Raw genomic sequence first — 57,671 nt, forward strand, 5'->3', positions numbered from 1 at the left:
CTTGCATGTTTTTACCAGCTATTTTAACTATTACAGCAAGTGGTAATCTTAATACACCATCTGCATCAACTTCATCTATATTTGGTCCTATTATTTCTATCTTATGGTCTTCAACTTCTGTTGCTTCTTTCTTAACAACAAGTTCCCAAGCTTCAGTTCTGTTTCCACCAAATTCAGCAAACATGTCGCTCTTTCTAATTCTCTCACCTTCAAATGCTGCTGCAAATGAAACTGGGATAGGTATTTCAGTAACTTTTATTTTTATTCCTCTAGCTTCTAATGAAGTAGCTACTATCTTATCATAATCTTTTTGAGTTAATAAGTTCATTGGAACTTCAAGAACTGTTTGGTCAGTTACAACTGGGAATCCTAAAGCTATTGCTCCAGCACCTGCAGATACAACTAATTCACTTAATGGTCCAAATGCATTAACAAATGCAGGAACTCTATTAGCTGTGTACTCTAATAATCCGTTTAAATCACCAGGAGTTAATCCACCGAATATTAATGCCGCTCTTACTGCAACAGATACAACGTGGATAACAGAAGTTACGTCATATCCTAGAGGTATAACTCTTAGTTCAAGACCCATTTTTACTCCAGCTTCTATAGCTTGGTCTATAACTTTACCAACTAAGAAAGTCAATAAACCTTTAGATTGATAATCTTTTATAACTTTTGCTGCTGATTCAGCATCAGGACATTCACCAAGAACAACTGCAACACCAGGTATATCTCCTGTAACTAGTGGTACACCAAGTGATCTGATTATAGGGTCAGTTATATGACCTGCACATGGCTCACTATATGGAGCATCCATAGTTGAATATTTTAATGCTTCAATTACTTCTGCAGCTAAAGCTGTAGCTAAACCAGCATTAAAAGCATGTTCTAATAAATGAGTTCTATTTATTAAAGATTTTACTACTTCTAAAGCACCTTCTAAGTCCCCTAAAGTGTTCATCTTTTGTCCTGTTGCAGCATATATACAAGGTAATGAATATGCTGTATCAGGGAAAGCCACTTTATGCTCTTTTCCATTTTTTTCTATAGCTTCAGCTAGCATAGCTTGAGCCGCACCTAAAGCTTGTTCTGACCCTGTAAAGATTATATTATATAGATTCATTCTATTTCCCCCTTTAATATTTACACCTATTTTTTATTAACTATACCCTAAAAACCCTAGAAAGCAAATCCACCTTCATTTAGCTCTAAGAAAGAGTCTGCATATAAAGATGCCCCGTTGATTATGTCACAAGATTTTACAGTTTTCATTAATTCTGGGTCACATGGATTCATTATAGCTGAACTAAATCCATTGGCCATTGCCATTGCTAAGAATGCACTATCTAAAACAGGTCTAACATGCTTAGGACATCCATTAGATACGTTAGATAATCCTCCTGTAGTTAAAAGTCCCATTTCAGTCATCATTTTTATAGCTTCTAAAACTTCTACTTGTTTCTCTTGCATACCTTTTATAACTAAGCATAATGGGTCGAATAGTATATCAGTTGGTTCCATTCCTAACATTAAGCCTTTTTCTAATATTTCTTGGCAGTAAGCCATACGCTCATCATTATCTCTTGGTATACCTTCTTTTGCACATAAACCTATAACCATTGAGTCATATTCAGCTGCTATATCTATTAAATCAAATCTTGAACCAGCATCAGCAGAGTTTATTATTGGTTTTGCATTAGTTCTATCGTAAACTTTAAGTCCAGCTTCGATAGCTTTTTTATTAGCTGTATCTAATGCTATAGGAACATTGTTGAACTCAGATTGAAGTAATTTAACTCCCCATGTCATTATTTCTTCGCCATCTCTTTCAGCAGGTCCTATATTAAAATCTATATAGTGTGCTCCTGCCTCTAATTGTTCTTTTGCTCTTTTTAAGATTGGAGCTGGGTCTCTTTCTGCTAATGCTTTTCTTATTGAAGGTGATATACAGTGTATTCTTTCACCTATAATCATAAATTTTTCCATTTATAATGTCCCCCTTTAAATTTAATATTAATAGTTAGTTAATATTTTATTAGTTTGTTTGGCATGCTTTTTCTTGGTATCCTTTTAAGAACTTAGGTAATTCCATAGATTCCTCTGGTCCTATAACTACATTCCATCCTGGTAAGTTATCTTCTATATCACCTTTAAGTACTGCAACTTTTCCTGGAATTATAAGGTCTTTACAATTAGTTACTTCTTCTACTTTACTTTCTTTGATGAAAGCAGAGATTGAGTTTCCACCAAATTTACCAGCAGCCCAAGATGTAAGAACTGAATATCCACCTGCATCTGGTATTACTAACCATACTGGAACTTTTGATCTTTCTATATCTCCAGCAACTATGAAGTAAGTTAATGCAAAGTCAACAGTAACTAATACTGGAGAATTTTCATCTGGGTTATTGATTGGATAAATCTTTGGTTCAACTCTCATTGGTCTTTGTGGGTCAGTGTATATGTTTTGTCTTAGTGCAAATAATGGTAATGCCTTAGCATAACTAATATCATCTATTACTATTATAGAACCGTATTTTATAGTGAATATTGATGATAAAGCAACTTCCATCATAGGGTTTGAATTAGATAATCTATTTGCAAATACTATTGAAGGATATCCAAATGTTCTATCTTGCTCTTTTAAAGCTATTCTTCTAACTTGTATAGCATTAGTGTAAGTATCTTTTATGTTTTCTCCTGTTACATCTAATACTAATTCTTTATATCCAGCAGCTTGAACTAATTCAACTGTTTCATATAATTCTTCTAAACTACCAGCTTTTACACCTAATGGTAAACTTGCTCCTTTAACTACTTCTATCATATCTTTGTAGTTCTCTTTAGTTGCTCCATATACCATTGGTCTAGTATCTTTTAATACTTCAACAGCTTCTTTAACTACTTGAGCATCATCACAAGCTAAAATATAAGCTACTTCTAATCCACTGCCTTTTATTTTATCTATTAATTTTAAATATGCGTCTTTATCTCCACAATACTCTAAAACAGCCATTTCAACTTTCATTTGTTCACCAATTCTTACATAGTCAACTTTTTTCATGTTAGCTATCTTAGCGTCTACTGCCTCATCACTCATACAAGTACAGAATGAAACTGCATATCTATTTCTACTTACTAATGTTTTTTCATGTCTAAATAATACTGTTTCCCCACCTAGTTCATACTCAGATGCACCAGCACCAACTTTTAAAGCTTTCATTAAAGGTGCAGTAGCCTCTGATAGTTTCGCTATAGCGTCATCAGACATATGTGGGCATTTACCTACTTCTACAGCTCCTGAAGCAACCTTCATAGAGAAAGCCATACAAGTTGGGAATCCACAATCCTTACAGTTTTTCTTTGGTGTTAATTTAAATATATCTAAAGCTTTTAATGCCATTATTTTCTCCCCCTAACCTTAACAATTTAATTAAGCTAATGCGTTAACTAATTCTTTTATAGTTTCTATTGATTTTGGATGACGAAGTATAACTGCGTTTGAACCACCTACTAAAACACTTGCTGCAGTTGAAACTTCCATTGCTATAGTTCTTTCTTCTGGACAACCCCAATCTGGCTCATCTTCAATTGGAGCTATAGCTTCTTTAACATGACCTACTTCAAAAGCTACTGGTGTTATGATAGGCATTTGTAATGTCTTATCATTTTGACCAAATGCTGCAAGTCTGATTCTATCCATAGTAGATGCAACATACTCATATCCATAACCAACTGCTGAACATCCAACATTCATAACTATATTTTCACCTTTAACGCCTAATTGAGTTAACAATACGTTTAATTGTTTAGCTAGGTTTATATCAACAGAAGATTCAGCTCCTACTTTATGTGCATAAGCCATACCAGCTGATGCTCCTACTCCCTTATAGTTATCTTCTACTGCTGACATAAATAGACAGTTATGTCCATCTAATGCTTGAGCTAATTTTTCAAACAGTTTACCATCTTTTTCATGATTTCCTGAACCAGCTACAACTAAAGGTAATTTTATTGCTTCAACCACTGCTTTAGCTACATCAGCACATTCATCAACTGACTTATCTAATCCATTTGGGTCAGAACCATCAAATTTTAAACAAATAAAGTCTGCTTGTGTATTAGCTTCAACATATTTAGCCCATTCCACTGGACAGTTAGCTACATCTTTGTATAACTCCTTATATGAATCAGTCCAGCTTTCAGGATAAACGTCTGATATTTGTATACCTATTTTTGGAGAATTACCTACTTCCCCATCAAAACTATAAAAAGGTAATACATTTTCCCCACCTAATTTAATTGCTTTTTCCCCTATTCCTACTTCAACTTCTGATATTTTTCCAGAATATTTTTGAGTAGACATTTTAAATGCCATATTTTTTTCCCCCTTAAGCCTATTTTAATTCTAATTTAGCAAAAATTTCTTTCATAGCCACTTTAGATTTTGAATCTTCAGGTAAATTAACTAAAGGAATACCTGTAGAATCATATTCATATATCAATTCATCCATAGGTACGACACCGATTAGCTCTAGGTTATGCTTTTCAATTTCTTCTTTAACACCATCATTCATAACCCCATTTGGAACTTTATTTACAATTAGAAGTATTCTTCCAACACTTAATTTTAGTTCCTCAGCTAAATCTCTTATTCTAGCAACAGCTTGTATGCTACGTCTTGAACAATCACTAACCAATAAAAGCGTATCAACATGTCTAGTGACTTTTCTACTTAAATGTTCCATACCAGCTTCGTTGTCCATGACTAAGTATTTATAATGACCAGATATTTTGTTTACTTGTTCTCTAAGTATTCCATTTACAAAACAGTAACATCCTTCCCCTTCTGATCTTCCCATTACTAATAAGTCATATCCTTCTCCTTCTTCAATTATAGAATTTAATCTAAATTGTAGATATTGTGCTTTTGTCATACCACCAGGGAATGCATTGCCTAACTTTTCTCTTTGATTTACTTCTTCTCTTATTTCTCCTATTGTTGCTTCAACTTCGATACCTAATACTTCATTTATGTTAGCATTAGCATCAGCATCTACAACTAATACTGGTCCCTTTTTGTCCTTAACCAAATAATCAATCAAAAGCCCTGTGAGACTTGTTTTACCAGTTCCACCTTTTCCTGCAACAGCTATATTGTATCCCATTTTAAGACTTCCCCCTTAAATCTAGCCACAGAGCCTTATGTACTCTGTCTGTTTATTATAATTTAGGTACAGAATGAACACATTCTCCATGTACATCATGAAGTGCTTCCATTAGTCCTTCAGATAAACTTGGATGTGGATGTATTGCATCCCCTACTTGTTCTACTGTTAATCCTAGATGAACAGCAAGTGATAACTCTGTTAATAAATCTGTAGCATGAGGTCCTACTACTGCTGCACCTATTATCTTATCAGTTTCTTTATCAGCTATAATTTTTACAAATCCTTGGAAATGTCCTATAGCCTGTGCTTTTCCAAGACCTCTAAAATCAAATTGACCTACATTGTATTCTACACCTTCAGCTTCAAGTTGCTTTTCAGTTTTACCAACACCAGCAACTTCAGGCTCAGTATAAACACATCTTGGAATTGCTCTGTAATCTACTACCTTAGTCTTACCTAAAGCATTTTCAACTGCTACGATACCTTCTTTAGAAGCAACATGTGCTAGGAAAGGAGTATCTATTATATCACCTATTGCGTATATACCTTCTACATTAGTTTCAAGATGCTCATTAACTACTACTTTTCCTCTTTCCATTTCAATTCCTATATCTTCTACTCCAGAATTATCAAGGTTAGGTCTTCTACCAACACATACTAGTGCATATTGTGCTTCTATAACCTTTCCATTAGAAAGAGTTGCAACAGCCTTACCATCAACTACTTCACAAGTTTGTACTCCAATACCTGTGATAACTTTAATTTTATCTTTTTTAAATTGTCTAAGTAGTTGTTTAGCTACATCTTTGTCTTCATTTAATAGTATTTGGTCAACCATCTCAACTATAGTTACTTCTGTTCCTAAGGCTCTAAAGAACTGCCCTATCTCACATCCTATGACTCCACCACCTACTATTAACATAGATTCAGGTATCTCTTCAAGTCCAAGAACTTCATCACTAGTTATTACTACTTTTCCATCATATGGGAACATTCTTGGTACAACTGGAACAGAACCATTTGCTAGTATTATCTTATCTGCTTTTATAGTTTCTACTGTTCCATCATCTTTAGTTACTTCTATAGTGTTTTTATCAATTAACTTTCCAAAACCATTAACTAGTTTTACGCCTCTTTTTTCAAATAAGAACTCTATACCACTTATTAATTGGTTTACAACTTTATTTTTTCTTTCCATTATGGCAGTAAAGTTTGGCTTAACTGTACCATCTATTTCTATACCAAAATCCTTTGCTTCTTTTACAGTATTCAGTACTCCTGAAGAAGCAAGAAGTGCTTTAGTTGGTATACATCCTGCGTTTAAGCAAGTTCCTCCAACTCTTCTTTTTTCAATAACTGTTACCTCTGCACCAAGCATAGAAGCTCTTATAGCTGCTACATATCCTCCTGGTCCACCACCTACTACTACTATCTTCATCCTTAATTCCCCCAAACCTTATATAATCTACAATCTTGCAATACTATAAACCTGCGGCATCCAGTATAGCAGGTATATTCTCTTCTGCCCCAATTGCCATTATATGAACACCATCACATAAATCTTCTTCTTTTAATTGTTTGATAAGTTCCCCTGCCATTTTTATTCCTTCACTTACCCAGTTTTCTTTTCCAGCTGCTCTTAATCTTTCGATTTGTTCATCTGGAACGAATATTCCTGGTACATTTGCAGTCATAAATTTAGCCATTCCTGGAGATTTTAAAGGTACTATTCCTGCTAATACCTTGCAATCCATACCTCTTGTTAATTCTCTAAACTTTCTCATTGTATTTATGTCGTAAAGTGCTTGTGTTTGGAAAAATTTAGCCCCTGCTTTTATTTTCTTTTGCATTTTTAATAATTGAACTTCTATTGGAGAATATTCTGGAGTTACTGATGCTCCTAGATAAAAATCTGGAGAACCTTTTAATTTATTACCAGCCATATCCGTACCTGCCACTAAAGTCTCCGCAGTTTGAAGTATCCCCACAGAGTCTAAGTCAAATACTCCCTTAGCTTGTGGATGGTCTCCTACGCTAGTATGGTCTCCTGTTAATGCCAACAGATTATTTATCCCAAATACACCTGCTGACAACATTTCTCCTTGTATAGCTATCCTATTTCTATCTCTCCCTGTTATTTGAATAACTGGCTCTAATCCAGCATCTTTTAATAATTTACATGTAGCAAGAGAAGTTGCTCTCATAACTGCTGATTGAAAGTCTGTTACATTTGCTGCATGAACTCTTCCAACTAATGGCTTTGCACATTCTATTAAATGTGAAAGGTCAGTCCCTTTTGGAGGAGCCATCTCAGTAGTAACTGCAAATTTTCCACTTTCTAATGTTTCTCTTAATAAGCTCATCTCTAATCCCCCTTTTAACCTTCTAAAAAAAACTTTTATGAATTTGCTGCTGCTTCTTTCTTTTTCTTTGCACTTAAACTTCTTGGATTATTTTGCTTAGAATAGTCTTTTGGTGGTCTTATTTCTGCTAAGTTATCTAATTGTCCTATAGCTTCTAGTCTTTCATATATCTTTATCCAAGCACAATCATTCTCTGCGTTTACTTCACACTTACCATTTTTAGCTCCACCACAAGCCCCATTCATAAGACCTTTAGCACACATAGTCACTGGACATATCCCACCTGTCCAACCAAGCTCACAGTCTCCACAAGCCTTACAGGCTTCCTCGTATTCTCCAACTCTTTGTACTTCCCCTATGAACAAAGTATTGTTGGCTGGATAAACTGGCTTATCTTTTAGGTTCTTAACTATTGTCTGTGTACCATCTCCACATGCCAAAGATAAAACTGCATCAGCTTCTTTAGTCTCTTCTTTTAGAGCTTTTAAATCCTTTTTAGACTTTAAAAGGTTACAAGCAGGGTCAAGCATTACATATCCTAAGATTTTTTTGCCTTCACCTTCAAGAGTTTCCTTCATTTTTAGAACTTCTTCTTCCCCACCACTTTTACAAGTTGCTGCACATTGATTACAACCAACTAAAACTAGCTTGTCAAAATTCTTCAAGTACCCTAGCACTTCTTCTAATGGTTTATTTTCAGAAATTATCATATCTACTTCCCCCCTAAACCTTCCACATATATATCTATTTATTGTTTTGTAATTTACAAGCCTTAACTACATGTTTTGCAAGTATAGATGTCGTAACTGAACCAACCCCCGCTGGAACTGGAGTTATCATTGATACTTTGTCTAAAACTGCATTTGTATCAACATCTCCACATAAATTTCCTTCTTCATCAACATTTATACCAACGTCTATAACTACTGCCCCATCTTTAACAAAGCTTTCATCAACCATCTTAGCTCTACCAATAGCTGCTATCAATACATCAGCCTCTGCTGCTACACCTGATAGGTTTTTAGTTTTTGAATGGCATATTGTAACAGTTGCATGTTCACTTAATAAAAGCATTGATACTGGCTTTCCAACTACCATTGATCTTCCAAGAACTGTTACTTTACTTCCTTTTAAATCAACATTATAATGTTTTAATATCTCTACTACTGCTGTAGGAGTACATGGTGGAAATCCACTTTTATCTCCCTCCATTACCTTAGCAGAGTTTATTGGACTAAAGCAGTCTACATCTTTTTCTGGTGCAATAACATATTTTATAACTTCTTCATTTAAATGTTTTGGAAGAGGTCTAAAACATAATATACCATTAACATTTTTGTCATCATTAACTCTCTTTAATACATCAATATATTCCTCTTGAGTTATATCTTCAGCTAACTCTAACACTTCTGTTGTTATACCGATGTTTTGGCATCTTTTTAGTGCTCCTCTTTCATAAGATAAATCATCACTTCTTGCCCCAACTCTAACTATTGTTAGTTTAGGATTTATACCTTCTTTTACTAGTAAATCAACTTCTTTTATTAATTCTTCACTAATCTTATCAGCTACAGGTTTTCCTTTTATAATTTGTCCTTTAGTTGACATTCCTTCCATACATTCACAACTCCCCTACAAGCAAACTTAAATTAATTTATTCTATATACCACATATTAATAACATAGTATCTACTTTCGTCATTTAAAAATTATTTTCCAAGAGCTTTTTCAACTTTGGCATAAACTTCATCACAAATTTTTACACCATCTTCAACTAACTTATCTACTTCTGTTTTTACCTTATTAACATATTCTTTATCTTGTATAGAATTTATATTTATAACTACATTTAATTGTCCACCAAGTATAGCAGCTCTTAAACACTGAACTCCTACACCGACATCACTTATAGCAAGTCTTGAACCTTTATCAACTAAATCTTCATGTAACTTAATAGCTTCATAGCAAACTCTTACTATGTTTAATGGTACTTCACAAGCAACTTTTAATGCTTTTTCCATTGTTTCTGCTTTTATTCTTTTTTCTTCTTCTGTTTCTTTGGGAAGCCCATAAGCTTTTGATAGTGGTAAGAAACATTCTGCATCATCATCTATCATTTTTAATAAATCTTTTTCTAACTTTCCTGCCTTACTTAATATCTCTTTTACACTTTCTTCATACTCAGCATACTTCTTCTTTCCTATTGTAAGGTTACACACCATACTACCTAGAGCCATACCAATTGCACCAACTAGTGCGGCAGCCCCCCCGCCACCTGGTACTGCTTCTTTAGAAGATAGCACTTCTACAAAATCAACACAAGTTTTATCTGCTATTTTCATGATAATCCTCCTTAAAAGGATGTAGGAAAATATCTCAAGTTATTTTAGAGATATTTCCTACTCTTTATTTATAAATTAATTTCCTTAGAATAATCCAACTATTACTCCATTTTCATCAACATCTATTTTTTCTGCTGCTGGAACTTTTGGTAATCCTGGCATCTTCATTATCTCTCCAGTAAGTGCAACTATAAATCCAGCTCCTGCTGATATTGTTGCCTGTCTTACAGTTATTCTAAATCCTGTTGGTCTACCTAATTTAGTTTGGTCATCAGTTAAAGAATATTGAGTTTTAGCCATACATACTGGAACTTTAGTAAATCCAAGTTTTTCTAAGTTAGCTATTTCTTTATCAGCTTCTGGAGTATAATCTACACCATCTGCTCCATAAATCTTAGTAGCTATAGCATTTATCTTGTCTTTTATAGATAAATCATCTTCATAGCAGAATCTAAAGTTATTTTCTTCTTCATCCAATAATCTTAAAACTTCTTTAGCTACTGCAATTCCACCTTCTCCACCTTTTGCCCATACTTCAGAAAGAGCAACATTAACACCTAATTCTTTACACTTGTCTTCAACAAGTTTAAGTTCAGCTTCAGTGTCAAGTGGAAATCTGTTAATTGCAACAACTGCTGGTAATCCATATACTTGAGTTATGTTTTCAACATGTTTTAATAAGTTTGGAAGTCCTTTCTCAAGAGCTTCTAGGTTTTCTTCATTTAAGTCTGCTTTAGCAACTCCACCATTGTATTTTAATGCTCTTACAGTAGCAACTATTATAACAGCATCTGGTTTTAAGTTAGCCATTCTACATTTTATATCTAAGAATTTTTCTGCTCCAAGGTCAGCACCGAAACCAGCCTCAGTTATTACATAATCTGCAAAGTGCATAGCCATTCTTGTAGCTATAACAGAGTTACATCCATGAGCTATATTGGCGAATGGTCCACCATGTACAAATGATGGTGTTCCTTCAAGAGTTTGAACTAGGTTTGGTTTTAAAGCATCTTTTAATAATGCAGCCATAGCACCATTAGCTTTTAATTGTCTAGCTGTTACAGGTTCACCTTCGTAGCTATATCCAACTATTATATTTCCTAATCTTTCTTTTAAGTCAGATATGTCACTTGCCAAACAGAATGCTGCCATTATTTCAGAAGCAACAGTTATATCAAATCCATCTTGTCTAACTGCTCCATCACCTTTTTTACCCATACCATCAACGATATTTCTAAGTTGTCTATCGTTCATGTCTACACATCTTCTCCAAGTTATTTTCTTAGGGTCTATTCTAAGTGCATTTCCTTGGTGAATATGGTTGTCAAGCATAGCAGCTAAAAGGTTGTTAGCAGCTCCTATAGCATGAAAATCTCCTGTAAAGTGTAAGTTTATATCTTCCATAGGAACAACTTGTGCATATCCTCCACCAGCAGCTCCACCTTTAACACCAAATACTGGTCCTAGAGATGGTTCTCTTAAAGCAACTAATACATTTTTGTCTAATTTAGCAAATGCATCAGCAACACCTATAGTAGTAGTAGTTTTTCCTTCACCTGCTGGAGTTGGGTTTATAGCTGTAGTTAGTATTAACTTAGCTTTTTTACCAGTCTCTCTTTTTAGTAGATTGTAGTCAACTTTGGCTTTGTATTTACCATAAAGTTCTACATCATCTTCACCTAGTCCTAATTTTTTTGCAACCTCCCTAATATCTTGAGGTTTAGCTTCTTGAGCTATTTCAATATCAGATTTAAATCCCATAACTGAATCTCCTCCCACAACCTAAATAGATTTAAAATATAATTTTTGTAAAAATTGTATTAATATGTAAAAATTATATTTTATAAGATAATTATACATGTAAAATGGCTTAAAAACTAGCTACTAAGCTATTAAAATATTCAAACTTAATAGCTAGTTATTTATCTAATTACTTATTTATTACCTATCTATTACCTATGTCTAACCTTTAACCAACTTAAAATCCCAAATCAAAATTCTATCTATTTATCTTTAAGTGACACTAATTTATCTTTTATTGCTTTAATTTGTGCTTTCGTTGTTTCACTAGAATCATATGGAGATTGATTAGCTCTATCAGAATCTATAACATCTTGATTATAATAAATAAATCCTAAAGATTCTCCATCTTCTAAATTTTGGATTATAAATTCTTCATCTTCCTTATTTCTAATTTTATTTCCTACTACAAATACTTTATTTACACCTATATCATGCCCAAGTTTCTTAACTTTTCTATAAGTCTGTAGGCTTCTCTCTCCTGGTTCTACAACTACTATAAAAGCATCTACACCTTGGGCTGTTCCTCTTCCTAAATGTTCGATTCCCGCTTCCATATCCATAACCACTACATCTTTATTTTGTAGTATTAAATGAGAACAGAGTCTTTTTAAAAGAACATGCTCTGGACATACACATCCAGTACCACCAGAATCTACTGTTCCCAATGTAAGTAATCTTACTCCATTGTATTCTTTACAGAAATTTTCAGGTATATCGTCTACTTTAGGATTCATCTTAAACATTTTTCCAAATGAACCTACAGAAGCAGCTGTTCTATCTGAAACTAATTTTTTCATTTCTGATATAGGTACTATTGATTCATATACTTCTTTTGGAAAACCTAGTGCTAAAGCTAAATTAGCATCAGGGTCGGCATCAACAGCAACAACTCTGTATCCGTCTTCAGCAAACATCCTAGAGAGCATTGAAGAAAAAGTCGTTTTACCTACTCCACCTTTACCTGTTATTGCTATCTTCATAATCCCTACCACCTTTATTACTATTTGCTTTTTAGTAGTTAATTTTATAGTTAAGTATTTTTTATACACTATATTTTTATACACTAAAAATAAACTACAGCTAGTCCTTACAGGAACCAATTAGATTTACCCTACTAGCTTTTCAAAGCAGCATGTATAGTTTTATTCTTCTTCATTACATTGTTTGTATTTTATTTAGTTCAAAATTGTTTTTATTTTTAATTTATTTCTTTTAATATTGTCTATATTTTATTTATTCTGTATATTCAATTTATTTTGACAGTTTTTCTTTAACGCCTAACCTTACTTAATTATACTTGACTTTCTTAAATCATAAAATCGTTTTTTCTATATCTTTACCAGTCCTTAAGCTTCAGCTTTTTCTGCCATTTTTTCTTCAACTAATGCTTCAAAGTGAACACGTTTCTTCTCTATATCTTCTATTATTGTAGCTGCCAATTCTTTTGGATTTGTATTTACAGTAAATGTTGCTCCAACTTTATCTTTTAATTCGCTAGTTAATATATCTACTGCTCTTGAAGAACCAGCTATTGGAGGCATTATTCCTAAATAAGTATCTATACCAGAAGCTACAACATAACATCCTATAGCAACTGCTTTTTCTGACATCCATTCTGGAGCTATACCTACAACTGGAAGGTCACACATATCCATATCTAAGTAATTAGCTGCTGCTCCAACTAAATCTAGTATACGACTTATATCAACACAAGAACCCATATGTAGTACTGGTGGGATTCCTACTAATTTACAGACAGTTGCAAGACCTTTACCTGCATATTTTTCAGCTGCATCAGTTTCCATTAAACCAAACTTAGCTGCTGCTGAAGCACCACATCCTGTAGTAACTACTATTATGTCGTTTTTGATTAATTCTTTCATTATTGTTACATGAGCCTCATTTGAAACTCCTTTAGCATTGTTACATCCAACTACACCAGCTGCTCCTCTTAATACTCCAGATTTTAAACAGTCTGTTAATGGCTTAACTGTTCCTGCTGGGTCTATATGAGAGTTTACAACTCTATCTAATTGGTTTACTACTGCTTCTACACTATACCCAACTGTTGCTCCTGATTTTAATTCAGGTATAAGTACTTTTGATTTATCTCTATTTTTAAAGTTTAAAATAGCTTCTTTAACTATTGCTTTAGCATCATCAAGTGCTTGTTCTTCTCTAAATTCAATATAAGTTGAACCTGTTATTTTAGCTTTTGGAGAAGTTGTTACAAATTTAGTATGGTAACAATCTGCAACTCTAGCTAATGCAGGGAATATACATTGAACGTCAACTATTACAGCTTCAACTGCTCCAGTTATTATTGCAAGTTCTTGTTGATGGAAGTCTCCTGCTATTCTTACACCATGTCTCATTGTAATCTCATTACCTGTACAACACATACCAGCTAAGTTTATTCCATCAGCTCCAACCTCTTTAGCTAAAGCTACTAAGTCTGGCTCTTCTGAAGCTAAAACTATCATTTCAGATAATGCTGGCTCATGTCCATGTAATATTATATTAACTTTATTTTCTTCTAATACTGCTAAGTTAGCCTCTGTTCTTCTTGGCACTGGAGTTCCAAATAAGATATCACTTAGACGAGTACCTATCATAGAACCTCCCCAACCATCAGCCATAGAAGTTCTAAGACTCATGTGTATTAAACTATCTATATCACCAGTACATCCTATATGAGTAGAGTGCATTATTGTTGCAATTTCTCTATCTATAGCTCTTGGCTCTATAGCATATTCTTTCCATATTTTTTGTCTTGGTTCTGGTGCATTTTTTATAAATCTTAATGTCCCAAAAGGTTTTCCAAATTCCATTAATGCAATTTCTGCCACTTCATGTGCTACATCATAGATATCTCTACCTTCTGTCTCTACATCCCATTCTTTAGCTAAAGTAATTAACTTAGCTTCGTCTCTTATTTTATAGTTTCCATTTGGATCAGCTAATGCTAATGTATGTGCTATATCTCTAGCATGGTCTGAATGGGCAGCTGTCCCACCAGCAACCATTCTTGCAAAGTTTCTACCTACTATAGTATGCTCATCTGCTCCACATAACCCTCTTGGAGTCTTAGGACTTATTCTACATGGTCCCATTCCACATATTCTACAGCAAACACCTTGAAGACCAAAACCACATTGTGCCTTAAAGCCTTCTTTTCTATCATACATTGTTTCTACGCCTTCTTCTCTAGCTTTAGCTATCATCTTCTGGCTGTTTAAATCAATTGTTAACATTTTTTCATCCATATTCCTATCCCCTTTTTTTGATTTTTAAAATCCCCCAGGTGACTGACTTCATGTCATAAAATAATAAAATAAATGCTTTCTAAGTTGATTATATACTAATTTTCAGTACTTTGCTTTAAATTTAAATATTTTTTTAACAAAATTAGATAATACATAAAAATTTTATTTTTTATACCTAATTTAAGTTAATTTTACTGCTCATTTTTGGCTATTTGTTAATATCTAAACCTACTTTTTTGATATTTTAGTTTAATTAAATTATGTTTTGATTTTTTTAAATCAAATTTGAAATTTTTCTAGTCATTTTTATGTTATTACAGATTGTTTGTGTATTTATTATTTTTCACTACTTTTGGACTTATTACAGATTTTTACTCCCTAAACTTAATTAGTAAAAACTTCTTAGAATAGCATTTTTTCGACTAATTTTTTTGAATTTTTTTATTTTTCCTACTTTAATATTAATTATAGCTTCAAATTGAACATTTGTATATATTCATTTGAAGCTATAATTATTTTTTATATAAAATTTTTTTAATACTGTATTAATTTAGATATTTTTACTATTTTTCTACTTTAATTCATTTATTTCAAACTATTTATTCTATTTCATGCTCTTAGCTACAATAGCTCCATATGCAATGGAATATAATTTAGATTCATGTGAATCAGCTCTTGACACTAAAACTATAGGAGCTTTTGCACCCATAATTATACCTGCTGATTTAGAGTCTGCCATGTATGTAAAAGCTTTCCCTATTCCATTCCCAACCTCTATTGTTGGAACCAATATGATATCTACATCTCCAGATACTTCACTTTTAAACCCTTTTATTTCACTAGCTTCTTTTGAAACAGCCAAATCAAAAGCTAAAGGTCCTTCCACAATTACATTGTCACCAAATTCACCTTCTTTGCAAGCTTTTGCTAACATATCTGCATCTACAGTTGCCTGCATCTTAGGATTTACTTTTTCTTTAGCTGCTAAGCATGCAACTTTTACAGTTTCCATACCTAAAGCTTTTGCAGCTTTTATAGAATTTTTTAATATTTTTGCCTTTTGTTCATAATCAGGAGCTATATTCATACCTCCATCTGTAGTTATAAGTAATTTATGGTATTTTTCTAACTCATAAACCATGACATGACTTAATAAACTATCAGTTCTAAGACCGTACTCTTTATTTAGTACTTCTTTTAGTATGACAGATGTATCCAGTAATCCTTTCATTACAAAATCAGCTTCTTTACTTGATACTAATTTAACTGCTATTTCTGCACACTCTTTGATATCATCCTTATCCACTATTTTGATACCACTTAAATCAAATCCTATTTCTTTTGATATTTCTCTTATTTTTGCTTCATTTCCAACTAATATAGGAGTAATTATATTTCTTTCTACAGCATCCTTTATTGCCATTAAAACTTCTTTGTCATGAGCTGCTGCTACAGAAAGTACTATTTTCTCCCCTCCCTTAAGTTGGTCTAAAATATCATCTAATTTTTTTATCAAAAGTAACCCCTCCCTTATATATATTTAACTAAATAATACCATATTTAATATACCTTTTCTCAATTTATTTTTTATGTGATAAAGAATTTATATAACTAAAAGATAGTTTAATATTTTATTCTGGGATTTCATCAATAACTCTTAAAATCTTTGCAGGGACACCACCTACAATTGTGTTTTCTGAAACATTTTTGGTTACAACTGCTCCAGCAGCAATAATTGCATTATCCCCAATAGTAACTCCTGGAACAACAGTTACATTAGCACCAATCCATACATTTTTTCCTATTATGATTGGAGAAGGATAGGTTGTACTACGTTTTTCTGGCATAATACCATGATTAAGTGTAGCCAATACCACATTATGCCCAATTTGTGTGTTATCTCCAATCTCAATACCACCTTGGTCTTGAAAATGGCAACTGCTATTTATAAAAACATTTTTTCCTATAGTGATATTTTTTCCACAATCTGTATAAAATGGTGGAAACATAAAAAATGATTCATCTACTTTCTTTCCAATTAACTCAGAAAACAAACTACGGATTTCTTCTGGCTCATGATAAGAAGAATTTAACTTACTTGTGATTTTCATTGCTTCATTACTCAACTTAACCATAAATTCATGTATTTCTGATTCACTAGAAACAGGTTTTCCTTGATTGACATGTGTTAAAAATTCATTGATATTCATTTTATACATCCTTTCAATATACGCTTTAATTTATTTGTACATTTTAAACAATATTTTTAATAAAAATTAATTTAATTCATTTTATAAGCAATATCATTGCTTCTTTTAGTGTAATATACTACTCTCTATATATCAAATACCTATATTAAATACTTAAATATACTTAAAAAGCATAAAAATTGATATAATTATATAGTAAATAGACTAGTAAAGGAGGGCTGACTATGGAGCTAAGAGTATTAAGATATTTTTTGGCAATTGCAAGAGAAGAAAGTATATCTGGTGCAGCGACATTTTTGCATATAACACAACCAACGCTTTCTAGACAGATTATAGAACTTGAAGAAGAGTTGGGAGTCAAATTATTAGTTAGAGGAAATAGAAAAATTACTTTAACAAATGAAGGTAGACTTTTACATAAAAGAGCAGAGGAAATTATATCATTAGTTGATAAAGTAGAGTTAGAATTCGACAATCCAAATGAGATTGTTAGTGGTGATATATATATAGGAGGTGGTGAGACTGAAGCTATGCGACTTATTGCTAGAACTGCACATCATTTTCATCAAAAATACCCCAATGTAAGATACCATCTTTTTAGTGGAAATGCTGATGATGTAACTGAAAAATTAGACAAGGGGCTTCTTGATTTTGGTATTTTAATTGAACCTGCAAATATACAGAAATATGATTATGCACAAATTCCTGCTACTGATGTGTGGGGTTTACTAATGCGTAAAGATAGTATCCTCGCCTCACAAAACACGATAAATCCAAAAGATTTATGTAGTATACCACTTATTATTTCAAGGCAGACACTAGTTGATAAGGCAATTTCTAAATGGCTTGAATACAGTACTGAAAAGCTAAATATTGTTGCAACATACAATTTAGTTTATAATGCTTCTCTTTTGGTGGAAGAGGGGCTGGGCTATGCTTTGTGTTTAGATAGACTCGTTAATACTACAGAAAACAGTAATCTTTGTTTTAGACCTCTATCTCCTTCTTTAGAAGCTAAGTTAAATATTATATGGAAAAAACATCAAATATTCTCAAAAGCAGCAGAAAAATTTTTACTTCAAATACAAAAAGATTTTTCTTCTATCATGTTGGATACATCTAAGTTGGATACACCTGAAAAAAATAAATAATAAGAATAAAAAGTGTGGGTGTCTCAAAAAGAGGCTTATCTCTATTTTGAGCCAGCCTCACTTAACCAATAAATGAAATACAATTTAACAGTATACTTACTTATTTATTCCAAGCTCTCTTAAACAAGCAATCGTAATTTCATCTTGTGGATTCAATTCATAAGCTCTTTCTATATAGTAAGTTGCGTCATCAATATCACCATTATTTAAATAAGCCATTCCTAAATTACAAAGTATTTCTGGGTCTTCCTTTATCTTAGCCGCTTGTTCAAAATACTCTATTGCTTTATCTAGATTATTCTTATAAGCTTCACAAAGCCCCAATTCCACTATAGAATCTACTTGATTAGGCTTTATTATCAATATCTTCTCAAGATACATCTTAGCCTGTTCTATTTCACCCATACCCTTATATCCAAGTGCTATCATGAACAACAAGTTCCACCAATCCATATGTTCTTCTTCTAATGGCAGTAATTTCTCTAATCCTTCTTTAAACTTACCTTGGAATACAAGTGTATATCCTTCTTCATATTGAACTTTAAAGTCCATCTTGCCTAAATTATCTTGTATCTCAGCCACCAAATCAGCATCTAGCCCTAGTCTTAATGCCTCTTCCCAAGTCAACTTAGTCTTTAGATATTGACCTTGATTATAATAATGGTAACCTAAGTGATAATAACCTAATGCAAAATTCTCATCAACATCAATTATTTTTTCAAGCTTATCCATTGCTTCAAGTAAGAATGCATTCATTGCCTTATCATCCATATCTTTTTGATACTGCTTTGCTATCTCTTGACAAACAATCGCATAATTATACATTGCATCTAAATCCTCTGGATACATTGTTATAAATGATTTTATATATATTAAAGAATCTGTATGTTCACCAATTTCAAAGTATTTTCTCGACATATACCCCATGTATGCTTTCAAATCTAAATCAATATCTTTAGCTAAAGCATTTAAAAACTTCTCATACTCTGCATTGTTTTTAAATTTACTATCTATCCCAATTATATATATCATTGCATCTGCTATAGACATTGAATTTAACTTATCTTGAGCAGTTTTTTCTTTTATTCCTTTTACCAGTACCTCATTTTTTATAGGTACATCTAATCCACCTTTTGGTACTTCATAGCTCTTTAATTTAAACTCTCCACCATGTTTTATCGTTATAAAGGCTAATTCATCTGCTTTTTTTAGCAAATATTTTTCTATTTTAAAATCCATTTTATCCTCCTAAATACTTAAATCTTTACTTTATGAGTTTTAGATTTCTCAAATATTTTTTTATCATCATACTCAAATAATACTACATTTTCTTCTTCTCTTATTTCTGTCTTTATATCATTTTTTAAATCCACAACATTAAATTTAAATGGCTCAAAATGAACATATTTTATTATATGTTTAGCCGGTTTATCAACAAAATTAGGTAAATATGTTGATAAGTTATCATTATCCTGTAAAAATACATGGCATCTATTCTTAAAATCATCCACATCTAGTTTATTAAAAAACTGTGGAATATTTGATGTTTTGCCCAGTGATATATAGTCATACTTTAATATATCATTGAATACATCATTATCAATATTTATTTCTTCATTATAAAAATCCATCAATATTTTATATAATTGATTCTTCCCTTGTGCCAAATCAAAATAACCATTTTCATCAAAATACTTGGCAAAAATCTCAAAGAATTTAAAAGGGCTTTGCTTATAAAATCTGCCTATAATATATCTCATAGACAGCACAAAATTTTTAGAATTATAGTATCTCTCAAGTATATCTTCTATATCCTTTAACTTCAGTGTTTCTTCATAACTTATATAATTATTGTATAAAAATTCATATGGAGCATAATCTTTATATTTAAAACCATGCTCATCTGCAACTTTTCTCATACCTGTACCTTTAATCATCTTTAAAAAGCCTAATTGTAAGTGCTCTATACCTAGATTAAATACATCATTAAAAGAATTCTCAAAGCTCTTATAATCTTCATAAGGTAGTCCTGCGATTAAATCTAAGTGCTGATGTATATTTCTATAAGATGCCACAGTCTGTACAACATGAGACAACTTTTTAAAATCATCCCTTCTTCCTACTGCATCAAGTGTTTTTTCATTTGTTGACTGCACACCTATTTCAAATTGAAAAAGACCTTCTTTACAATCAGCTAAAAATCCAAGCATCTTATCATCTATCAAATACGCTGTAACTTCAAAATGATAAGTTGTATAGCCATTATCGTTTTTCATAAGAAAATCCATAATTTCTATAGCCACTTTTCTATTTGCATTAAATGTCCTATCAATAAATTTTATCTGTGATACTCTTGCATCTATTAAAGCCTTTAAATCCCTTTTTATCCTATCTAAACTAAAATATCTTAGTCCTGGAATAGTAGATGATAAACAGTACTGACAGTTAAAAGGACAACCTCTTGATGATTCATAGTATACTATTCTATTTTCATATTCTTTTGGATTCAAATTTTCATAAGGGCTAGGAATCTCGTCCAGATTTTGAAGTAATTCCATAGGCTTATTTACTATTATCTCACTACCTTGTCTATATACAAGTCCATTTACATCATTTATTTCCATCTTTCCTTGCAAATGGAGTACTAAGTCTCTAAAAATTAATTCTCCTTCTCCATAAAGTATATAATCCACAAAATCATACTTTTTCATTGCATCATAACTATCATAACTCACTTCTGGTCCGCCCAAAGCTATTTTAGTATTAGGTCTAATTTTTTTTAGATTATCACAAAGCTTAACTATATCTCCCACATTCCAGATATATGTTGAGAATAATATTATATCATATTCGTTTTTATATATATCCTTCAAGATATAGTCCAAATCGTTGTTTATAGTATATTCTTTCATATCAACTTCTATCAAATCTCTTACAAATTCTTTTAGATATCTTATAGCTAAATTTGTATGAATAAACTTAGAATTCAACGTTGTTAATAAAATTTTCAAATATTTCTCACCTCTTTTTAATATTATACTGTCTTTTTGTACCCCTTATAGGTTAAAATAGTATATGTAAAGTTTAAATAATATCTATATAATTAATTTATTAATTTCAAGTAATATGAGAAAGGAAGTTTTTTATGGAATTAATTGAAAAAGTATCTATCAACTCTTTGTCAAAAAGAGATTTACTACTTATTATAAAGTCTCTTGAATACACTAATGAAAATACTCAAATTAGTGATTTTATCGAACTTAGAAATAATATAGTAAAAGAATTATGTTTTTTAACTGACACTAAAGAAAAAGATTTTTTAGATTATCTAGAAAAAAATAGTACGCTCTAATAACCTAAACCTTTTTAAACTTTAATATATAAATACCTGATTTAGAATTTATTTTTATGCTTAGTATATTATCATTAAAGGTTTTTGATACAATTGTTATTTGATTAAATATAGGGTCTATTGTAGTATTACCCTCTTCAAGTCTTATAAGGCTTCTTGGGTCTATTTCTTTATTATACGCTTTAACTCCAATTTTATATTTTCTCAATTTAACAATATATTCCGACATAGAAAAAATAAAATCTATATTATCTTCATTTAATTCACTATCTTCACCCAAAATGGATAATATAGATTTTTTTATGCTAGAAGCTCCTTCATTTTCTACAGTTCTATCTTCAATATATACATCATATAGGACATTTAAAACATTTAATAGAATACTTTCTTCATCATAATCTTCAAACTTCAAATCAATATATTTATCAATTAATTGTATTGCTTTAATCCTTGCCATCTGAAACTTTACAATATCCGATTTGTCTAATTCTATAGAAAATCCTATTATCTTGTCTTTAATACTCTGTAGTAATTCGACATATTCTATTTTAATATTATTTATAAGATTGTGAATAACAGAATTATACACTACAGAACCTAATAAATAATCAAATAAAAATTCTTCTTTTTTAAAATAACTCACATATTTTTTTATTAATTTAATAACTTCATCTTCACTTTTTTGAATATTAGTATTCGATAAAATTAGTGGTAATAAAATATTTAAAAAGTTGATATTTCCTATTTTTTCTCCATAAAATCTATAGTAAATAAGTTCATCTCTCAGTCTCTTTTCGTCTATATATACACATCTTTGCGTTTTATCATCTATTAAGGATTTTGTATTTATTATAATTAAATCTTTAAGAGCCCTACTTGCACTAATAAAAGAAGATATATAGACTTTTTTTAGTAATTCGTCATTCATAAATATATCCTTTCTGAAAAATTGAATCTAAATATCTTGTTATTAAAAAAAAAGAGACAGCCCGTTTAAGAAGCTGTCATATATAGGGGGATAGTAGTGTACAAAAATCATTGTAATCTACTATCTATATATTATTATACGATACTACTTTTTTATATGTAAAGTATCAGTTTTCGACATCCCTATATTTTACAGTTATACAAATTGCGTACTAAGTTCTATTTTATTCTTTTTATTTCAACATTTTACTGTATTACATTCTTTCTGGAGCGTGCATTCCCAACAGTTTCAGAGAATTTTCTAAAGTTTGTTTTGTGGCTAGAACTAATGCAAGTCTTGCTTTTCTAACTTTCAAATTTTCTACTAAAATTGGATTTTCATGATAAAATTTATTAAACGCTTGAGCTAAATCTAACATAAATCTAGTTACTATATGTGGTTCATTTTTCTTTAGAGCAAGTAAAATATTCTTATTGAATGATTCTATAACTCTAAGAACTTCTGCACTATCTTCATCAGATAATAGACTATAATCTATATCAGAAGTCACTTCTACTTCTGCCTTTCTTAAAACTGCACAACATCTAGCATGTGTATATTGAACATATGGTCCAGTCTCTCCATCAAAACTCAATGTTCTTTCCCATGAGAATGTATAATCTTTAATTCTACTATTAGATAATTCTTGGAAAACTACAGCTCCAACACCTACTTGCTTAGATATTTCATCTACATTTTTAGCATTTGGATTTTTAGCTAGTATAATATCTTTAGTCTTATCTATAGCTTGATTCAAAGCATCTTCTAAAAATACGACTCTTCCTTTTCTAGTTGACATAGTGCCTTCTTCAAGGGCTACCATACCAAATCCAACATGAATTAAATCTTTTGCCCAATCATATCCCATAAGCTCAATTACCTTAAACCATTGTTGGAAATGCAAGTTTTGTTGAGAACCAACTACATATATACACTTGTCAAAATTATAAGTTTCTTTTCTATATATTGCAGCAGCTAAATCTCTTGTCATATATAATGTTGAACCATCATTCTTAGTAATTAGTGCTGGTGGCATTTTATACTCTTCTAAATCAACAATTCTGGCTCCTTTAGACTCTTTTAAAAGATTTTTCTCTTCTAATAGTTCAATAACCCTGTTCATTTTATCAGAATAGAAACTCTCACCTGCTAAAGAATCAAATTCTATATCTAAAAGTTTATACACTCTGTTAAACTCTTTTAAACTCTCATCTCTAAACCATTGCCATAATTCCTTTGCTTCTTCATCACCATTTTCTAATTTAGTAAACCATGCTCTTGCTTCATCTTCCATTTCGGGATGTTGTTCAGCTTCATCATGGAATCTTACATATAATTTTAGTAATTCTGGAATTGGATTAGCTTCTACTACTTCTTTTTCTCCCCACTTTTTAAAGGCCACTATTAACTTACCAAATTGAGTTCCATAGTCACCTAAATGATTTATTCTTATAGTCTTGTATCCTTGTGAATCATATATCTTATATAAAGCATTGCCTATAACTGTAGTTCTTATATGCCCTATATGGAAAGGTTTTGCTATATTTGGAGAAGAATACTCAACTATTACAGTTTTATCTTTTCCAAAATCACTATGTCCGTAATTTTCTTTTTCATGTAAAACTTTTTTGATTACAGTTTCTGCTAATTGAGATTTATTTACAAAGAAATTCACATATCCGCCTAGTTGTATTACTTTTGTTATCTCTCCACTTGGTTCTATACTTTCTGCTAATTCACTTGCTATCATGTTTGGAGCTTTTCTAAACACTTTAGCTAATTTAAAACATGGAAAAGCATAGTCACCCATGTCCTTATTTGGTGGAACTTCTATAAGTGCCTCTATCTCTTCTTTCGATAAATCTTCTATTTTTTCTTTAAGGCAATTTGATATTGCTACCTTGAAATCTTGCATCCTGTTGCTCCTCTCTACATTGTTCCTGGTTTATATTGTGCTTATCTCTTTATGTTAAATCAAATTTCGTGTTTTTTCAAGTATTTCATTACAGGGCAAAACACTTTAGTAGTTATGTTTTCTGTATATATTAAAAATACTATAATTGCAGTTTTTAATCACACTATTATTGATTTTTTAAAAGCTTTTTTCTCTATTTTATCATTTCTTATACTACCAAGTTGACTTTATATACCTTTTTTTACTTTTTTATCAGTTTTTTATGCATCAGTATTAACTTCTTTTACTCTTTTATCAATTTTTTATACATCCGTATTAATTTTCTATAAGTCTTTTTCACTCTTAACTCTTATTCCTTCTTCTTCTAATAACCTTGCTGTTACACCTTTACCTGGTATTTTTTTACCTGAAAAACTACCATCATATATTAGATTACATCCACAAGAGGGGCTACCCTCTTTTAGTATTGCTTCGCTACATACATATAATCTTGCTATTTTTAGAGTTTCCTTAGCCCCTCTCACAAAGTTTTCTGTCACATCATTATTATCTTTAGTAATTACTTTTCCATCAACTATCTCAGCAGGTGGTCTTGGTGTAGATAGACCACCTAACTGCTCTGGGCATACAAGTGTAAATTCTTTGCCTTTTAAATATTCCTTAACTTTTTCATTTTCATTATTATCGCCACTATATTTACAATTTATTCCTATTAAACATGCAGATACCAATATCATAAAAATGTGCTCCTATACAAATTATTTTAGTTTAACAATTGTTACTCCTGCTCCACCTTCTCCATATTGACCACCTCTTTGTGATTTTACATGTCTATTTCTTCTTAAAATGTCTTGTAGCCCTGCTTTTAATACTCCTGTACCTATCCCATGTATTACTGTTACAGACTCTAAACCTGCCACATACGCATCATCAAGATACTTTTCGACTTCCATTATAGCTTCTTCTAAGTTTAATCCTCTAAGGTCAACCTCATTTTTTACATTACCAGATTTTGCCCTTATAATATTTCTAGTTGATTTAGTTACATTTGTTGAAACATCTTTGTGTGTTTTTTGTAAAGACTTAAAAGGTAGATTCATCTTCATTATACCAATTTGTACTACTGCTTCTTTTCTCTTTTTATCTACTGAAACTACACTACCATTTTGGTTTAAAGTTATTACCTTGACTTCTTCACCTGGCTTTAAGTCTTTTATCTCCTTATTTGAGACTTTTGGAACTATCATGCTTTTTACTGTTGGTTGAAGACTTCCCATAGAGCTAGTCAATTCTCTTCTAAGTTCTTCTATTTTACGGTTCTTTTCTTTTGAAGCTCTTTCTTGCTCAAGACTTCTAAGTTCCTTTATTATAAGGTCTACTTCTTCTTTAGCTTGTCTTATAATTGAAAATGCTTCTGACTTAGCTTTTTCAATCATCTTATCTCTTTGGCTGACCAATTTTTCAAGTTTTTCATCATACTCTACTTTTAGTCTTTCAATCTCTTCTTTTAATCTTTCAGCTTCTTCTCTATCTTCTACTGCTTTGATTCTATTTTTTTCAACATTCTGTAACACATCTTCTAAAGCTATGTTCTCTGTATTTATATATTCTTTAGCACGTGAAATTACATAGTCACTTAGTCCGAGTTTTCTAGAAATCTCAAACGCATTTGATTTTCCAGGAACACCTATAAGTAGTTTATATGTTGGGCTTAAAGTTTCTATATCAAACTCAACTGCTGCATTTTCTACACCTGATTTAGTAAGAGCATAGTTTTTAAGCTCACTATAGTGAGTGGTTGCTATACATTTAGCTCCTACAGAATTTATATCTTCTAATACTGCTATTGCAAGGGCAGCTCCTTCAACAGGGTCTGTTCCTGCTCCTAATTCGTCAAATATAACTAAAGAGTCAACTGTTACGTTTTGTAGTATTGATACTATATTCGTCATATGAGATGAAAATGTTGATAGACTCTGTTCAATACTTTGTTCATCTCCTATATCAGCAAATACATTATCGTATACACACATACTACTTCCGTAATCAGCAGGTATATGAAGTCCACTTTGTGTCATAAGTGCAAATAGACCTACAGTCTTTATTGTAACTGTCTTACCACCTGTATTTGGACCAGTTATTACCAATGTATGGAAATCTCTTCCTAAATAAATCGTATTTGCTACTACTTTCTTCTTATCCAACAATGGATGCCTTCCATTTTTTATGTTTAAATATTTATCCTCATTTAAAGTTGGTTCTATTCCTCTCATTTGTATAGAAAGTTTTCCCTTTGAAAATGCAAAATCCAATCTTCCGAGTATCTCTTGATTTGAAATTAAGTCTTCACTTACTTCTCCAACCATAGCAGAAAGCTCTGATAAAATTCTTTCTATCTCTTCTTGTTCTCCTAGTTTCAACTGTCTCAATTCATTGTTCATTTCTACTATAGTCATTGGTTCTATAAAAAGTGTAGCACCAGAAGATGACTGGTCATGCACTATACCAGCTACTTGTGACCTATATTCAGATTTTACAGGTACTACAAATCTATCACCTCTTAAAGATATTATGGCATCTTGTAAGTATTTTTGATAAGTAGTTGAACTTATTATTGAATTTAGTTTTGACCTAATGGATTGATTTTTTTGAGCTATTCTTCTTCTGATATCTCTAAGTGTACTTGAAGCGTTGTCAGATATTTCTACTTCACTAATTATCGCATTGTATATCTGGTCTTCTATGTCTTTATATACATATAGAGAATTTGATAGAGATTGTATTATTGGATAATTGAAATCTTCTTCATCACTGCTAGATAGACTATTTTTTAATCTTCTAGCTACTCTTAAAGTATCTGCTATCATAATTAAACTTCCTGGGTCAAGAGATGCACCTACATAAGCTCTCCTTACCTTATCTTCTATATCATGAATACCTTCCAAACCTACTGAACCTCTTTTTATAATAATTGATTGAGCTTCACTAGTTTCTTCTAGCATAGATTTTACTTCTACAAAATCAGTATTTGGGACTAAATTTTCTATATATTTTAGACCTAAAGAAGATGAGGCTTTCTTCTTTAACAAATCTATTATTTTATTGTATTCTAGAACTCTTAACGATTTCTCATTCATTTTATATATTCACCATCCTCGATATTTTAACTTTTTTATTTAATTTTAAAAATGTATGTTTTCAAGCATTTCCAATAAAAACTGCAAGTTTTATTTCTTTTTCATTTCTAAAATTATTATATTTTTTCTCTTTTAGATATATTTTACACATATTTTGTATTATACTATGTATGTAGCTATCTATATATTATACATAAACATGGTTTATTTGTAATATAATCTGTTAAAAAATCTTCTTTAATATTTTTAAAGAAGTTTATTTTGGCTTATTTTAAAAAATAGCTACTTATATAGATAAATTAAGGAGGAACATAAGTCATGGGAAACGTATTGGAAGGATTAAAACCAGAAAATGTTTTTAAAAACTTTGAGAAAATATCTCAAATTCCTAGAGGTTCTGGAAATGAAAAAGGCATAAGTGATTTTTTACTTAGCTTTGGTAAAAATTTAGGTCTTGAAACTATTCAAGATGAAAGCTTAAACATAATAATAAGAAAGCCTGCTACAAAAGGATATGAAAATTGTCCAGGTGTAGTTCTTCAAGGACATATGGATATGGTTTGTGAAAAAGAAAAGGATGTTGAACATGATTTTCTTAAAGACCCTATAAAATTAAGAATTGATGGTGACATGATATATGCTACTGGAACTACTCTAGGAGCTGATAATGGTATAGCTGTTGCTATGGGTATGGCTATATTAGAAGACAACACTTTAGAGCATCCAGCACTAGAAGTTTTAGTTACTGTTAATGAAGAAGATGGTATGAATGGTGCAGATGCACTAGACCCTAGCTTAATTAAAGGTCAATATATTCTAAATATGGACTCCGAGGAGGAAGGATACTTATTAGTTAGCTGTGCTGGTGGTAAAACTTGTGTTGTTAGTTTACCTGTTGAATACAAAAAAGTTGAAGGTGACAAGCAAGGATTATTAGTTGAAGTTAGTGGACTATTAGGTGGACACTCTGGTATGGAGATTGTCTTACAAAGAGCTAATGCTAATAAAGCAATAGCTAGAGTATTAAGTGTTTTAGATGTTGATTATGAATTAGCTTCTGTTGATGGTGGTACTAAGCACAATGCTATACCTCGTGAAGCTAAGTGTGTAATAGCTGTTAATAAGGCTGATGTTGAATCTGCTAAAAAACAAATAAATGATATTTTAACTGCATTTAAACATGAGTTCACTACTTCTGACTCTGGTATGACTTATTCAGTAGCTGAAACTTCTGTAGATAAAGTTCTTACTAAAGATTGTAAAGAAAAAGTTGTTCAAATGTCTTGCTTAACTCCTCATGGAGTTCAATCTGTGAGCCTTGATATAAAAGGATTAGTTGAAAGTTCTACTAACTTCGCTATAATTGAAACTAAAGAATCTACTATCGAATTCTTAACTTCTGTTAGAAGTTCTGTTATGTCTATTAGAGATGAAATCGCTGATAGAATAAAACTTTTAGCTCAAGCTTTAGGTGCTAATTATAACCTTATAGCTCAATACCCAGCTTGGGAATTCAAAAAAGGTTCAAAATTAGAAAAAATATGTAGTGAAACTTATGAAAAATTAACTGGTAAAGTTCCTACTGTTATGGCTCTACATGCTGGTCTTGAGTGTGGATTATTACTTGATAAACTTCCTCATGCTGAAGCTATCTCTATAGGACCAGATATGTTTGATGTTCATACTCCAAATGAACATGTTAGTATCCCTTCTGTAGCTAATGTTTGGGATTATGTTATTGAAATATTAAAATCTATGAACCAATATTAAATTTAAGATTTGATTCTAAATAGACTTTAGTTCTAAGTAAATTAATATAAAATTAACCATGTAAATTAATACTAGTGTTAGTGTCACCATTTAATCTTAGTGTTAATTTATAGAAATAAAGCCTAATGATAAGTGATAGCACGTATCATTAGGCTTTATTGTGATTTTAAATTAATTCTTATACTATTTTAAATCTATTTCTTCCTTCTCTCTTAGAATCGTAAAGAGCATTATCTGCTATTTCATATAGTTCATCATATTCCTGACCACATTTTGTTATAACTACTCCCATACTAATTGATAAACTTTCCCCGTTTGGCAATTTAATAAGCTGAATCTGATTGTATACATTATTACATTTATTAATAAGTTCTTCCTTATTTATTATATCCTTGACATAAACGCTAAACTCATCTCCACCTAAACGACCTACTATATCATCTTTTGCAAAACTTTCATCAAGTATCTTTGCAACATTAACTAGTACTTTATCTCCAAACAAGTGCCCATAATTATCATTAATAGACTTAAAATAATCAATATCTATAATTAATAAAGCTCCATTTTTATCAGTTGATAAATCTAATAAATTTTTTGCTGTTAATTTTCTAATGTAAGCTGCATTATAAATATTTGTTAGACTATCCTTTTGAACCTTATCCAATAACATATTCTTTTCCTCTTTTTCAGAATCAATATTGCATATTTTCCCAATTACATAAACTGGTATATTTCTGTCATTATAAATTATTTTTGAAGTAATTCTAATCCAGTGAAAAGTATCATCGGAAAGAAGAGTATATATTTCAGTTGTTCCATTTTCTTGTGATTTAATTACATCAAAAAACTTTTTATTGTATTCTCTTCTTATTTCTTTTTTAGCATCTGTTATATTATCATTTTCACTATTATTATTTTTATTTACACCATAATAGGTATCAATTCCTTTTCCTTGCATAGAAATTATCAATTTATCTTTTTTATAATCATACTCAAAAAAGTATTCACTTGCCATTTCATATACTTGAGTATGTTTTTTAAGTTCTAAAGATATTTTCTCATTCATACTTGTACGAGTATGTAAACTAAATGCCATAAATCCAATAACACAAATTAATAAACTTGATACAATAAAAACAGTCTCAATTGGATTTTGTTGCATAATATAAAGCAGTGAAAAATCTTGTCTATAGGTAGTATTTTGATAAATAATTGATTGCATTTTTTCTGATGAAATACTTATAATAGCTTTATTAAATATGTTCAATAATTCTTGTTTATTTGGTTTAGTTACCCCAAAACAAATACGCTGTGCTTCATAAGTCTGTGGAACTAGACGTACGTCTTTATACTTAGGTTGATTCATATAATACTGCATAGAATAACCTTCACCATAAGTATAATCTACATATCCTTTATTGACAGCTTCTATACACTCTTCTAAAGTATCATACCATACAATATCCCCTTTAAAATGACTCTCATAAGCAATATCTTTAGTTAGAGCTAGACGTTTCCCATCTAAACTATTCTCATTTAATTTATTGTTAATCATCATAGCATATTGAGTGGAAATAAATGGCCGAGACATAATTATATTGTGTTTCCGGGAATATTCATAATCATAAATCATTCCTGCTACAATATCAATTTCATGATTTTTAGTCATTTTTTCCAAATTTGCTTGTGACTTCACAGGCACAAGTTCAAATTCCAATCCTGTTTTGTCAGATATATGATTTAATAAATCAATTGATATACCTTTTAATTCACTTGTATCTTTATATATATTCTGAAATGGTGGTTTATTTAAAGGCACCCCCACCCTTAATTTTTCTGTATCTTTAATGAATTTAGTTTCTTCATCAGACAAAAACATCTTATTATTTTCTGGTGTAAAGTACTTTTCATATAAAGTAGTTGAAAAATATGGGTCCGTCTGTTCAATATTACTAATTGCTGAATTTAGTCTTTGAGTTAGGTCTGTATTACCTTTAGGTGTAATAAAATAAAATGGTTTTGGAGAAAATTTAGCCACAGTACGCACACCTTCGATTGGATTCATACTCACATTAAGAAGTGCATCTGCTTTACCATTCTTTAGTGCTTCTATTTGTTCTTCTTCTGTCTTACAATATACCAACTCGGGTGAAATTAAATTCATCTTACAATATTCATTCAACTCTTCAAGTCTTGTACTAGAATTTTCCATTATAGCAATTCTAATTTTTTTCATGGTTTGTGAACTAATACTATCAATAGCTGTATTTTCATATAATACTTGTAGTACTGTATTTACTACTCCATAACTATTACCTGCATAATTATACATTTTTTCCAATGGTTCATTGTATAACATGCCTCCCATTATATCAATTTCACCATCTTCTAACATCTTCATTAATTTTGTAATAGATTCATTTATTTCTCCAGGAACTTGAACAAATTCATAATTCCATCCAGTATATTGTGCAATTTCTAATAAATATTCATATGTATATCCAGAATAGTTACCTTGTTCATCCATTTCAGTTAGACCTTTTTGAACAGGATAAGCAACCCGAATAGTACGATTATCATTACCTATAGCATTAATACTAAAAGAAAATATGTAAGAAGTGAATATAGATGTAATTACAATAGTTAATAAAAGTAATTTTTTTAAATTCACTACACAAACCTCCATATAGTTAAGATTTACAGTATAAATTACTGCATAAACTTGTAGATATGAAAAAATAGATTAGTATATAAAAGGATATATAAATTTAATCAAAAATTTAAATATCCTTAACATATACAATATACCTAAATTATAACTCATTTATCTATTTATTACAACAAATTTACCCTGCTAAATACTTACTCCATATTCCATAATTTTACAAATTTTAGTGAAGTTTAATCTCTATATTATCTCGAATTTAGCAGTGTTTCTATTTACTGTTCTTTTATATTTCACATCTGGATAACCTAATATAAATGAAGTTATAACTGCTTCATTCTCACTCATTCCCAATAGTTCTTTTATCTTTGGCTCTACATTTGATGCCATAACAAAAAATCCATTATAGCACATTCCCAATCCTTGAGAATAGGCCATAAGTTCCATATTAGATGCAGCCAATCCTCCATCTACATACGCACTTTTACCTAGAGACATGTCACCTACAACTACCATAAGTAGTGGGGCATCATAAAATAAAGAATCATTTCCTTTCTCTTTATATCTTTTGTACATTTTCTTAAATGTATTTTTATACATAGAGCTCACAGGGTCACTATCATCAGTGTCTAATGCTAAGTTATAAAGACCTTCTATTGCTAGTTCTTTTACTTCTTTTAGTTTTTCTTTTACTAATATGTATCTTATAGGCTGTCTATTTCCACCTGTTGGTGTGTATCTACCAGCTTCCACTATATTTTTTAGTTTTTCTTCTTCTACCTCTACGTCTTTATATTGTCTTATACTTCTTCTAAACTTAATGAAATTCAATAACTTTTCAGCTTCTAATTCAAATTTTTCACGATTGTATTCTATTACCTCACTTTTATCAAATCCCTGCATTTCTATTGCATCTGTTGGACAGATTGCCATACAGTGACCACAGTTAATACAGAGAATATTTTTTACCTTTGCTTTATCATCCTTAACTTTTATTGCATTTACAAGGCAGTCTGATTCACACATACCACATCCTACACATTTTTCTAAATTTATGTCTATCATTCCAAATTATTCCTCCATTTATAAAAATTTTACTTTAGTATAAAACAAATGGTTTATCTTAATATTATATCAATCAATTTAATTTGCTATAAACTTAAATTACATTCTTAGGTGGTATCTTTAGACTATATTTTTGAAATGTATCATTAAGTTGTATCTTAATTAATCTAAGAAGTTTACACTATAATCTTTTAGTTTCCCATTATCATATACTATCTTTGCACTAAAAACATTTCCAGTCTTAGCCCAATTTAAAAATAACCTATCGCCTTCCCACATATTTAAATCAAATATTTTATCATTATCAACCCAAATTAAATTTCCTTCTTTACAATCATTTAAATCTTTTTCAGATAATTCTCCTTCAAATTCATCTGAAAAATACAAAAACATATACCAATCTTCTTCATCTTTAAATTTTGGGAAAGTTATCAATCCTTTATACGACAATGATTTAAGAGTAAGACCAGTCTCTTCTTTAACTTCTCTGATTACACATTCCTCTGGAGTCTCTCCTTGTTCAAACTTTCCTCCAATCCCCACATACTTACCTTCATGTACATCATCTTTCTTTTTATTCCTGTACAACATCAAAGTCTTATCATCTTTTTCCATATAACAAATAGTTGTAAGTTTCATATATCTCGCCTTGCTTTCTCTTTATATTTTCATTTAATTATTTTCAGCACTTTCAAGTACATCACTTATATTTTTCATTGCATTAAGAGAAAGCTCTGCAAATTCATCAAATGGAATTCCTATATCTTCTATACTTCTCATTGCATCTCTGTTTACATTTGAAGCAAATCTTGTTTCCTTCATTCTTTTAATTACAGACTTTGTCTTTACACTAGTAAGTTTTTTATCTGGATAAACTAAAGCTATGGCAGTTATAAACCCAGTTATAGGGTCTGCTGCATATATAGCTTTTTCCATTAGACTAGTTCTTGTAACTCCCATTCCATCATGATGACCAAGTATTGCTCTGTACATTTCTTCATCACCAAAGTTTTCTTTTTTAAGCAGTTCTACTGTTGTTGTAGCATGTCCTTCACAGATTTCTCCTGGCTTTCTTCCAACTATATCTGAATCCAAATCGTGTAAAAGACCTGCAACTGCCCACTCTTCTTCTTTTTCTGGTTCTAATCTTTTGGCTAAATCTCTCATAACTGCTTCAACAGCATAACAATGTTTTCTCATTCTATCAGTTTCTAAATACTTAAATAAAATTTCTAAAGCTTCTTCTCTCATTTTCACTAATCCCCCTGTTTTTTCATAGATATGATATTTTTATATATCAATACACATAAATTCAAGTTTTTTTATATATTTATGTATATTTTTCATGTTATATCTATTCTACACCTTTGTAGTAGTGTCCTGCAACTGTTCCAATTTCATCCAATTGATTATATAAATCAGTAGATTTTTTCCCAAGTTTATAATCATTACTCAAAACTTCAATATGAGCTTCAATAACCTTTTTAACCATCTCACTATCTTCCACTGTAAAATCTATTCTAAATACATCTATTCCAACTTCATCTAACTCATATAGATTGTCCAACATACAAGTAACCTTTGAATTGTAAATTGTACTTCTACAGAACATATCTTGTGTTATCCTATAATTTGCATCTGTAAAATCTCTCAAAGCATAACTACTTTCCTTACATTTAGCAACTCTCTTATCCTTTTTACAATCTCTAACAACAACTCCCATAGGACAGTATTCTGTAATCATCATAGGAGTATATCCATATATTACTGCTTCAATTTCTACATCTGTATATTTTAAAGTTTGTTTAATTTCATTTAGATTTAATTCTTGCGACAAGCAAACTGTGCTTGCTCCCTCATCTTTAAAATGGTTTATACTTTCACTATTAAATACATTTAAATAACAATCTATATTTAAATCTTTTTCTTTAAAATATTCCATAGAACCCCAATTACCAATTTGAACCTTATCAATTACTTTTATATTATCTAATATCTCAAATTGTTTATACTCTTTATTTCTGACAATCCTTGGTGCTGAATATATTAATTTCTTGTCAGTGACTGCTGTATTAGAACGCTTCAAATTCAAAGTATCTATGTTATTTGAATTTGACAGAATATCTATTTTATTTGGATTTGAACTCATTGATTCTTTAGAAATACTTAAAGACAAAGAAGTATCTAAATCCATGGAAATACTTGAATCTATAGAAATACTTGAGACCATTTGTAAAGCTTTTGATAGTGTATTTATATCTTCATAATAGATTAAATCCACATCATATTTTAATACTGCCTCTAATTGCTCCAAGTTCTTGACTTTAACTCTAATTTTAGGAATTTTATTAAGTTTTTTCTGTTTATTTATTCTAGCTGGTTGGTATTTTAATCTGTTCTTTTTAAACTTTCTATCTTTTATCTTTATTCTTTCTTCATCTAAAAGCTCAATACAATCTCTTCTCATTTGATTTAACACACTTATAGGCATACTTACACCTTCATCCAAATCAATTTCTATCTCTTTTAATTTATAAGGTGTGTTTCCAAGCTTTTGAATTTGTGTTTCTATTTTTTCTTTACTTAAAGCTACTTTTATAGCTTTTTCAACTATCTTTTCTCCCTCTACAACCGATTTATTTCCACAAAAATCACTTATAGAAAGCACTGGTTTTTTACCTAGTTTAATACTCACTTTTGCACTTATATTAGTTTTTATGAACTCTTTATCTTGCTGGAATGTAGCTTGTACTCTATCCATTAATTCGCTATCAGAAGTCTTATATATAAGCTGATTTCTCTTTGCTTCTCCAACAAAATCTAATTCTATCAAGTCCCCTTTATGTGCTATTGTAGTTATCTCTCCATTTTTTATTATCCTTCCAATAGTACCTCCACCTAGGTTGATTCCATCACCTTTTTTAAGCGTATTTTCTAGTATCACCCTAAGTCTTTTGTTTTTTCTATTATAATCTAAAACTTTTCCAATATATAGCCCTTGATTATTAGGTCTATTAGAGTTCATTATATCCTTGCCAACTTCACCTAATATATATCCTTTTGTAAACTTTCTGTTAAATATAGTATACAAATTATTTATTATTTCCTCAGAAATACTTATTTTTTTCTTATCTATAAATTCATTAATCGCTTCTCTATATCCTGAAACCACAGTAGCTACATATTCTGGCTTTTTCATTCTTCCTTCAATTTTTAGAGATAATACACCTGCTTCAATTATTTTATCTAAATCTTCTATAGTGCTTAAATCTCTAGGACTCAATAAATAATCTCCATCACTTTTTACTACTTCCCCTGTATTTATATCTATCAACTCATACTTTTGTCTACATGGTTGTGCACATCTGCCCCTGTTTCCAGACCTATTTCCTATCATACTACTCATAAGGCATTGACCTGAGTAGCACACACATAAGGCCCCATGTACAAAAACTTCTATATCTACAGTTGTATTTTCACAAATCCATTTTATCTCATCAACATTTAATTCCCTTGCTAAAACAACTCTATCAAATCCCACACTTTGAAGATACTTCACATCTTCTAATGAATGTGCTACCATTTGAGTACTTGCATGTAATTCAAAATCAGGTAATAGTTTTTTTATAAGCTTTGCCATTCCTATATCTTGTACTATTAAAGCATCAATATCTATATCATATAAAAATTTTACATACTCTACAAAATCCTCTATCTCATACTGTTTTATCAATGTATTCACAGTAACAAAGACTTGCACTCCCCTTATATGAGAGTATTTAACAGCGTCAATCAACTCATTTCTCTCAAAATTATTTGCAGATGCTCTTGCACTAAAGTCTTTACCACCTAAATACACAGCATTTGCTCCATTTTGTACTGCTGCTTTTAATGAATCAAAAGAGCCAACTGGTGCAAGTAATTCTATTTTTTTCATATTTTTCTCCTCTATTTATACTTGTTAGGTTAATATAATTATATCTATAATTCAAATATTTATATTGAATCTATATACTACTTACTATATTTTAAATACTTCCATTAATTTATACAAGAATTATTTATACTTGATGTATTTCAGTTAACATATACATTACTTAATCTTATTTTAAATATTTCCATTAACTTATACACTACTTATTTCACTTAGAATACTTAGCTTAACTTATACACATTACTTACTTCACTTAATTTGTACACCACTTGATATATTTAATATATATTAAATAATTTATATATTACTTACTATATATAAAGTATATCAAATAATAGCTTCATTTTTTGTAAATTTTCATAAAGCTAATTTTCATTAAATGAATCATCTTTATTGATAAACATAATTCCAAAGACTACTGCCAAAATAAAGAAACATATTAGTATTGATTTTTCTACGAAAATTTTTGTAAAAAAAGTCCCTAAAATAGCTCCAAATATAAAGAATATAATAATAGCATAATACTGCAAACTCTTTTTTATCATAAAAATATTCTTAGTATGTATATAATGAAATAATGTTTCTGTAGCACTTCTTAAATTTCCAGTACACATTGTCGTTGCAAAACTATTTCCATTTACCTTTCTAAAACTCTCCACTTGCATTGAACAAATAAAAGAAATAGCAACATTTACAAACATATTAAATCTTCCTCTAGGAACAAATGAAACAATAAGTATTGTAATCATTTCAATTATAATGATTACCTGACGCCAATGAATCTTTGCATTATTATTTGTAAAATACTTTCTTATATTCTCTGCTATAAACACACCTAACATAAATGCCAAAATAGGAATCAAATAATAAAACGATTCCTTTATATTGCCTTTCGCTATATTAAGCCCAAATAAAACTATGTTTCCAGTCTGTGCATTAGCAAAGACTTTACCTCTTACTACATAAGTATAAATATCTAAAAATCCTCCTGTTATTGCCAATAAAGAACATAAGAAGAATGATTCAGACATCTGACTCTTGCTTGTCATATATAAACCTCTCACTTTCTAATGATAGATACCAACTAAACCTCCCATGACTAAAGTCACAGGATTCCTGCTTCATAGAATTTTGCATACTAAAATATGTCTTACCTATTCTCCACAGGCTATCCCCGTAGTTCCTACGATTATTACATAAGTTATCTATTATCAAAATTATTTTAAATACTGTTTTTCATTAACATATAAAAATTATTTATACATCATTTATATTTATACATTAAAAGAAGCTGTCTCAAAAAACAAGAGAGACAGCAAATCTTTTAATTTATTCCACGTTTTTTACATCATTATCTAACCCTGTACATTTTAGCTGTAAATCATAAGCTTTGTTTTGAAACTCAGAAGCTAAGTTTTCAGCTATAGTAGCTCTTTCATTTGCTTCTTCAAGTTGAGTACTTAACTCCTCAATCTTGCTTTTATAAGCATCTAACTCGGCTCTAGAACCTTCTGTCGTATTACTAAGTTCGAATATTTCTTGCTTTTTATTTTCTATAATCTCAATTAACTCTTTCATCTTAGCTTCAGATTCACGATTTTCTGCTTCTTTTTCTGCTATTGTAAGCTTTAAAGACTTGATTTCTAATTGAAGTTCTTCATTAGATGCTCCAACCTTCTTACTCAATTCCTCATTAGCTTTAATCAACTTTTCATTCTCATCTGAACATTCAAATAAAAGGTCTGATATATTTAATGCAGTCAATATCGCAGCAACTGATAAGCTTAATTTCGGGTTTTGACGTGTTATTTTATCCATTTCTTTGTCTACAAAATCAGCAATACTAATCATAAACTTCTCTGATTTGTCTCCAACCATTGGATATTCAGCGCCATGGATTTTAACCATTACTTTGTTCATCCTAACCTCCCCGACATTAGTTGTTAATTTGATCTTAAGTTAGCATTCAATTTTTCGCTTAATTCACTTAATATCTTATCATGCACCTTAGCTACATCTTCATCTGTCAGAGTTTTATCCTTACTTCTATAAGTGATTGAATATGCAATTGACTTGTATCCATCTTCTATTTGAGAACCTTTATAAACGTCAAATAACTTGTAGCTCTCTACTAATCCTTGACCATTTTCCTTTATTATATCTTCTATTTGTTTTACAAATATATCTTCTTTAACAATAAGAGCTATATCTCTTGATGTAGATGGATATTTTGGTAATGGTACATAATTCTTTGTTCTATCAGAATTATCAAATACAAAGTCAATATCTATTTCAGCCACATAAACTCTTTGACCTAGATTGTAGTTTTCTATAACATCTGGATGCAATTCACCTAATGTACCTACATATTTATTATTATACACTATTTTAGCACATCTACCAGGGTGGAAGGTAGTATTATTATCTTGAGGTTCAATTTCATAACCTTTAAATCCGACATTTACAAGTATAGTTTCTACAGTTCCTTTTAATGCAAAGAAATCAACATCTTTACCATACATACCTATACACATTCTATTTTCTTCCTTAGGTAACTCTGAGTCTTGTGGTATAAATATATGGCCACACTCAAAAGCATATACTTCTTCTATTTTATGAGATACATTAGTTGATAAAACATCTAACATATTTGGTATTAAAGTAGTTCTCATTACAGAAGTTTCTTCTCCTAATGGGTTAAGTAATTTAACAAAATTTCTCTTCGCATTACCTTCTGGTACTCTTATCTTATCTACTCCCTTAGGGCTTACAAATGAATATGTTAATATTTCGTTTAATCCTACAGCAGTTGAATTATTTTTTAAAGCATCCATGAATTTTTGTTTTGAAGTTTTGATTCCTGCTGTCGTATTCCCTTCTAATTGTACAGAAGGTATGTTTTCAAATCCATAAATTCTAGTTATTTCTTCCCATACATCAGCTTCTTGTTCCATATCTGTTCTAAAGCTTGGTACATCTATTTCTAGTTTATCATCAGCTACTAAATTACATTTAAATTCTAATGATTCTAAAATTCCTACAAACTGCTCCATTGGTACATCTACGCCTAAAAGATGGTTAATTCTTTGAGGATTTACTACCAATTTTTTAGGTTCTGGTTTATTTGGATAAACATCTACAACACCTTTTAAAACTTTTCCTGCTCCTAACATTTCAACAAGTTGTGCAGCTCTATTTGCTGCTATTTCTGCAAGATTAGGGTCTAAATCTTTTTCATTTCTTGAAGATGCTTCTGACCTAATACCAACTTTTTTAGCTGTCATTCTTATATTTTCTGGTTTGAAATTAGCACTTTCAAAAAGTACAGTCTTTGTGTTGTCAGTTATTTCTGAGTTAGCACCACCCATTACACCAGCTAGACCAAGTGATTTTTCTCCATTTGTTATAACTAACATATCTTTATCTAACGTTCTCTCAACATCATCTAATGTTACAAGTTTCTCTCCATCTTTAGCATTTCTTACTACTATTCTTCCAGTCTCTACTTGATTTATATCAAAAGCATGAAGTGGTTGACCAAGTTCTAACATTACGAAGTTTGTTATATCAACTATGTTGCTTATAGGTCTTACTCCTGCTTCTGTAAGTCTTCTTTGCATCCAATATGGAGAAGGTTCTATTTTTACATCTGTAACCATTCTAGCAACATATCTTCTACATAAATCTGGATTATCTATTTCAACTTTGAAGTCTATCTCTTCATCACTTTCTTTTACTTCGATTTCAGGATATTTTACTTTTGTACCTATAGTTGCAGCTGCTTCTCTAGCTATACCCATCATACATTTACAATCAGGTCTGTTTGAAGTTAATTCAAAATCTATTAAAGCATCATTTAATCCCAAAACATCTTTTATATCTTTTCCTAATTCATAAGAATCTTCGTGGTCTAAAATATATATACCACCTCTTTTGTACTCTTCAATGTAATGTTCATCTATACCTAGTTCAGCCGCTGAACACATCATACCATCTGATAATTCACCTCTGAAATCAGTCTGTTTGATTTCAACCCCTCCAGGTAATTTAGAACCATTTACAGCTACTGGAATATAATCTCCTTCTGATATATTTGTAGCTCCTGTAACTATTTGAACAACTTTATCTCCAATATCTACTTTAGTTACAACTAACTTATCAGCATTTGGATGTTGCTTTATTTCTAAAATCTTTCCAACCAATATATTTTCTATTTCTTCACCATAATAATCTATTGTTTCAACTTTAGTTCCTGTCATTGTCATTTTATCAGCGAACTCTTTTACATCCATGTCTATATCAACATAGTCTCTAAGCCATTTTAAAGATACTAACATCTACATACCCTCCTAATTAAAATTGATTTAAGAATCTCATATCATTTTCAAATAATAATCTAATATCATCTATTTCATATTTAAGCATTGCAAGTCTTTCAACCCCAACTCCAAATGCAAATCCGCTATAAACTTCTGGGTCTATTCCACAATTTCTAAGCACATTTGGATGAACCATACCTGAACCTAATATTTCTATCCAACCTTCATATTTACACATTGGGCAACCTTTACCACCACATTTAAAACAAGTAACATCAACTTCTGCACTTGGCTCTGTAAATGGGAAGTTGTGAGGTCTAAACTTAGTTTTGATATCAGAACCAAACAATTTTTCAACGAAGATATCCATAGTTCCTTTGAACTCTGCCATAGTAACATCTTTTCCAACAACAAGCCCTTCTATCTGATGGAACATTGGTGAATGTGTCGCATCTGGCGAATCTGACCTAAAACATCTACCTGGTGCAATTACTTTTATTGGTAACTCTTGACTTCTCATAGTTCTTACTTGAACTGGAGATGTTTGAGTTCTAAGTAATACTCCATCATTGATATAGAATGTGTCACTCATATCTCTTGATGGATGGTCTTTAGGAGCGTTCAAAGCATCAAAGTTATTTTCAACAGTTTCAACTTCTGGACCTTCTGCTATAGAGAATCCCATTCCGATAAATATATCTGTTACTTCATCTATAATTTGAGTTATTGGATGTTTCTTTCCAACCTTTAAAACTTTTCCTGGTTGAGTAACATCTATTACTTCTTCTCTTAATTTTCTTTCTTTTTCAATAGCATTTAGTTCTTCTTTTTTAGAATTTATGATAAGTTCAATATGCTCTCTTACCTCATTGGCAACCTTACCAACCACTGGTCTTTCTTCTGCAGATAATTTACCCATTTCTTTAAGTATGGCAGTTATCTCACCTTTTTTTCCTAAGTACTTAACTCTTAAACTTTCTACACTTTCTATGCTTTGTGCCTCTTTTATTTCAGCCAAAGCTGCTTCACGTAAAGCAAGTAATTTTTCTTGCACACATATCACCCTTTCGTTTTTTTGTATAAAAAAAGCCCCTCAATCCCTGTCTAGGGACGAAAGGCTATAGTTTCGCGGTACCACCCTAGTAGTTTAACAATTTAAAAATCATCAAACCACCTCTAACAAACTTAACGCGTTTTTGACGTCAAAGCCTACTATAAAATTTCAGCTCTGTTACTCCAGAGGGAACTTCTCTTGACCTCTTAGAAAACACTCCCAGCCTAGGTGTTTATCTCTTTACTAAGTTTAATCAAAATACTTTCCTCTTTCATTGCATTTACAATATTATATTGTTTATTTTAGTATTATATCATTTCCATTCAAATTATGTGACTATTTTTAATATACATCTAATACATAATTAATTCAATTATTTTTTAAATATAATATACATCTAATATAGAATTAATTCAATTATTTTTTTTAATATATTGACTATTTTTGATACTCTACTATTTAATTCAAGATTATAACATGACATTATATTTATTACAATACATTAAATTAAGTATTTTTTTATTTCATACATCAGTATAGCAGAGCTTATTGCAGCATTTAACGACTCAGCTTTACCATATATAGGTATCTTAACCAAAATATCAGATTTTGATACAAGTTCTTCATTTATTCCATTTGCTTCGTTTCCTATCACCAAAGCTACTTTTGAGCCATAGTCTATTTTATCATAAAAATTATCTGTATTTAGGTAACTTGAAACTATATTAAAATCCAATGATTTAAGCATGTCCACAGTTTCATCTTGTGAAGCATTGATTATATTCATATCAAAAATAGAACCCATAGTCGACCTAATTACTTTTGGGTTGTATATATCGACACATCCCTTTAGCGCTATTATGGCATCTACTCCAGCAGAATCAGCAGTTCTTATTATAGTACCCATGTTTCCTGGGTCTTGTATTCTATCTAGAATCAATACAAATTTATCTTTTTTATCTATACTTTCTCCTAATTTTCTTTCTTTAAACGAAACCACACCTATTATACCTTGAGTATTTTCTGTATCCACTAATTCTTTAAAGTTTTTATTAGTAGTCTTATATATCTTTGTGTTTTTTTTATCTAAATCGTCTAATAGTTTTACATGTTCCTTCTTATTTTCAAAGTCCTCATTGATAAATACATAATCAAGATTTGCCATACACTCAAGTGCAAGTACTACTATTCTGTAACCTTCTATTATGAACTTTGACTCTTTATTCCTATTTTTTGATTTTAATAGTGCTTTTGTATACTTTAATTTCTCATTATCCTTACTGTTTATATTCGTAATCATTTTATCTAAATGCTAAATTTTTATGTTAGCACAACCTCCTTACTCTTTTTTAACTTAAAATACTCTTTACCTAATCTTACATCTAAATCCTACTTTTGATTAAATAAAAATAGTATCATATAACTATTCATAATTATATGATACTACCTACTTTCATTGCAATTAAATATATATTAAATAATAAATTATCTTCTTCTAATTATCCCCTTATTTCCAGATGTTATCGCTGTTATACTAGTGTTTTGACCGATTATAACTAGGATACTTCCAGCTATAAGTTCTTCATCTGGAGAAGGTGTAACATTTATATTTTTACCTGTTTTTATAGCAAGTACAGTTATCTCATACCTAGCTCTTAATTCAAGCTCTACAAGTGTCTTGCCAACCCAGCTATTTGGAGTTACGATTTCAACAATTGAATACTCTGGGTCAAGTTCAATATGGTCTAATATGTTATCAGAAACTAAATTATGAGCAACTCTTACTCCCATATCTCTTTCTGGGAATACAACTCTATCTGCACCAATTTTATAAAGTACTTTAGCTTGTAGTTCATCCTTTGCCTTACATATTATCAACTCTACACCCATTTCTTTGGCTATAAGAGTCGCCATGATAGATGCCCTTATATCAGAACCTATTGCAACTACTGCTACATCAAAGTTACCTAAACCTAATGACCTTAACGCTTGTTCATCAGTAACATCCACTATAAGTGAATGAGTTACCTTGTCAGATACACTCTGAACTGAATCTTCATTTTTGTCTATTGCCATTACTTGATGTCCTAAAAGATGCATAGTAGACGCAACTGAACTTCCAAATCGCCCACACCCAATGACTATATATTGCTTCATCTCGAAACTTCCTCCCTAATACACAATTTGTTTATATTACTACTTGATGCCTAACACCAATAAATTTTATTACTACTTGCTAACTTAACCAACCATAATTCTACCTTCTGCATATCTAACTGGTTGACTCTTTCTTTTACCTCCAGAAAGTATTGCCATAAATAAAGTAAGAGAACCAACTCTACCCATAAACATAAAGATTATTATTATAATCTTTCCTAGAGCATTTAAGTTTGGAGTTCCAGCTAAACTTGAACCAACTGTAGCAAGTGCTGATGTAACCTCAAACGCTGATTGAACTAGTGTAAAATTAGGCTGAGTTATTGAAATAATCAGGGTTCCAAAAATAACTGCTGATATACTAATTACAAATATACCTAGAGATTTTTTTATAGTTGATGGAGCTAATCTTCTTTCAAAAGCTTCTATATCTGATTTTCCTGATAGAAAACTTCTAACTGTAATTATTAAAACAGCTAATGTTGTTGTTTTTATACCTCCACCAGTTGATGCAGGTGATGCTCCAATAAACATCAAAATTATCATTACAAATACACTACTTTCTTGTAAAGTAGCTAAATCAAGAGTATTAAAACCAGCAGTTCTTGCCGTTACTGATTGAAATATTGCTGATAATACTTTTCCCTTTAAAGGCAAGTCCGCCATAGTAGCTTTTTGATTAAATTCTATAAGAAAAATAAATAATGCACCTACTAAAACAAGTGTCGCAGTTGAAAATAATACAACTTTAGAATGTACATTTAATTTTGAAAATCTTCTTTTTCTTACAATATCAAGCACAACAGGGAATCCTAGACCTCCAAGCACTATAAGTGCACAAACAGTCATTGATACTGTAAAGTTATTTACATAAGAATTTAATGATGTAAATGGTCCACTTACACTCCCCATTAAATCAAATCCGGCATTACAAAACGCTGATATTGCGTGAAATACACTATACCATATTCCTTTAGACAAACCAAATTGTGGAATAAAGACAGTTGATAAAACTAGTGCACCTATTCCCTCTATTGTTATGGTTATTATTAATACAAATCTTGTAAGTTTTACAAGACCCGACAAATCAGATTGGTTTAATGACTCTTGTATTAATAATCTTTCTCTTAGTTGTATTTTTTTTCGTGCCATAAGTGAAAACATTGTAGCTACGGTCATAAATCCAAGACCACCAATTTGTATCAATGTTATTATAACTATCTGTCCAAATAAACTCCAATAAGTTGCTGTATCTACCATAACTAGACCAGTAACACAAACTGCTGAAGTAGCCGTAAACAGAGCATCTAATAAGCCTATACTCTCTCCACTCTGTGACGCTATCGGGAGTGTTAACAACAATGCTCCAATTACAATAATCGCAGCAAATCCAGATACCATTATTTGAGTAGGTCGCATTCCATCTGCGTAGAGAATAAGTCTTCTAACTATTGTTTTCAACTTTCTTTATACCTCCTTAACATAAAATCACTACTGTTAAGACCTTTAATTTGTTTATTTTTAGAGCTTTCCTCTAAATTATTATTCTATTATAGTATAAATATTGTATAAAGACAATGATATGAATTTTTATAATTCTTGTTTGGAATATTTCAAATTTATATATATGTCTTTTAATTTAAATTGCACCAAAAACATCTATATTTTTTACATATAACAGGTCTAAAACTATCATAACTTTTACTATTTTGTACTTAAAATTTATTTATCATTTTACCAGAACAAATTTCATATACTTTCTTTGAAGTTGAATTTTTTATATTATTTATAATCTTATCTATATCTTTATGTTAAATTTTCTTAACATGCATTTTTTATATTTAATATAGTAAAATAATTAATAACTATATCCATGATTGGAGGATTTTTATGGTTAAATCCAAGAAAAAAATATTTGTTTTTCTAATTTTAATTGCAGTTTTTATTATATTTGCTTCATACATAAGAAATTATACTAATGATACAAAAAAAGATTCTGCTAGAGGAACTATTCCCTTTGAAAAAATGGAATATAAGCGTCCTGATATAAAGTCTATTTGCGAAAATATTAACATGTATAGCGATAAACTTTTAACATCTAAAACCGCCAAAGAACAATTAAATTTATTTAATGAAGTTGATAGGATTTATCAAGATTTTTATAGTACACTTACTATAGCAAAAATTAGAAACAATATAGATTCATCAGAAGAATTTTACTCTAAAGAATACAAGTATCTTATGAGTAAATCAGTTGATGTTGACATGTCATACAAAGACTTTCAAGATAGATTTGTAACTTCTAAATACTCTAAAGAATTAGAAAAAGAACTTGGAAAAGATACATTTAATTATCTAAAGAACATTGGGAAACTTAATTCTAAAGAAGTTGAAGGTCTACTTAAAAAAGAGCAAGACCTAGTTGTAAAATATGAAGACTTGTTATCTAAGTCTACAGTACCAGTAGATGATATAGAGATAGACTTTGAAGAAGCCTTATCAAGACCAAACCTTAGCCCTGAAGAATATGTAAAAATTTATTCAGATTACTTAAAAAAATACAACCCTATATTTGGTAATATTTTTTTAGAACTTGTACAGACAAGAACTGAAATAGCAAGTAAGCTAGGATTTAAAAATTATATAGAATATGCTTATATGAACCTAAACAAAGACTATTCTCAAGAAGAAGCTAAAAAATTTAGACAAGATGTAAAGGAGTACATAGTACCATTATATAGAGAGATTTCATCAAAACCTGCTGATTCTTCTATTTATATTAAAGTATATAAGAATCGCTCATTTAGGAAATTTGATAAGGTACTTGAAGATATATCTCCAAAACTAAAAGAGAGCTTCGACTATATGAAAAAATATGACTTGTACGATTATTCTTCTGGAAAGAATAAATCTCCAGGAGGATATACTACTTATATAACTAAGTATAAAGCACCTTTTTTGTTTAATACATGGGACAATTCTTTTTTAGGGGTTACTAGTTTTGCTCATGAGTTTGGTCATTTTTATAATTACTACAACAGCATTAATCTAAATAATAAGATACAGCCAAGTATAGACATATGTGAAGTTCATTCAACATCTTTAGAAATTCTATTTTACAAATATTTTGATGATTTTTTTGGTAAACAATCTGAAGCTATAAAAAAAGAACACTTATCAATTGTTCTAAATACTATTATTGACGCTTGTCTTTATGATGAATTTCAAGAAATTATATACAAAAATCCATATATGAGTTTAAATGATATAAATAAGTTATTTTTTAATTTAGAGGAAGAATATGGAGTATCCAATAATGTACTTAAAGAAAAGAATGCTCCATTTTGGATACTTGTATCTCATAACTTCCAAGTTCCTTTTTATTACTTGAGTTATGGTCTTGCTTCTGACGTATCACTTCAGATATGGGAACTGTCACAAAATGATTACAGAAAAGCAGTTGGTGTATATATGGATTTTTTAAATCAAAACACTGATGCTGGATTTAAGGATGTGGTAGAAAAGGTGAATTTACAATTACCTTTCCAAAATGGGAATTTAGAGGAAATAAGCTCTGCTTTATATGATTATTTTGGCATAGATAATCCACTTGAGCTAAAAAATGCTTCTTAATTTCTAATACTTTGTATTCATTCTTAAGATTTAATATTAGCTTTTAACAGGTAATACTTATTTTTAAGATTTAATATTAGCTTTCAACAAGTAATACTTTTTAATATACAATATTGACTACATTATTAATGTTTAATAAAATATACTGATAAAGACGTCAGAAATTTTAAAAACTCTTATCTTTAGAATTTCTGACGCTTTACCTATTAATATAATATTTTTATTTTTTCATATATATAATTAAAAGGATTATGGAAATCAATAAAAATATACCTGTAAAAATTAAGCTAAAAATACCTTTATAAAGGAGACAAAAACATGTTTAGGATAGGCGATTTTTCAAAGCTAAGTAAAATTAGCATTCGTATGCTACGTCATTATGACGAAATTGGACTTTTAACTCCTTCTCATACGAATAAAACGAATGGATATAGATACTATAGTGCAGACCAACTTTCTACTACAAATAGAATCCATGCACTAAAAGATATGGGCTTTAGCTTGTATTCTATAAAAGAAATTTTGACAGAATACAACGATAAAGAAAGTCTTATAAAATATCTAAATATCCATCATTCTCAAGTAAAAGAACAATTAGAAGATACACAGAAAAAACTACTGAAAATAGAAACTACTATTAAAAGAATTGGAGGAAATGATACTATGAAAAACTATGATGTAACTGTAAAGAATTTTGCACCAAAATATATGATGACACTTAGAAGGGTTATACCAACTTATCAAGATGAAGGAATGTTATGGCAGCAAGCATTTTCAGAGACAAAAGACCAGAATGTCCAAATTGAATCTCCAAATCATTCTAAAGCAGTCTTTTATGATACTGGATATAAAGAAGATTATGTAGATGTTGAAGTACAAGTTGCTGTATCTGGAAAGTATAAAGATACTGAACATGTTAAATTTAAGACTGTACCAAGTGTAACTGCTGCAACTGCAATTGTTAATGGAAATTTCAATCAAGTTGCAGATGCTTGTGAAGCTATTGGTACTTGGATATCAGACAATAATTATGAGGTGGATGCTCCTATGTTTAATATTTATCATATAAGTCCTGGTAACGACAATAATCCTGATAATTGGGTAACAGAGGTATGCTTCCCAGTTAAAAAGAAGTAACTTTATCTTATATATTAATTGGATAGTATCTTAATTTGTCAGATAAATTCACTATAAGATTATGTACAAATACTTATAATTTAATTAAAATAATATCTTAATTTTCCAGATAAATTGCTTATAATATTATATATAAGTACCTATAATTTAATTAAGATATTATCTTAATTTGTCAGATAAATTTATTATAAGATTATATACAATCCTTATACTTTAGTTAAACATATTTGAATTACTGATATAAATTAGTTTTTGTAATAAAACAATAAAAGAGTAAAGTACAAATAATTTCTTTGTACTCTACTCTTTTTAACTGTTTTGGACAATGGTACAATGATAATCATAAAAAATTATATCTTCCATTCTATAGAAATATGCTCGTTAGTAGTATGTATACTGGTAATAAGTGTATTACATCAAAATTACATGAACCTTGTATGAGAATCATATCTTATGACAAGAAAAGCGTCTTATCAATATTGGATAAGCCACTTAGACTTTAAACAAAGTAAATTTTATATAAGATATTGAATATATAATATAAAAATTCTCTACTATTCTTTCATATTTACATGTGATATAATTTATTAACTCAAAATTTTGTTAAGCAATTGTAATTGTAGAATATTTATATAATCTAACACTTTAATAAGGTGGTGTAATAACTTTGAAATTAAAAATTATTGGTAGTGGCGGTATGTCAATTATTCCAAGTTCATTTTGTAAATGCAAAATATGTGAAGAAGCTAGGCAAAAAGGCAGAAGATATGAACGATTAGGACCAAGTCTATATATTGATGATATAAAAATGTTGATAGACACGCCTGAAGATATTGCAGTAGCCTGCAACAGACAAAAAATATCGGAAGTAAAACATCTTTCAATTTCTCACCATGACCCAGACCATGTTAAAGGTATTAGAATTGTCGAAAAAATCGGCTGTGACTTTATCACAGGCGAAAATATGCCCATTGGTTTTTATGCGCTTCCTGAAGTAATTGAAGATATAAACCGAACGAATCTAGATTGTCTTAAATATTATGGCGATGTTTTGAATTGTATTTCTGTTAATGAAACTTCACATATAAAGATAAATAATTTTGATATTGATTTGATTAACAACAATCCAGACAGGAATATAACCTTCTATGTTATCAAAGAAAATGGAAAAAAAGTCATATACGCCTGCTGTAATCCCAAGCCGTTTACTCATAATGATATGTACTTTGACGCAGATATTTTAATAATAAGTTTAGTTTCTGATGATGGCATATTAAATGGTGGTACAGAACTTAAAGACACACCATTTAAAGATGAAATATTTACTTTAGATGAGATTATTGAAATTAAAAACTATTATAGAATTAAAAAGATTATAGTTACACATATTGACGAAATGTGGGGGAAATCATATGGTTATTACAGTGAATTAGAGAAGAAACTTGATAATATTTACTTTGCATATGACGGTATGGAAATTATAGTATAAAGCATAAAATAATAATTATAATACAAAATCAGTAAATTTCAATTTAATAGTGTAGTCAAAAGAAGTGACTTCAAACTATCACTGCTTTTACCTGTATAAAAATTCAGCCATACATAAATTAAAATCAAAATATAGTTTATCTACATTCTAAACGGCTTATCAACATTAGATAAGCCGCTTTGTCATGGCTTTGTTTGTTCGTGGAAAAGTCTAGCATAGTTTATCACAATCGTGATTGAAACTGTAGCCCATACTCCGTTTGGATTTGATAAACTCTGGCAGGTCAGGAGCTATTTTCAATTTTTCGCAAAGCCGACTAATTTGTGCAGATATTATTTCACTTGTGTTTTAAACAGCAGTATTTTATCTTGTCTACCATTGTGCAAAACGTATAACCTAAATAGAACATCATCTAAAACCCTTATTCCTTAATATGCTGTTGCTTTAACCATACCTTCATCATTATCTTTTGAGGCAATAGTTTTGCTAATAAATGACTGGCTTTTGTATTGATACCATACACAGAAATATCTTTATTTTTCTTTGTATCCTTCAATGCTTTTTTAGCGACAACATCTGGAGTTACTATGCCTGAGAAATTTTTTGTCCCTTTTTTAGCGACAACTATACCTCTCTTAAATAGGTTTGTACTCATCCACCCTGGGCATACAACAATTGCATTTATTCCTTTACTTTTAAGTTCAACATTTAATGCTCTTGTATAATTTCTTACAAATGCTTTAGTTGAACTATAAATATTTTGATATGGCAATGGCTGGAATGATGCTTGTGAAGAAATATTTATGATATGACTTTCCTTTTTCATATATGGAATACATATAAGTCCCAATGCTACAACAGCACTAATATTTAAATCAATCATATTAATAGATTCATCTATACTCAAATCATTGTATGAACAGAACTTTGCAAAACCTGCATTATTTATAAGGTACTTTATACATATATTTTCTTTATTTAAAAGGTTATCAATTTCTTTTACTTCTTCTAATTTTGATAAGTCTTTTGAAAAAACTTTTACTTTACTCCCAAATTCATCTACTAATTGATTTAATCGTGCCTTGTTTCTTGCGATTGCCCATATCTCTGTTATTTCCTCCTCATTTATTAATAACTTTAGAAACTCCTTACCAAAACCACTATTAGCACCAGTTATAATTGCAATCTTCTTATAACTCATAATTTTTCTCCTTTAAAGTAAGTTTATACATTCAAACTTGTAAACTTATTTTTTACAAATAAAACGCCCTCTATTCAGGCGTTATATTCATATCATTTTCAATAAATGATAAAGGGACTTTTAATTACTTTACTAATTTATACAAAAATACACTATAAAAATTATAATCTATACTCTTATTCTAACTCAAATGACCCTGTATAAAGACTATGATAAACTCCTTTTTTATTTATTAACTCATCATGATTACCTCGCTCTATTATTCGTCCATGTTCAAGAACTATAATTGCATCTGAATTTCTAACAGTGGACAATCTATGTGCTATTACAAAAACAGTCCTACCCTTCATAAGATTGTCCATACCTTTCTGTACCAACGTTTCTGTACGTGTATCAATAGAAGATGTAGCTTCATCAAGAATCATCACTGGTGGATTTGCAACTGCTGCACGAGCAATCGAGATTAATTGTCGTTGACCTTGTGAAAGACTTGCACCATTTTGTGTTAATATAGTCTGATATCCATTTGGCAGTCTGGTAATAAAATCATGTGCATTTGATAGTTTAGCAGCCTCAATACACTCTTCATCTGTAGCGTCCATCTTACCATATCTTATATTATCCATAATTGTTCCTGTAAATAAGTTGACATCTTGTAAGACAATGCCCAGTGAACGGCGTAAATCTGTCTTTTTAATTTTATTGATGTTGATATCATCATATCGAATTTTCCCATCTGCTAAATCATAAAAACGGTTAATCAAGTTTGTAATAGTAGTTTTTCCAGCCCCAGTTACACCAACAAATGCTATTTTTTCTCCTGCTTTTGCTTCCAAAACTATATTGTGTAATACTAATTTCTTTTCTGTATATCCAAAATCAACATCAAAGAACTGAATATCCCCTTTTAATGGAGTATATGTTATTGTACCATCATGATGAGGATATTTCCATGCCCATATTCCTGTATTATCAGTTGTTTCAATTAATTTACCATTATTGAATCTAACATGTACTAGTGTGACATATCCATTATCTTTTTCAGGTTCTTCATCAATTAATTCAAATATACGTTCTGCTCCTGCCAACGCCATAGACATCATACTAATTTGCTGTGCAATCTGTGAAACAGGCATACAAAATGTTTTTGACAAGTTCAAGAAAGCTACAATCATTCCAACCGTAATAGAACCTACACTATGTAATGCCATAAGTCCTCCAAAAAGAGCAATTAACACATATTGGAGATTTCCAAGTTGCATAACGGTTGGCATAAGTATATTACCATATTTATTTGCTTGTGTAGAATCTAAACATAAATTATTATTCTTTTTATCAAACTGTTGTTTTGCCTCTTCTTCATGGCAGAACACTTTAATAACTTTTTGACCATTTATCATTTCTTCAATATAACCTGTGATATTGCCTAGTGTTTTTTGTTGTTTTATGAAATATTTTGCACTTATACCACCAATCTTTTTGGTAGCTATACTCATAATGACTGTAACTATTAAAACTAAGAGTGTCAAGGGTACATTACTTATAAACATAGAAATCAATATAACAACTACTGTAATAATAGCTGAAATAAATTGTGGCAATGCCTGTGAAATAAACTGACGCAATGTGTCTGTATCATTTGTGTAATGACTCATAATATCTCCATGTGTATGAGTATCAAAATAACGAATAGGAAGTTTTTGCATATGTATAAACATGTCATCTCTAATCTCTTTCAAAGTTCCTTGAGAAATCTTTACCATAATTTTATTATAGAGAAACGTTGCGACAACCCCTAAGATATAAATACATGCCATTAGAAGAATTGTATATAGTAATCCACTAAATGATGGATTATCTTCAAGCAAAAGTGGAGTGATATAGTCATCAATCAATATTTGCAAAAACAAAGAACTTATAACAATAGTACAAGAACTAAAAAGAATACATATAACAACTGTACCAAATAAAACCTTATGTCTCCCTACAATATAAGATAACAGTCGTTTCCATACACTAAGTACTTTTGTTTCCATTACTTATCATCTCCCTTCGTTTGTGAATCATAGATTTCTTTATAGATTACATTTGTTTTTAGTAACTCCTCATGTGTACCATACCCATTGATTTTACCACTATCCATAACGATAATATAATCAGCATCTTCCACTGAGGAAATACGTTGTGCAATAATAATTTTTGTAGTTTCTGGTATTTCCTCGCTGAATGACTTTCTAATCATTGAATCTGTTTTTGTATCCACTGCACTTGTAGAATCATCAAGTATTAAAATCTTTGGTTTTTTTAACAAAGCTCTTGCAATACATAGTCTTTGCTTTTGACCACCAGAAACATTTGTCCCTCCCTGTTCAATATATGTGTCGTATTTATCTGAAAATGTCTCAATAAAAGGTTTTGCCTGTGCCAATTTACAAGCATGTATCATTTCTTCTTCACTAGCAGATTTATTTCCCCAAAGAAGATTATCTTTAATTGTCCCAGAAAACAACTCATTTTTTTGAAGAACCATACCTACCTCATTACGAAGTGTAAATAAATCATAATCTTTTACATTTATACCTCCTATTGTAATTTTTCCCTCTGTAACATCATAAAGACGTGGTATTAACTGTACCAGTGAACTTTTCCCACTTCCAGTTCCGCCAATAATACCTAATGTTGAACCAGCTTCTATATGAAATGAAATATTTTTTAGACATTCTTTTTCTTTATCATCCACATAACTGAAACATACATTATCAAAACTTATTTCTCCATTTTCCATATGATATACAGGAGTATCACCATTTCTTAATGAACTTTCTTCATCCAGTATTTCTATAATCCGTTCAGAAGAAGCTCTTGCCATATTAATCATGACCATAACCATAGATAACATCATAAGACAATTAAGAATATTCATGGCATATGCAATTAAGCTAGAAAGTTCTCCTGTAGTCATTGTAATTGCATTACTTGAAACTATCATCTTTGAACCAAACCAACAAAGTAACAGTGTACAACAATATATAGAAAACTGCATTAATGGCATATTATATGCAACAATTCCTTCAGCTTTTCCAAATGTCTTGTATATTTTTTCTGAAACACGCCCAAATTTTTTAATTTCAAATTTTTCTCTTACAAAGGATTTAACTACTCGTATACCTGTAAGATTTTCCTGCACAACTCCATTTAAGTCATCATAAATATTGAATACTCTTTCAAAATATGGATGTGAACAGTTTACAATTAAATATAGACCAATCCCAAGAATCGGAATTGCAATTAAAAATATAAAGGATAAGTTCACATTAACCATAAATGCAGCAATCAATGAAAATACAAGCATAAGTGGAGCACGTACAGCCACACGAATAATCATCATGTAAGCATTTTGAACATTTGTAACATCTGTAGTTAATCTCGTCACCATACTGGAAGTTGAAAACTTATCAATATTAGCAAAAGAATAACTCTGTATTTTATAATACATATCCTTTCTTAAATTTTGTGCAAATCCAGCAGAAGCAGTAGCACAAAAACTTCCAGAAAGGATTCCAAAACATAACCCTAAAAGCACACAAACAATCAAAATCGTACCAAATTGTATTATAGTTTGTGTATTGTTCCCCCCAATTCCCTCATCAATCATTTCCACCATAATCATGGGAATCAAAATTTCCATTAAAACTTCCAACACAACAAATACTGACGTTAGTATGGAGGCATTTTTATACTCTCTAATAGAACAAGCTAATTTTTTTATCATACTCTATCTCCTTTTCTAATTAATTTTTAAGATGTTGACTTATTCTAAGTTTTATCAGACAATTTCAATTATCTATAATTCTATGACTCAATTTTCATTTATTCTGTATAGAAATGGATATACTTAGATGCCTAATATTTAGAATTTTATCACGAACGGTTTTGAATGAGAATTTCAAAAAACGCAATAACATTAGATAAAATCTAATGTTATCTTGAAATCATATCATATTGCAATTATACTTTTAATTAGAAAGGAAGGTGCTCTATGAATACTCAACAATTAGAATGTTTCGTCTGTGTTGCTGACAAGTTAAATTTCACAAAAGCAGCTGAAGAACTTTTTTTATCTACCCCTACAGTTACTCATCATATCAAAAATCTAGAGGAAGAATTAGGTGTGAAATTATTTATACGAACTTCAAAAATGGTACGATTGACAGAAATGGGAAACATGTTTTACAGTGATGCCAAGGACATACTCAACAAAATAGAAGTATCACAGAAAAAAATAGCAAAAGCTACTTCTAAAAATACTTCTTTTTTACGTATTGGATGTTCTAGTTATGCTGAACTCAATAAATTACAAAGTATATTGTCAGACTTACGAATTGCCTTTCCACAAGTATACCCTTTAATCTTTGTCGAGGATTATTTTAAGCTTAAAAATTTGTTTAACAATAAACATTTAGATATTATACTTTCAACAAGAGAAATGATTAGGGATATGAAGGAGTGCTCTTTTAAGAAATTAAAGAATACTAGAAATTATGCTATTATGTCTCCACAATCTACCCTTGCTGAAAAAGATAGTTTAACTTTTGATGATTTAAAGACAAACTGTCTAATTATATTGAATCCTAAATTTATACCATTTCAACATGGGAATATATTACAAGAAAAAATAACATTACATTCCCAAAGCCATTTTAATATTGTATGTGAAAATGGCCAAGCAAGTATCCTACTTGCAAATTGTGGATATGGTATAGCAATATTACCTGAACACTGTATACCAACAGAAAGTGATGGATTTATTATTCGTCCAATTATTGAACATGCTATCATTGAATATGGTATCGCATATCAAAAAAATGTAAAAGAAAAATATATTCGTTTTTTTATAGATAATTTTGCTTGTTTATAAATAAAAATAAGAAAGAAGAACCTTAAATATAAAGGTTCTCCTATCTTATTTTAATATACAATTCTTTAGTTTTTTAACTATATCTAAGCTTATTTTTAATATAAACATATTCTCACCAATAAATTTGATATTACTATGTACCTAATTATATAATTATGATATAAATTTACTAAATTTTTATTGCTTACTTTATTTTATTGCTTTATTTTTATTATTTTATTTTAATTTATTGCTTTATTTTTATTATTTCACTTTATTTCTATTACTTATTTTAATGTATTGCTTTATCTTTATTAGCTTATTTCATTTTTATTGCTTTACTATATTTGTTAATGATGTTCCATTTACCATTTTCCTTTCTTAATTCAAGGCTTATTTTTGAATAATAATCCTCTCCAGATTGTGTTACTATAACCTCATCTCCAGACTTATTTTTGTAAATATGTTCTTCTACCTTATTTTTCGTATGACCTACGACAATAGCATCTATTCCCTCTACTGACATTGCAAGTTTTTTTACTTCACTGCTTGGATTTTTTAGAGTGACATTGTTATCTGAATGTACAACTATAACGATTACATCAGGATTTTCCTTTTGCATAACTTTTACCCACTCTTTTGCATCTTGTACTAGGTTGTTGGTATATAAT

44 protein-coding genes and 1 other annotated feature (2 of these 45 running past the window's edge) are annotated in these 57,671 nt (G+C 30.2%); of the genes, 7 read left to right on the plus strand and 37 right to left on the minus strand.

Annotation, left to right across the window (positions count from 1 at the left end):
* The 15 genes from acsB to KGF42_RS00580 all read right to left on the minus strand — a co-directional run.
* Positions 1 to 1,126, minus strand: the 5' portion of a protein-coding gene (acsB, locus tag KGF42_RS00510; RefSeq protein WP_227820734.1) for an acetyl-CoA decarbonylase/synthase complex subunit alpha/beta. The gene continues 1,001 nt to the left of window position 1, outside the view; the window shows 1,126 of its 2,127 coding nt (coding positions 1-1,126); the start codon lies at positions 1,124 to 1,126; its stop codon lies off the left edge, out of view.
* 56 nt (positions 1,127 to 1,182) lie between these two features.
* Positions 1,183 to 1,989, minus strand: a complete 807-nt coding sequence (gene acsE / locus KGF42_RS00515) for a carbon monoxide dehydrogenase/acetyl-CoA synthase methytransferase subunit (RefSeq protein ID WP_054272672.1) — start codon at positions 1,987 to 1,989, stop codon at positions 1,183 to 1,185.
* Positions 1,990 to 2,038: 49 nt separating this feature from the next.
* Positions 2,039 to 3,406, minus strand: a complete 1,368-nt coding sequence (gene acsC / locus KGF42_RS00520) for an acetyl-CoA decarbonylase/synthase complex subunit gamma (RefSeq protein WP_227825507.1) — start codon at positions 3,404 to 3,406, stop codon at positions 2,039 to 2,041.
* Positions 3,407 to 3,436: 30 nt separating this feature from the next.
* Entirely contained in the window at positions 3,437 to 4,381 is a 945-nt protein-coding gene (gene acsD, locus KGF42_RS00525; RefSeq protein WP_107595792.1) for an acetyl-CoA decarbonylase/synthase complex subunit delta, read from the minus strand.
* A 19-nt stretch (positions 4,382 to 4,400) separates the two neighbouring features.
* Positions 4,401 to 5,171 carry a carbon monoxide dehydrogenase accessory protein CooC gene (locus tag KGF42_RS00530; RefSeq protein ID WP_003418348.1) on the minus strand — a complete coding sequence of 257 codons (771 nt, stop codon included), beginning with the start codon at positions 5,169 to 5,171 and terminating at the stop codon, positions 4,401 to 4,403.
* A 55-nt stretch (positions 5,172 to 5,226) separates the two neighbouring features.
* Positions 5,227 to 6,612: a dihydrolipoyl dehydrogenase gene (gene lpdA / locus KGF42_RS00535; RefSeq protein WP_227820736.1), complete on the minus strand. Its 1,386-nt coding sequence runs from the start codon at positions 6,610 to 6,612 to the stop codon at positions 5,227 to 5,229.
* 43 nt (positions 6,613 to 6,655) lie between these two features.
* Positions 6,656 to 7,537, minus strand: a complete 882-nt coding sequence (locus KGF42_RS00540) for a methylenetetrahydrofolate reductase (protein ID WP_227825508.1) — start codon at positions 7,535 to 7,537, stop codon at positions 6,656 to 6,658.
* Positions 7,538 to 7,572: 35 nt separating this feature from the next.
* Positions 7,573 to 8,247 carry a methylenetetrahydrofolate reductase C-terminal domain-containing protein gene (locus KGF42_RS00545; RefSeq protein WP_227450318.1) on the minus strand — a complete coding sequence of 225 codons (675 nt, stop codon included), beginning with the start codon at positions 8,245 to 8,247 and terminating at the stop codon, positions 7,573 to 7,575.
* A 34-nt stretch (positions 8,248 to 8,281) separates the two neighbouring features.
* Positions 8,282 to 9,154: a bifunctional 5,10-methylenetetrahydrofolate dehydrogenase/5,10-methenyltetrahydrofolate cyclohydrolase gene (locus KGF42_RS00550; protein ID WP_003432264.1), complete on the minus strand. Its 873-nt coding sequence runs from the start codon at positions 9,152 to 9,154 to the stop codon at positions 8,282 to 8,284.
* 91 nt (positions 9,155 to 9,245) lie between these two features.
* The gene (locus tag KGF42_RS00555) at positions 9,246 to 9,878 is read right to left on the minus strand and encodes a cyclodeaminase/cyclohydrolase family protein (RefSeq protein WP_003432265.1); all 633 of its coding nucleotides are present in this window, start codon (positions 9,876 to 9,878) and stop codon (positions 9,246 to 9,248) included.
* A gap of 84 nt (positions 9,879 to 9,962) precedes the next feature.
* Positions 9,963 to 11,639, minus strand: a complete 1,677-nt coding sequence (locus KGF42_RS00560) for a formate--tetrahydrofolate ligase (RefSeq protein ID WP_227825509.1) — start codon at positions 11,637 to 11,639, stop codon at positions 9,963 to 9,965.
* A 242-nt stretch (positions 11,640 to 11,881) separates the two neighbouring features.
* Entirely contained in the window at positions 11,882 to 12,661 is a 780-nt protein-coding gene (locus KGF42_RS00565; protein WP_227820738.1) for a carbon monoxide dehydrogenase accessory protein CooC, read from the minus strand.
* 366 nt (positions 12,662 to 13,027) lie between these two features.
* Positions 13,028 to 14,947, minus strand: coding sequence for an anaerobic carbon-monoxide dehydrogenase catalytic subunit (gene cooS, locus KGF42_RS00570; RefSeq protein ID WP_227820739.1), 1,920 nt, complete (start codon positions 14,945 to 14,947; stop codon positions 13,028 to 13,030).
* Between the two features lie 604 nt (positions 14,948 to 15,551).
* Positions 15,552 to 16,463, minus strand: coding sequence for a bifunctional enoyl-CoA hydratase/phosphate acetyltransferase (locus KGF42_RS00575; RefSeq protein ID WP_227825510.1), 912 nt, complete (start codon positions 16,461 to 16,463; stop codon positions 15,552 to 15,554).
* A gap of 115 nt (positions 16,464 to 16,578) precedes the next feature.
* Positions 16,579 to 17,157, minus strand: coding sequence for a sugar O-acetyltransferase (locus KGF42_RS00580; protein ID WP_227820741.1), 579 nt, complete (start codon positions 17,155 to 17,157; stop codon positions 16,579 to 16,581).
* A 224-nt stretch (positions 17,158 to 17,381) separates the two neighbouring features.
* Here KGF42_RS00580 and KGF42_RS00585 point away from each other — a divergent pair, with 224 nt between their 5' ends.
* On the plus strand, positions 17,382 to 18,308 hold the full coding sequence (locus KGF42_RS00585) for a LysR family transcriptional regulator (protein ID WP_227825511.1): 927 nt from the start codon (positions 17,382 to 17,384) through the stop codon (positions 18,306 to 18,308).
* A gap of 96 nt (positions 18,309 to 18,404) precedes the next feature.
* Here the strand turns inward: KGF42_RS00585 and KGF42_RS00590 are convergent, their stop codons facing one another.
* Both KGF42_RS00590 and KGF42_RS00595 read right to left on the minus strand, forming a co-directional pair.
* The gene (locus KGF42_RS00590; protein WP_227820743.1) at positions 18,405 to 19,547 is read right to left on the minus strand and encodes a tetratricopeptide repeat protein; all 1,143 of its coding nucleotides are present in this window, start codon (positions 19,545 to 19,547) and stop codon (positions 18,405 to 18,407) included.
* A 17-nt stretch (positions 19,548 to 19,564) separates the two neighbouring features.
* Positions 19,565 to 21,319 (minus strand): B12-binding domain-containing radical SAM protein, encoded by a 1,755-nt coding sequence (locus tag KGF42_RS00595; RefSeq protein WP_227825512.1) that lies wholly within the window; start codon positions 21,317 to 21,319, stop codon positions 19,565 to 19,567.
* A gap of 134 nt (positions 21,320 to 21,453) precedes the next feature.
* Between KGF42_RS00595 and KGF42_RS00600 the strand changes: the two genes are divergently transcribed.
* Positions 21,454 to 21,660, plus strand: coding sequence for a hypothetical protein (locus KGF42_RS00600; RefSeq protein ID WP_054272659.1), 207 nt, complete (start codon positions 21,454 to 21,456; stop codon positions 21,658 to 21,660).
* Positions 21,661 to 21,664: 4 nt separating this feature from the next.
* Here KGF42_RS00600 and KGF42_RS00605 read toward each other — a convergent pair whose 3' ends face one another.
* The 4 genes from KGF42_RS00605 to KGF42_RS00620 form a co-directional block, all read right to left on the minus strand.
* Positions 21,665 to 22,588: a hypothetical protein gene (locus KGF42_RS00605; RefSeq protein ID WP_227820745.1), complete on the minus strand. Its 924-nt coding sequence runs from the start codon at positions 22,586 to 22,588 to the stop codon at positions 21,665 to 21,667.
* 253 nt (positions 22,589 to 22,841) lie between these two features.
* The gene (gene argS / locus KGF42_RS00610; protein ID WP_227825513.1) at positions 22,842 to 24,542 is read right to left on the minus strand and encodes an arginine--tRNA ligase; all 1,701 of its coding nucleotides are present in this window, start codon (positions 24,540 to 24,542) and stop codon (positions 22,842 to 22,844) included.
* Between the two features lie 323 nt (positions 24,543 to 24,865).
* The gene (locus tag KGF42_RS00615) at positions 24,866 to 25,279 is read right to left on the minus strand and encodes a DUF523 domain-containing protein (protein ID WP_227820747.1); all 414 of its coding nucleotides are present in this window, start codon (positions 25,277 to 25,279) and stop codon (positions 24,866 to 24,868) included.
* Positions 25,280 to 25,300: 21 nt separating this feature from the next.
* Positions 25,301 to 27,679, minus strand: coding sequence for an endonuclease MutS2 (locus KGF42_RS00620; RefSeq protein ID WP_227820748.1), 2,379 nt, complete (start codon positions 27,677 to 27,679; stop codon positions 25,301 to 25,303).
* A gap of 318 nt (positions 27,680 to 27,997) precedes the next feature.
* Between KGF42_RS00620 and KGF42_RS00625 the strand changes: the two genes are divergently transcribed.
* A complete protein-coding gene (locus KGF42_RS00625) occupies positions 27,998 to 29,449 on the plus strand; it encodes an aminoacyl-histidine dipeptidase (RefSeq protein WP_227825514.1) in 1,452 nt (483 codons plus the stop codon).
* Between the two features lie 178 nt (positions 29,450 to 29,627).
* Here the strand turns inward: KGF42_RS00625 and KGF42_RS00630 are convergent, their stop codons facing one another.
* The 12 genes from KGF42_RS00630 to KGF42_RS00685 form a co-directional block, all read right to left on the minus strand.
* Positions 29,628 to 32,135, minus strand: a complete 2,508-nt coding sequence (locus KGF42_RS00630) for a diguanylate cyclase domain-containing protein (protein WP_255650905.1) — start codon at positions 32,133 to 32,135, stop codon at positions 29,628 to 29,630.
* A gap of 222 nt (positions 32,136 to 32,357) precedes the next feature.
* Entirely contained in the window at positions 32,358 to 33,179 is an 822-nt protein-coding gene (locus KGF42_RS00635; RefSeq protein WP_227820751.1) for a nitroreductase family protein, read from the minus strand.
* Between the two features lie 162 nt (positions 33,180 to 33,341).
* Positions 33,342 to 33,794, minus strand: a complete 453-nt coding sequence (locus KGF42_RS00640; RefSeq protein ID WP_285891570.1) for an 8-oxo-dGTP diphosphatase — start codon at positions 33,792 to 33,794, stop codon at positions 33,342 to 33,344.
* Between the two features lie 57 nt (positions 33,795 to 33,851).
* Positions 33,852 to 34,430, minus strand: coding sequence for an HD domain-containing protein (locus KGF42_RS00645; protein WP_003418276.1), 579 nt, complete (start codon positions 34,428 to 34,430; stop codon positions 33,852 to 33,854).
* Between the two features lie 103 nt (positions 34,431 to 34,533).
* Positions 34,534 to 37,116 carry a U32 family peptidase gene (locus KGF42_RS00650; protein WP_227825516.1) on the minus strand — a complete coding sequence of 861 codons (2,583 nt, stop codon included), beginning with the start codon at positions 37,114 to 37,116 and terminating at the stop codon, positions 34,534 to 34,536.
* A 362-nt stretch (positions 37,117 to 37,478) separates the two neighbouring features.
* Positions 37,479 to 38,162, minus strand: coding sequence for a YoaK family protein (locus KGF42_RS00655; RefSeq protein ID WP_227820754.1), 684 nt, complete (start codon positions 38,160 to 38,162; stop codon positions 37,479 to 37,481).
* 280 nt (positions 38,163 to 38,442) lie between these two features.
* Entirely contained in the window at positions 38,443 to 39,033 is a 591-nt protein-coding gene (gene zapA / locus KGF42_RS00660) for a cell division protein ZapA (RefSeq protein ID WP_227825517.1), read from the minus strand.
* 23 nt (positions 39,034 to 39,056) lie between these two features.
* Positions 39,057 to 41,450 carry a phenylalanine--tRNA ligase subunit beta gene (pheT, locus tag KGF42_RS00665; protein WP_227825518.1) on the minus strand — a complete coding sequence of 798 codons (2,394 nt, stop codon included), beginning with the start codon at positions 41,448 to 41,450 and terminating at the stop codon, positions 39,057 to 39,059.
* 16 nt (positions 41,451 to 41,466) lie between these two features.
* A complete protein-coding gene (gene pheS, locus KGF42_RS00670) occupies positions 41,467 to 42,486 on the minus strand; it encodes a phenylalanine--tRNA ligase subunit alpha (protein WP_227825519.1) in 1,020 nt (339 codons plus the stop codon).
* A gap of 49 nt (positions 42,487 to 42,535) precedes the next feature.
* Positions 42,536 to 42,770, minus strand: a binding site (T-box leader).
* A 218-nt stretch (positions 42,771 to 42,988) separates the two neighbouring features.
* A complete protein-coding gene (locus KGF42_RS00675) occupies positions 42,989 to 43,786 on the minus strand; it encodes a TrmH family RNA methyltransferase (protein ID WP_227820756.1) in 798 nt (265 codons plus the stop codon).
* Between the two features lie 185 nt (positions 43,787 to 43,971).
* A complete protein-coding gene (locus KGF42_RS00680) occupies positions 43,972 to 44,643 on the minus strand; it encodes a potassium channel family protein (RefSeq protein ID WP_107594706.1) in 672 nt (223 codons plus the stop codon).
* An 84-nt stretch (positions 44,644 to 44,727) separates the two neighbouring features.
* A complete protein-coding gene (locus KGF42_RS00685; protein WP_079739928.1) occupies positions 44,728 to 46,104 on the minus strand; it encodes a TrkH family potassium uptake protein in 1,377 nt (458 codons plus the stop codon).
* 429 nt (positions 46,105 to 46,533) lie between these two features.
* Here KGF42_RS00685 and KGF42_RS00690 point away from each other — a divergent pair, with 429 nt between their 5' ends.
* From KGF42_RS00690 to KGF42_RS00700, 3 genes are all read left to right on the plus strand, one after another.
* The gene (locus KGF42_RS00690; protein WP_227825520.1) at positions 46,534 to 48,276 is read left to right on the plus strand and encodes a peptidase M3; all 1,743 of its coding nucleotides are present in this window, start codon (positions 46,534 to 46,536) and stop codon (positions 48,274 to 48,276) included.
* A gap of 318 nt (positions 48,277 to 48,594) precedes the next feature.
* On the plus strand, positions 48,595 to 49,413 hold the full coding sequence (locus KGF42_RS00695; RefSeq protein ID WP_227825521.1) for a MerR family transcriptional regulator: 819 nt from the start codon (positions 48,595 to 48,597) through the stop codon (positions 49,411 to 49,413).
* Positions 49,414 to 50,080: 667 nt separating this feature from the next.
* A complete protein-coding gene (locus tag KGF42_RS00700; RefSeq protein WP_227820760.1) occupies positions 50,081 to 50,902 on the plus strand; it encodes a metallohydrolase in 822 nt (273 codons plus the stop codon).
* Between the two features lie 421 nt (positions 50,903 to 51,323).
* Here the strand turns inward: KGF42_RS00700 and KGF42_RS00705 are convergent, their stop codons facing one another.
* From KGF42_RS00705 to KGF42_RS00715, 3 genes are all read right to left on the minus strand, one after another.
* The gene (locus tag KGF42_RS00705; protein ID WP_227820761.1) at positions 51,324 to 52,103 is read right to left on the minus strand and encodes an SDR family NAD(P)-dependent oxidoreductase; all 780 of its coding nucleotides are present in this window, start codon (positions 52,101 to 52,103) and stop codon (positions 51,324 to 51,326) included.
* Between the two features lie 176 nt (positions 52,104 to 52,279).
* Positions 52,280 to 54,139, minus strand: coding sequence for an ABC transporter ATP-binding protein (locus KGF42_RS00710; protein ID WP_227820762.1), 1,860 nt, complete (start codon positions 54,137 to 54,139; stop codon positions 52,280 to 52,282).
* Complete coding sequence (locus KGF42_RS00715; RefSeq protein WP_227825522.1) at positions 54,139 to 55,875, minus strand: ABC transporter ATP-binding protein; 1,737 nt, start codon at positions 55,873 to 55,875, stop codon at positions 54,139 to 54,141. Before KGF42_RS00715 ends, KGF42_RS00710 begins: the two co-directional genes overlap by 1 nt.
* A gap of 267 nt (positions 55,876 to 56,142) precedes the next feature.
* Here KGF42_RS00715 and KGF42_RS00720 point away from each other — a divergent pair, with 267 nt between their 5' ends.
* On the plus strand, positions 56,143 to 57,021 hold the full coding sequence (locus KGF42_RS00720) for a LysR family transcriptional regulator (RefSeq protein ID WP_227825523.1): 879 nt from the start codon (positions 56,143 to 56,145) through the stop codon (positions 57,019 to 57,021).
* A 298-nt stretch (positions 57,022 to 57,319) separates the two neighbouring features.
* On the opposite strand, the gene KGF42_RS00725 is transcribed toward KGF42_RS00720, so the two are convergent.
* Positions 57,320 to 57,671: the 3' end of a metallophosphoesterase gene (locus KGF42_RS00725; RefSeq protein ID WP_227825524.1), read on the minus strand. It continues 1,562 nt past the right edge of the window; only the last 352 of its 1,914 coding nucleotides appear in the window; its start codon lies off the right edge, out of view; it ends in the stop codon at positions 57,320 to 57,322.

The organism is Clostridioides sp. ZZV15-6383, from assembly GCF_020657735.1.
Taxonomy (GTDB): domain Bacteria; phylum Bacillota; class Clostridia; order Peptostreptococcales; family Peptostreptococcaceae; genus Clostridioides; species Clostridioides difficile_D.

Bases quoted from the DNA above. Each gene is read 5' to 3' on its own strand.
- KGF42_RS00620 (WP_227820748.1), bottom strand. From the start codon at position 27,679: ATGAATGAGAAATCGTTAAGAGTTCTAGAATACAATAAAATAATAGAT.
- KGF42_RS00655 (WP_227820754.1), bottom strand. From the start codon at position 38,162: ATGACAAGCAAGAGTCAGATGTCTGAATCATTCTTCTTATGTTCTTTA.
- acsE (WP_054272672.1), bottom strand. From the start codon at position 1,989: ATGGAAAAATTTATGATTATAGGTGAAAGAATACACTGTATATCACCT.
- argS (WP_227825513.1), bottom strand. From the start codon at position 24,542: ATGCAAGATTTCAAGGTAGCAATATCAAATTGCCTTAAAGAAAAAATA.
- KGF42_RS00715 (WP_227825522.1), bottom strand. From the start codon at position 55,875: ATGATAAAAAAATTAGCTTGTTCTATTAGAGAGTATAAAAATGCCTCC.
- KGF42_RS00585 (WP_227825511.1), top strand. From the start codon at position 17,382: ATGGAGCTAAGAGTATTAAGATATTTTTTGGCAATTGCAAGAGAAGAA.
- KGF42_RS00710 (WP_227820762.1), bottom strand. From the start codon at position 54,139: ATGGAAACAAAAGTACTTAGTGTATGGAAACGACTGTTATCTTATATT.
- KGF42_RS00630 (WP_255650905.1), bottom strand. From the start codon at position 32,135: ATGGAGGTTTGTGTAGTGAATTTAAAAAAATTACTTTTATTAACTATT.
- KGF42_RS00600 (WP_054272659.1), top strand. From the start codon at position 21,454: ATGGAATTAATTGAAAAAGTATCTATCAACTCTTTGTCAAAAAGAGAT.
- KGF42_RS00705 (WP_227820761.1), bottom strand. From the start codon at position 52,103: ATGAGTTATAAGAAGATTGCAATTATAACTGGTGCTAATAGTGGTTTT.
- KGF42_RS00590 (WP_227820743.1), bottom strand. From the start codon at position 19,547: ATGGATTTTAAAATAGAAAAATATTTGCTAAAAAAAGCAGATGAATTA.
- KGF42_RS00690 (WP_227825520.1), top strand. From the start codon at position 46,534: ATGGTTAAATCCAAGAAAAAAATATTTGTTTTTCTAATTTTAATTGCA.
- KGF42_RS00530 (WP_003418348.1), bottom strand. From the start codon at position 5,171: ATGGGATACAATATAGCTGTTGCAGGAAAAGGTGGAACTGGTAAAACA.
- KGF42_RS00625 (WP_227825514.1), top strand. From the start codon at position 27,998: ATGGGAAACGTATTGGAAGGATTAAAACCAGAAAATGTTTTTAAAAAC.
- KGF42_RS00645 (WP_003418276.1), bottom strand. From the start codon at position 34,430: ATGAGAGAAGAAGCTTTAGAAATTTTATTTAAGTATTTAGAAACTGAT.
- KGF42_RS00635 (WP_227820751.1), bottom strand. From the start codon at position 33,179: ATGATAGACATAAATTTAGAAAAATGTGTAGGATGTGGTATGTGTGAA.
- KGF42_RS00650 (WP_227825516.1), bottom strand. From the start codon at position 37,116: ATGAAAAAAATAGAATTACTTGCACCAGTTGGCTCTTTTGATTCATTA.
- KGF42_RS00560 (WP_227825509.1), bottom strand. From the start codon at position 11,639: ATGGGATTTAAATCTGATATTGAAATAGCTCAAGAAGCTAAACCTCAA.
- acsC (WP_227825507.1), bottom strand. From the start codon at position 3,406: ATGGCATTAAAAGCTTTAGATATATTTAAATTAACACCAAAGAAAAAC.
- KGF42_RS00615 (WP_227820747.1), bottom strand. From the start codon at position 25,279: ATGATATTGGTATCTGCATGTTTAATAGGAATAAATTGTAAATATAGT.
- KGF42_RS00640 (WP_285891570.1), bottom strand. From the start codon at position 33,794: ATGGAAAAAGATGATAAGACTTTGATGTTGTACAGGAATAAAAAGAAA.
- cooS (WP_227820739.1), bottom strand. From the start codon at position 14,947: ATGGATGAAAAAATGTTAACAATTGATTTAAACAGCCAGAAGATGATA.
- pheT (WP_227825518.1), bottom strand. From the start codon at position 41,450: ATGTTAGTATCTTTAAAATGGCTTAGAGACTATGTTGATATAGACATG.
- KGF42_RS00540 (WP_227825508.1), bottom strand. From the start codon at position 7,537: ATGAGCTTATTAAGAGAAACATTAGAAAGTGGAAAATTTGCAGTTACT.
- KGF42_RS00680 (WP_107594706.1), bottom strand. From the start codon at position 44,643: ATGAAGCAATATATAGTCATTGGGTGTGGGCGATTTGGAAGTTCAGTT.
- lpdA (WP_227820736.1), bottom strand. From the start codon at position 6,612: ATGAAGATAGTAGTAGTAGGTGGTGGACCAGGAGGATATGTAGCAGCT.
- KGF42_RS00675 (WP_227820756.1), bottom strand. From the start codon at position 43,786: ATGATTACGAATATAAACAGTAAGGATAATGAGAAATTAAAGTATACA.
- KGF42_RS00720 (WP_227825523.1), top strand. From the start codon at position 56,143: ATGAATACTCAACAATTAGAATGTTTCGTCTGTGTTGCTGACAAGTTA.
- KGF42_RS00580 (WP_227820741.1), bottom strand. From the start codon at position 17,157: ATGAATATCAATGAATTTTTAACACATGTCAATCAAGGAAAACCTGTT.
- KGF42_RS00695 (WP_227825521.1), top strand. From the start codon at position 48,595: ATGTTTAGGATAGGCGATTTTTCAAAGCTAAGTAAAATTAGCATTCGT.
- KGF42_RS00555 (WP_003432265.1), bottom strand. From the start codon at position 9,878: ATGAAAATAGCAGATAAAACTTGTGTTGATTTTGTAGAAGTGCTATCT.
- acsD (WP_107595792.1), bottom strand. From the start codon at position 4,381: ATGGCATTTAAAATGTCTACTCAAAAATATTCTGGAAAAATATCAGAA.
- KGF42_RS00605 (WP_227820745.1), bottom strand. From the start codon at position 22,588: ATGAATGACGAATTACTAAAAAAAGTCTATATATCTTCTTTTATTAGT.
- zapA (WP_227825517.1), bottom strand. From the start codon at position 39,033: ATGAACAAAGTAATGGTTAAAATCCATGGCGCTGAATATCCAATGGTT.
- KGF42_RS00545 (WP_227450318.1), bottom strand. From the start codon at position 8,247: ATGATAATTTCTGAAAATAAACCATTAGAAGAAGTGCTAGGGTACTTG.
- KGF42_RS00550 (WP_003432264.1), bottom strand. From the start codon at position 9,154: ATGGAAGGAATGTCAACTAAAGGACAAATTATAAAAGGAAAACCTGTA.
- KGF42_RS00565 (WP_227820738.1), bottom strand. From the start codon at position 12,661: ATGAAGATAGCAATAACAGGTAAAGGTGGAGTAGGTAAAACGACTTTT.